The 57671-nt window shown below is 52.7% G+C and carries 55 protein-coding genes and 1 pseudogene (2 of these 56 only partly in view); 9 read left to right on the forward strand and 47 right to left on the reverse strand.

Translation table 11 applies throughout. The annotated features are described in order from the left end of the window. The 4 genes and pseudogenes from HNR64_RS06175 to HNR64_RS06185 form a co-directional block, all read right to left on the reverse strand. A protein-coding gene (locus tag HNR64_RS06175; RefSeq protein ID WP_204995654.1) for an esterase/lipase family protein crosses the window boundary here: on the reverse strand, nucleotides 1-32 show its beginning. The gene continues 1228 nt to the left of window position 1, outside the view; only the first 32 of its 1260 coding nucleotides appear in the window; it begins with the start codon at nucleotides 30-32; the stop codon falls past the left edge of the window. A gap of 120 nt (nucleotides 33-152) precedes the next feature. Beyond that, nucleotides 153-284 (reverse strand): annotated as a pseudogene (locus tag HNR64_RS17535) (hypothetical protein); the annotation flags it as partial. Continuing rightward, nucleotides 266-934 (reverse strand): DUF6920 family protein, encoded by a 669-nt coding sequence (locus HNR64_RS06180; RefSeq protein WP_204995655.1) that lies wholly within the window; start codon nucleotides 932-934, stop codon nucleotides 266-268. The gene HNR64_RS06180 and the pseudogene HNR64_RS17535, both read right to left, overlap by 19 nt. Before the next feature lie 23 nt (nucleotides 935-957). Continuing rightward, entirely contained in the window at nucleotides 958-1854 is an 897-nt protein-coding gene (locus tag HNR64_RS06185) for a prenyltransferase (RefSeq protein WP_204995656.1), read from the reverse strand. Nucleotides 1855-2247: 393 nt separating this feature from the next. Here HNR64_RS06185 and HNR64_RS06190 point away from each other — a divergent pair, with 393 nt between their 5' ends. After that, nucleotides 2248-2880 carry a type 1 glutamine amidotransferase domain-containing protein gene (locus tag HNR64_RS06190; protein ID WP_204995657.1) on the forward strand — a complete coding sequence of 211 codons (633 nt, stop codon included), beginning with the start codon at nucleotides 2248-2250 and terminating at the stop codon, nucleotides 2878-2880. A gap of 3 nt (nucleotides 2881-2883) precedes the next feature. On the opposite strand, the gene HNR64_RS06195 is transcribed toward HNR64_RS06190, so the two are convergent. The 17 genes from HNR64_RS06195 to HNR64_RS06275 form a co-directional block, all read right to left on the reverse strand. After that, complete coding sequence (locus HNR64_RS06195; RefSeq protein ID WP_204995658.1) at nucleotides 2884-3300, reverse strand: DUF3465 domain-containing protein; 417 nt, start codon at nucleotides 3298-3300, stop codon at nucleotides 2884-2886. Between the two features lie 119 nt (nucleotides 3301-3419). Further along, a complete protein-coding gene (locus HNR64_RS06200; protein ID WP_204995747.1) occupies nucleotides 3420-3665 on the reverse strand; it encodes a TIGR03643 family protein in 246 nt (81 codons plus the stop codon). Nucleotides 3666-4041: 376 nt separating this feature from the next. Next, entirely contained in the window at nucleotides 4042-5232 is a 1191-nt protein-coding gene (locus tag HNR64_RS06205; protein WP_204995659.1) for an acyl-CoA dehydrogenase family protein, read from the reverse strand. 61 nt (nucleotides 5233-5293) lie between these two features. Next, a complete protein-coding gene (locus tag HNR64_RS06210; RefSeq protein ID WP_204995660.1) occupies nucleotides 5294-5917 on the reverse strand; it encodes a TetR/AcrR family transcriptional regulator in 624 nt (207 codons plus the stop codon). 235 nt (nucleotides 5918-6152) lie between these two features. Beyond that, nucleotides 6153-6866 carry an SDR family NAD(P)-dependent oxidoreductase gene (locus HNR64_RS06215; RefSeq protein WP_239547639.1) on the reverse strand — a complete coding sequence of 238 codons (714 nt, stop codon included), beginning with the start codon at nucleotides 6864-6866 and terminating at the stop codon, nucleotides 6153-6155. Nucleotides 6867-6905: 39 nt separating this feature from the next. Next, the gene (locus tag HNR64_RS06220) at nucleotides 6906-7316 is read right to left on the reverse strand and encodes a VOC family protein (protein WP_204995661.1); all 411 of its coding nucleotides are present in this window, start codon (nucleotides 7314-7316) and stop codon (nucleotides 6906-6908) included. A gap of 17 nt (nucleotides 7317-7333) precedes the next feature. Then, nucleotides 7334-8476 carry a thiolase C-terminal domain-containing protein gene (locus HNR64_RS06225; protein WP_338061819.1) on the reverse strand — a complete coding sequence of 381 codons (1143 nt, stop codon included), beginning with the start codon at nucleotides 8474-8476 and terminating at the stop codon, nucleotides 7334-7336. Next, the gene (locus HNR64_RS06230; RefSeq protein ID WP_204995663.1) at nucleotides 8469-9395 is read right to left on the reverse strand and encodes an SDR family NAD(P)-dependent oxidoreductase; all 927 of its coding nucleotides are present in this window, start codon (nucleotides 9393-9395) and stop codon (nucleotides 8469-8471) included. The genes HNR64_RS06225 and HNR64_RS06230 overlap by 8 nt, the downstream gene beginning before the upstream one ends. 28 nt (nucleotides 9396-9423) lie before the next feature. Beyond that, on the reverse strand, nucleotides 9424-12984 hold the full coding sequence (locus HNR64_RS06235) for an indolepyruvate ferredoxin oxidoreductase family protein (RefSeq protein ID WP_204995664.1): 3561 nt from the start codon (nucleotides 12982-12984) through the stop codon (nucleotides 9424-9426). Nucleotides 12985-13021: 37 nt separating this feature from the next. Further along, a complete protein-coding gene (locus HNR64_RS06240) occupies nucleotides 13022-13981 on the reverse strand; it encodes a VOC family protein (RefSeq protein WP_204995665.1) in 960 nt (319 codons plus the stop codon). 1 nt (nucleotide 13982) lies between these two features. Continuing rightward, complete coding sequence (locus HNR64_RS06245) at nucleotides 13983-14441, reverse strand: Zn-ribbon domain-containing OB-fold protein (RefSeq protein ID WP_204995666.1); 459 nt, start codon at nucleotides 14439-14441, stop codon at nucleotides 13983-13985. Between the two features lie 36 nt (nucleotides 14442-14477). Next, the gene (locus tag HNR64_RS06250; protein ID WP_204995667.1) at nucleotides 14478-14945 is read right to left on the reverse strand and encodes a MaoC family dehydratase; all 468 of its coding nucleotides are present in this window, start codon (nucleotides 14943-14945) and stop codon (nucleotides 14478-14480) included. Nucleotides 14946-14977: 32 nt separating this feature from the next. Further along, nucleotides 14978-15718 carry an enoyl-CoA hydratase/isomerase family protein gene (locus HNR64_RS06255; RefSeq protein ID WP_204995668.1) on the reverse strand — a complete coding sequence of 247 codons (741 nt, stop codon included), beginning with the start codon at nucleotides 15716-15718 and terminating at the stop codon, nucleotides 14978-14980. A 23-nt stretch (nucleotides 15719-15741) separates the two neighbouring features. Further along, entirely contained in the window at nucleotides 15742-16530 is a 789-nt protein-coding gene (locus HNR64_RS06260) for an enoyl-CoA hydratase/isomerase family protein (protein WP_204995669.1), read from the reverse strand. Then, nucleotides 16527-17717 (reverse strand): acyl-CoA dehydrogenase family protein, encoded by a 1191-nt coding sequence (locus HNR64_RS06265; protein ID WP_204995670.1) that lies wholly within the window; start codon nucleotides 17715-17717, stop codon nucleotides 16527-16529. Before HNR64_RS06265 ends, HNR64_RS06260 begins: the two co-directional genes overlap by 4 nt. Nucleotides 17718-17821: 104 nt before the next feature. Continuing rightward, nucleotides 17822-18319, reverse strand: coding sequence for a MaoC/PaaZ C-terminal domain-containing protein (locus HNR64_RS06270; protein ID WP_204995671.1), 498 nt, complete (start codon nucleotides 18317-18319; stop codon nucleotides 17822-17824). Continuing rightward, nucleotides 18316-18843: a hypothetical protein gene (locus tag HNR64_RS06275; protein ID WP_204995672.1), complete on the reverse strand. Its 528-nt coding sequence runs from the start codon at nucleotides 18841-18843 to the stop codon at nucleotides 18316-18318. The genes HNR64_RS06270 and HNR64_RS06275 overlap by 4 nt, the downstream gene beginning before the upstream one ends. A gap of 247 nt (nucleotides 18844-19090) precedes the next feature. On the opposite strand from HNR64_RS06275, the gene HNR64_RS06280 reads away from it, so the two are divergent. Genes HNR64_RS06280 through HNR64_RS06290 form a run of 3 tightly spaced genes read left to right on the forward strand, consistent with a single transcriptional unit; the run spans nucleotide 19091 to nucleotide 22300 of the window. Continuing rightward, entirely contained in the window at nucleotides 19091-20716 is a 1626-nt protein-coding gene (locus HNR64_RS06280) for a class I adenylate-forming enzyme family protein (RefSeq protein WP_204995673.1), read from the forward strand. A gap of 43 nt (nucleotides 20717-20759) precedes the next feature. After that, the gene (locus HNR64_RS06285; RefSeq protein WP_204995674.1) at nucleotides 20760-21554 is read left to right on the forward strand and encodes an enoyl-CoA hydratase/isomerase family protein; all 795 of its coding nucleotides are present in this window, start codon (nucleotides 20760-20762) and stop codon (nucleotides 21552-21554) included. A gap of 29 nt (nucleotides 21555-21583) precedes the next feature. Beyond that, nucleotides 21584-22300, forward strand: a complete 717-nt coding sequence (locus HNR64_RS06290) for an SDR family NAD(P)-dependent oxidoreductase (protein WP_204995675.1) — start codon at nucleotides 21584-21586, stop codon at nucleotides 22298-22300. Here HNR64_RS06290 and HNR64_RS06295 read toward each other — a convergent pair. The 9 genes from HNR64_RS06295 to HNR64_RS06335 form a co-directional block, all read right to left on the reverse strand. Then, nucleotides 22207-24123, reverse strand: coding sequence for a hypothetical protein (locus HNR64_RS06295; RefSeq protein ID WP_204995676.1), 1917 nt, complete (start codon nucleotides 24121-24123; stop codon nucleotides 22207-22209). The genes HNR64_RS06290 and HNR64_RS06295 overlap by 94 nt on opposite strands. 26 nt (nucleotides 24124-24149) lie before the next feature. Next, the gene (locus tag HNR64_RS06300; RefSeq protein WP_204995677.1) at nucleotides 24150-24551 is read right to left on the reverse strand and encodes an RIP homotypic interaction motif-containing protein; all 402 of its coding nucleotides are present in this window, start codon (nucleotides 24549-24551) and stop codon (nucleotides 24150-24152) included. Between the two features lie 135 nt (nucleotides 24552-24686). Continuing rightward, nucleotides 24687-25415, reverse strand: a complete 729-nt coding sequence (locus HNR64_RS06305; protein WP_204995678.1) for a TIGR03747 family integrating conjugative element membrane protein — start codon at nucleotides 25413-25415, stop codon at nucleotides 24687-24689. A 17-nt stretch (nucleotides 25416-25432) separates the two neighbouring features. Next, nucleotides 25433-27505 carry a type IV conjugative transfer system coupling protein TraD gene (gene traD / locus HNR64_RS06310; RefSeq protein ID WP_204995679.1) on the reverse strand — a complete coding sequence of 691 codons (2073 nt, stop codon included), beginning with the start codon at nucleotides 27503-27505 and terminating at the stop codon, nucleotides 25433-25435. Then, entirely contained in the window at nucleotides 27502-27927 is a 426-nt protein-coding gene (locus HNR64_RS06315; protein ID WP_204995680.1) for a PFL_4695 family integrating conjugative element protein, read from the reverse strand. Before HNR64_RS06315 ends, traD begins: the two co-directional genes overlap by 4 nt. A gap of 68 nt (nucleotides 27928-27995) precedes the next feature. Then, nucleotides 27996-28487, reverse strand: coding sequence for a lytic transglycosylase domain-containing protein (locus HNR64_RS06320; protein WP_239547676.1), 492 nt, complete (start codon nucleotides 28485-28487; stop codon nucleotides 27996-27998). Between the two features lie 56 nt (nucleotides 28488-28543). Then, nucleotides 28544-29374: a TIGR03759 family integrating conjugative element protein gene (locus HNR64_RS06325; RefSeq protein ID WP_204995682.1), complete on the reverse strand. Its 831-nt coding sequence runs from the start codon at nucleotides 29372-29374 to the stop codon at nucleotides 28544-28546. Continuing rightward, nucleotides 29371-30213, reverse strand: coding sequence for a FimV/HubP family polar landmark protein (locus HNR64_RS06330; protein ID WP_204995683.1), 843 nt, complete (start codon nucleotides 30211-30213; stop codon nucleotides 29371-29373). Before HNR64_RS06330 ends, HNR64_RS06325 begins: the two co-directional genes overlap by 4 nt. Before the next feature lie 180 nt (nucleotides 30214-30393). Continuing rightward, nucleotides 30394-30738, reverse strand: coding sequence for a hypothetical protein (locus tag HNR64_RS06335; RefSeq protein WP_204995684.1), 345 nt, complete (start codon nucleotides 30736-30738; stop codon nucleotides 30394-30396). 216 nt (nucleotides 30739-30954) lie between these two features. On the opposite strand from HNR64_RS06335, the gene HNR64_RS17330 reads away from it, so the two are divergent. Next, entirely contained in the window at nucleotides 30955-31077 is a 123-nt protein-coding gene (locus HNR64_RS17330) for a hypothetical protein (protein ID WP_255473987.1), read from the forward strand. A gap of 21 nt (nucleotides 31078-31098) precedes the next feature. On the opposite strand, the gene HNR64_RS06340 is transcribed toward HNR64_RS17330, so the two are convergent. The 7 genes from HNR64_RS06340 to HNR64_RS06370 form a co-directional block, all read right to left on the reverse strand. After that, nucleotides 31099-31965, reverse strand: a complete 867-nt coding sequence (locus HNR64_RS06340) for a phage integrase N-terminal domain-containing protein (protein WP_204995685.1) — start codon at nucleotides 31963-31965, stop codon at nucleotides 31099-31101. Between the two features lie 838 nt (nucleotides 31966-32803). Next, on the reverse strand, nucleotides 32804-33652 hold the full coding sequence (locus HNR64_RS06345) for a cation diffusion facilitator family transporter (protein WP_204995686.1): 849 nt from the start codon (nucleotides 33650-33652) through the stop codon (nucleotides 32804-32806). A gap of 4 nt (nucleotides 33653-33656) precedes the next feature. Next, nucleotides 33657-34079 carry an MgtC/SapB family protein gene (locus HNR64_RS06350; RefSeq protein WP_204995687.1) on the reverse strand — a complete coding sequence of 141 codons (423 nt, stop codon included), beginning with the start codon at nucleotides 34077-34079 and terminating at the stop codon, nucleotides 33657-33659. A 47-nt stretch (nucleotides 34080-34126) separates the two neighbouring features. Then, nucleotides 34127-34606 carry a hypothetical protein gene (locus HNR64_RS06355; protein WP_204995688.1) on the reverse strand — a complete coding sequence of 160 codons (480 nt, stop codon included), beginning with the start codon at nucleotides 34604-34606 and terminating at the stop codon, nucleotides 34127-34129. A gap of 95 nt (nucleotides 34607-34701) precedes the next feature. Beyond that, nucleotides 34702-37812, reverse strand: a complete 3111-nt coding sequence (locus HNR64_RS06360) for an efflux RND transporter permease subunit (protein ID WP_156873296.1) — start codon at nucleotides 37810-37812, stop codon at nucleotides 34702-34704. A gap of 12 nt (nucleotides 37813-37824) precedes the next feature. Continuing rightward, on the reverse strand, nucleotides 37825-38892 hold the full coding sequence (locus tag HNR64_RS06365; protein WP_156873297.1) for an efflux RND transporter periplasmic adaptor subunit: 1068 nt from the start codon (nucleotides 38890-38892) through the stop codon (nucleotides 37825-37827). After that, on the reverse strand, nucleotides 38892-40220 hold the full coding sequence (locus HNR64_RS06370; RefSeq protein ID WP_204995689.1) for a TolC family protein: 1329 nt from the start codon (nucleotides 40218-40220) through the stop codon (nucleotides 38892-38894). The genes HNR64_RS06365 and HNR64_RS06370 overlap by 1 nt, the downstream gene beginning before the upstream one ends. Nucleotides 40221-41091: 871 nt before the next feature. On the opposite strand from HNR64_RS06370, the gene HNR64_RS06375 reads away from it, so the two are divergent. From HNR64_RS06375 to HNR64_RS06385, 3 genes are all read left to right on the forward strand, one after another. Then, on the forward strand, nucleotides 41092-41316 hold the full coding sequence (locus HNR64_RS06375; RefSeq protein WP_156873299.1) for a helix-turn-helix domain-containing protein: 225 nt from the start codon (nucleotides 41092-41094) through the stop codon (nucleotides 41314-41316). 422 nt (nucleotides 41317-41738) lie between these two features. Continuing rightward, entirely contained in the window at nucleotides 41739-42161 is a 423-nt protein-coding gene (locus HNR64_RS06380; RefSeq protein WP_204995690.1) for a DUF1249 domain-containing protein, read from the forward strand. Between the two features lie 98 nt (nucleotides 42162-42259). Continuing rightward, nucleotides 42260-42538, forward strand: a complete 279-nt coding sequence (locus tag HNR64_RS06385) for a helix-turn-helix transcriptional regulator (RefSeq protein ID WP_456151664.1) — start codon at nucleotides 42260-42262, stop codon at nucleotides 42536-42538. On the opposite strand, the gene HNR64_RS06390 is transcribed toward HNR64_RS06385, so the two are convergent. The 3 genes from HNR64_RS06390 to guaB all read right to left on the reverse strand — a co-directional run bounded on the left by HNR64_RS06390 (nucleotide 42501) and on the right by guaB (nucleotide 47155). After that, nucleotides 42501-43718: a tyrosine-type recombinase/integrase gene (locus tag HNR64_RS06390; protein ID WP_156873301.1), complete on the reverse strand. Its 1218-nt coding sequence runs from the start codon at nucleotides 43716-43718 to the stop codon at nucleotides 42501-42503. The genes HNR64_RS06385 and HNR64_RS06390 overlap by 38 nt on opposite strands. Nucleotides 43719-44026: 308 nt before the next feature. Next, entirely contained in the window at nucleotides 44027-45610 is a 1584-nt protein-coding gene (gene guaA, locus HNR64_RS06395; RefSeq protein ID WP_204995691.1) for a glutamine-hydrolyzing GMP synthase, read from the reverse strand. A gap of 78 nt (nucleotides 45611-45688) precedes the next feature. Then, nucleotides 45689-47155 carry an IMP dehydrogenase gene (guaB, locus tag HNR64_RS06400; RefSeq protein ID WP_204995692.1) on the reverse strand — a complete coding sequence of 489 codons (1467 nt, stop codon included), beginning with the start codon at nucleotides 47153-47155 and terminating at the stop codon, nucleotides 45689-45691. Nucleotides 47156-47265: 110 nt separating this feature from the next. Here guaB and xseA point away from each other — a divergent pair, with 110 nt between their 5' ends. Then, entirely contained in the window at nucleotides 47266-48615 is a 1350-nt protein-coding gene (gene xseA, locus HNR64_RS06405; protein ID WP_204995693.1) for an exodeoxyribonuclease VII large subunit, read from the forward strand. A gap of 11 nt (nucleotides 48616-48626) precedes the next feature. Here the strand turns inward: xseA and HNR64_RS06410 are convergent, their stop codons facing one another. From HNR64_RS06410 to HNR64_RS06440, 7 genes are all read right to left on the reverse strand, one after another. After that, a complete protein-coding gene (locus HNR64_RS06410; RefSeq protein WP_204995694.1) occupies nucleotides 48627-50204 on the reverse strand; it encodes an alpha/beta fold hydrolase in 1578 nt (525 codons plus the stop codon). 105 nt (nucleotides 50205-50309) lie between these two features. Next, nucleotides 50310-50963, reverse strand: a complete 654-nt coding sequence (locus HNR64_RS06415; protein WP_027872756.1) for a Crp/Fnr family transcriptional regulator — start codon at nucleotides 50961-50963, stop codon at nucleotides 50310-50312. A gap of 148 nt (nucleotides 50964-51111) precedes the next feature. Then, nucleotides 51112-52626: a lysine--tRNA ligase gene (gene lysS, locus HNR64_RS06420; protein WP_204995695.1), complete on the reverse strand. Its 1515-nt coding sequence runs from the start codon at nucleotides 52624-52626 to the stop codon at nucleotides 51112-51114. Between the two features lie 63 nt (nucleotides 52627-52689). Continuing rightward, a protein-coding gene (gene prfB, locus HNR64_RS06425; protein ID WP_154653813.1) for a peptide chain release factor 2 occupies nucleotides 52690-53788 on the reverse strand; the annotation gives its coding sequence in 2 pieces (ribosomal slippage) (nucleotides 52690-53712 and nucleotides 53714-53788; 1098 coding nt in all). Between the two features lie 72 nt (nucleotides 53789-53860). Then, nucleotides 53861-55600, reverse strand: coding sequence for a single-stranded-DNA-specific exonuclease RecJ (recJ, locus tag HNR64_RS06430; RefSeq protein WP_338061820.1), 1740 nt, complete (start codon nucleotides 55598-55600; stop codon nucleotides 53861-53863). 2 nt (nucleotides 55601-55602) lie between these two features. Further along, nucleotides 55603-57000 (reverse strand): threonine synthase, encoded by a 1398-nt coding sequence (gene thrC, locus HNR64_RS06435; protein WP_204995696.1) that lies wholly within the window; start codon nucleotides 56998-57000, stop codon nucleotides 55603-55605. Between the two features lie 60 nt (nucleotides 57001-57060). After that, nucleotides 57061-57671, reverse strand: partial view of a homoserine dehydrogenase gene (locus HNR64_RS06440; protein ID WP_204995697.1) — the end only. The gene runs 697 nt beyond the window's last position; the window shows 611 of its 1308 coding nt (coding positions 698-1308); its start codon lies off the right edge, out of view; the stop codon is at nucleotides 57061-57063.

Genomic DNA, 57671 nt, shown 5'->3' on the forward strand with positions numbered 1-57671 from the left:
GCCGCGCCGTGGAGGACTTTTCCTGTTTTCATTGCCTGCTCTCTTCAGTGGTCACTTGCATGGTTTGCTACACCACTTTGCTCAATAATTGACCACTGCGACTATACGCCTTGACCGACAAGTGTCAATACATTTGTATATACACTCGTATATTACAAATCAGACTGTAAAATATACTGCACATCCGTCAACTCACCCTGCCAAACCTCTTCCACCCCTTGAGGGACGTGCCAAGCGGCACTGGCAGACGTCGGCACCCACATACCTAACCGGCGTTGGTAATGGCAAAAGCGTCCCTCCCAAGGGCGTTTCTCATAGCCATCGTTAACCCAGCAAAACCGTTCGGGGTGGACACCAGCGTGACCTCCCCTTCAGAATTAAAGTGAAAGCGCATGCTCACAGTGTGGCCGCCATCACTGAGTACTGCGACAGCCGAGCCCTTTTCCCCCTCCTGCCACACCAGACAATCGCTTGGTAAAAGCGCCTGTGGGTACCAAACCGCTTCAGCCAAATACCGTTGAAGCGCTGCTTCGGCGTGCTCATTGCTACCGCCGGCGTGGGCCAAAGGCAGCCCTATAAAATTCAGCTTGGAATAGGCCGCGCCGTCGTAGTAGCTATCGCGAATTTTTAGTGTCAACCCGAAGGCCAATTGCAATGTTGCCTGCCAGTCAAAGCCCGGAAACACCAATGTGGAGTGCTGCTGTGCAGAGAATACCCACCAACGTTGACGATTCACATCACTCCGCAACCGCCCACGCTGTTGTAATCGCACTGCGGCGTAGTCGCGGGATACAGCCCCAAAACAGCGGTCAAAATAGCGCTCGACGACCGCAGGCAAGGCCGCGTTTACTGGTCGCGAGTGCGGCACTTTTTTATGAGACGCAGCGGCATTTAACAGCTGCCGACGGCGGGCATTCGCTGTAAAAGCAAACATACTCTCAAGCCTCCCGGCAGCCTCTAGCCCACAATAATCGAAACGGCAAATACCAGCGGCGTCAGCAGACTCAACGCCACATTCATTGCCAGTATTCGCGTTAAACTGGCTGGCGTTGGCAAACCATGCCGAAGTCCGTGCAGTACCGGTAGCGCAAGCAGTAGAGGAATCACGCTAAGCAGCGACGCAAACGGCAGGCCGAGGTGAGTGACGCCGGCCAGAACCGTTATCAGGCTAGCCGCAATGAATGCCCCATACGCGCCAATACTTGCCTTCACCCCATAGGCCGACGGAAATTGCCTGCGGCCGACAGACTCATCAGCGCTGATATCCGGCAGCTGATTTAGTAAAAGTAGATTGTTGCTTAGAAAAAACGGCAACAGCGAAAGGTAAAAAGCCGTGTAGGAATATTGCCCTGTTAAAACATAGTCCGTTCCCATCACCATAAGCGGACCAAACGCCAAGCCAGGTGCAAGCAAGCATAACCAAGGGTGGCGATTAATCCACTGGGTATAGCTGATAATTGTGGCAACTCCCACAAGGCCAAGTGGCAGCAGCGCCAAGCCAGTTACCGCAACAAAATAACCACCGATCACTACTGTCAGTGCCAGGCAGAAACACGCGGCATACAACACGGCTGCTGCCGCTTCAGGCTGGACGACTAGCGAACCACTGCCGCCACTGAAGGGCGTTCGCTGAGTTTTTGCATCCAAACCACTTTTGAAATCAAAAAACTCGTTGAAGAGATTTACACTGATATGTGCAGCCAGTCCCGCGACTATTACCAGGCTAAAATCGAAGTAGTCGACGCGCGCCAACCGGAGGCTCGCGCTCGCGTAGCCCAGCAGTAGGCACACCGGCGTGAGCACCAGAAATGGCAAGCGCATTGATTGCCCTACCGCCTGAAATCGTTGATGCATCGTCACTCCCTAACCTCGCTAATTCCAAAAGCTGCGCAACGAAAGCTCGTCACATCACCTCAGCAATGTGCGCTGCTGCACAGCCTTTAGCATAACTTGTATTAGGGGTTTGAAGCAGCAAACCATACACGTTAGCCCCCTCGCGCTCGCCACTACGACTACCGTTACACGCTCCACAGGAGATAACATGACACTCTCCCTACGATTATTCGCCGCTGTTTTTGTTTTGCTACTCAGTGGTTGTGCTACGCACACCCCTCTCAACCTAATGGGTTACCACCCACACTACGAAGCGAATGTGGCCCCCTGCCGCAAGCCAAAGCGCTAATTATTACCACTAGCCAAGCAACCCTTGGCTAGGGTGGCAAAGCCACCGGCGTATTTGGCTCAGAAATGACCGCGCCTTACTACCGCTTCACTGAGCATGGCCTCTCTGTGGATATCGCGAGTATTGACGGTGGTGAGGTTCCCATCGACCCGATTTCCTTTAAGTGGTACATCATCTCTGAAGATGACCAACGATATCTTCAAGATGCCGAGTTCCAACAAAAAGCTAAGCACTCCATCGCGATCGCCGACGTCAATATTAGTGACTACGATATTGTCTTTTTAGCTGGGGGCTGGGGCGCTGCATATGACCTGGGTTACTCGGAGGTACTCGGTGAAAAAATCACTCAAGCTTACGCCGCCGCAACACCCATTGGCGCAGTGTGCCACGGCCCCCTTGGCCTGCTAAAGGCACGGCGCCCTGATGGCAAGCTGCTGGTAGAAGGCTTGTCGCTCACCGCCGTTACCGACAAACAAATCGAAGAGCTCGGTATCACCGAAACGCCACAACACCCAGAGTCTGCATTACGAGCTGCGGGCGCGGCCTTTGAATCCAATACAAGATTCTACGACCTGCTGGCCAATCACGTTGTGGTCGACGGTATAGTGGTTACAGGGCAGAACCAAAATGCCGGTTCAGAGGTCGCATTTACCTTAATGGAATTGCTCCACAAACAGCGTCAAATGGACTCGAAATAGCCTTTATTGATAGGTTACCCCGCGGTGTTTCAACCAGCCGTGGGGGTGCCTGCCTCTCGGGTCGTGATGCGTCCAGTGGATGACCCCGCCACGCTGATTCCATTCATACTCGCCATAAAAAGCGACCATATCACCGACCTTAAGGTCGTTTATGCGCGGTGCAAGATCAATATTGTGTGCGACGAGCAGAGTCTGCCCGGAAGCTAGACGTAAAATGAACCGTTGATGACGACTGCCGTCGAGATCATCGCTTAACAACTTTTCTACCACGCCCTGCCCAGACAGTTGCAAATTCGACTGGCGATTCTCATAGGCGTGAAGAAATCGCTCATCGCTACCCTGTGCAACGTCATTGGTGTTGTTAGAAAAGCCAAAGGCCAGTGCAACCGTCGCGAACACCAGCACCCATATCAAACGCATGTGCTCTCCCCCTACGAATCCATCCTCTCGGGCTAGCCCTGGTGGCTAGAAGTCTGTCAAAACACGGCGTACACAGCCTGGCTCGACATCGCAAACGCCACAATTACCACCGTACTCACTTAGCGATGCCGATATTGACTTGGGCAGTACGCACGAGTCACCGCCGGTGATCGCAAACTAGCATGCTTGGTTTTACGACCGGAGACACGCTTGCGCCAGAGACGAAACGAAGACTGCTTCAGGGAGCGCCGCATCAGCTGTATTACCGCCGCCTCTGATAAACCGTAGTCGTTTTCTATCGCCTCGAAGGGAGTCCGATCCTCCCAGGCCATTTCGATAATACGCGATAAATCTTGAGGGCTCATAGTAGCAAAGACGAACAGACAGGTTTTGCTTATAAGCTGTTTAGCAACAAATGGATTCGCAATTCGCGTCACAATTACTCGATAAAAGGTGACACCCGCCTGCCCGGAACAATGGACATATTTCGTGTGAATTACATAGATTTAAGGCCAAATCTCAGAATAAATCAGCAAAATCATCACAACGAACATAATACAAGACCAGTGCCCAGAAGGAATTATATTATTTCGTGGCTAGCACTACAGCCTAATGATTACGGCCCCACAAAGCGTTTTAGCAATGCGATACGAAACTGACCAATTATATCGTATGGGAAATCGCTATAACGCTTACCAATTATGATCATACACACAGCATTGTTGGAAGCCCGCCAGCGCGCTAATATTCGAGGGGTAAATTTAACTTCTTGCGAGCGATGATATTTTTTTGAATCTCTGAAGTGCCAGCGCCAATCGTGTCCAGCGGCGTCGCACGGTAGGACCACTCCCACTTACCACCTGCGGCAGCATCGACATCATCTTTGTGAAGCAGGCCCTGTTCGCCGAGAAAATCAATTGCCGCCTGTGACAAACGCTGGTGAAGCTCGGTGCTGTAAAGTTTGCACTCCGCCGCCTCGATAGAGGGGACGCCCCCTTGAGAAGCCGCATAAATAACCCGCCGCTGCAGCATCTTGGCGGTCTCTACATCGGTTGCCAGACGCGCCATTTGACGACGTACACTGCTATCTGCCGATAGCGGCTCGCCATCACGGTGAGTGTCGTTCACCAGCTCAAGCAGCGCGTTAAACTTCTCCTCCAATGGGCTGAAGGTATAAAAGGTAAAGCGTTCATAATCGAGGGCTTCGCAGATATAGGTCCAACCCTTGTTCAGTTCACCGACCAGATAGTCCTCATGTACCCAGACATCATCGATAAATACCTGATTGGTGACGTGCTCGCCAAGCGTCTCTATCGGTGTGATAGTAATGCCCGGGTGATCCATCGGCACCAAGAACAAACTGATACCTTTATGTTTGGGCGCATTGGGGTCGGTTCTTGCGGCCAGCCAGTACCAGTCGGCAAAATGGGCAGAGGTGGTAAACATCTTCTGGCCGTTGAGCAACCACCCCTCACCGGATCGCTCTGCCTTGAGTTTCAGTGATGCCAGATCGGAACCAGCCCCCGGTTCGGTATAGCCGAGCGCAAACTCGATCTCGGCCTTGAGAATCGCGGGCAAAAACTCGGCTTTGAGTTTTTCTGAACCGTGGCGAATCAGGGTCTGGCCAACACAGCCCACCCCTTTGCCGATCAGCGGCGCACCGACCCTGGACAGCTCTTCATTGAGCAAGTACTCATAAATACCCGGCAGTTCCTTGCCGCCGTAGGCTTTGGGCCATGACATGCCCATGTAGCCACGCTCTGCCATGGCTCGGTTAAAACGTTTGCGCGCCGGCGTATCGGAGAGAATCGAGTCGGACTCCCGGTTGGGGTTCATGACATCATCGGCATCAGCAGACAGCGCCTGCTCGGCGATAAAGGCCTTCACCTCGGCCACGAACTGCTGCTCTTGCTCGCCAAAATCGAAATTCATAGTACTCCACCTTTACCCACGCGCTGTTCGTGCAGCACGTTAAACATTGTTGTTGCAGCCATTACGCGCCCAGATAGCGAAGCACGGCCGTAGAGAGATGATCGATCAGGGTCTCCTCATCGATCTTGGGAGAGTTGTTATCGATGTAAGCATCGACACAACCGATTACCAGATGCTCGGTGACAAAAATTGCCGTTTCCAGATCGTCAATTCCGAGGTGTTCACGGTGCTGCATGTAGTAGGAAAAAATTGTCGTGTGCAGGTATTTTTCCGTCGTCAGTTGACGGGACACACTGCGATAACGCGGCACCTCCCGCGGCAACCGCAGAAACACAAATGCGTTTTCCTTGCGGGTCTCCAGGATGACCTTGACCAGTCGCGGCGTGCTCTCTTCCAGCGGCAGGCCCATACAAGCGAGCAGCTCCTCACGGATTCGCTCAGCCGCTTCCACCACAGTTTTTTCAACCAGCGATGCAACAATCGCCTCTTTGCTGGGAAAGTACTGATAGAGCGAGCCAATACTGACGCCTGCGACTTCGGCAATGTAATTGGTCGACGCCCGCTCATAACCTTCGTTGGAAAGAATCTGTTGGGTAGCCTGGATAATACTGTCGACGGTGTGTACGGCACGCCCCTGCTTGGGTGCCTTTCTGGGTTCAAACTTTTGTGCTTCGGTAGTTCTCATCGATTCAACCTCTGCGTTTTGCTCGCCCTCGCCTTGCGCTGGGGCAGTTCCGGGTAAACGGTTGCGTTTTGTCATTATTCGTCACAACCCCTGCAGTAACAGCAACTTACGGGCCCCAAACCTCGTCTATGAGCAACCAGATTTGGCAACTGGACCCTCGATGCAGCGACCCATCGATTAAATGTGATAAATAACTCACATTCTACTCGCATTCCCTGCCCCTGCCGGCTCGCCACTAGTGTTCGATCAGTCCGAGGTCAACCCGCAGCGCAGTGCCATTAACCGCGGGGTTAGTCGCGCAAAAGTAGACACTCTCGGCCACCTCCTCGGGTCTGACCAGCCGCCCCATCGTCGAGGCGCCGGCCAACTGGCTGAGCATCTCACCGCCATAGCCCTGCAGCATTTCGGTGTCGGTAAAGCCCGGACAAATACAGGCCGTATGGATGCCGCTGCTCCCCAGGTCCTGACAGGTACTGCGCATCAGCCCGAGCAGAGCGTGCTTGCTGGCCACATAGGCGGCGACGTTGGCCGTCGCTTTCAAGCTCATCGTCGAGCCGATATAGATAATGGCTGACCCGGGCTGCATGGCCGGTATCAACAGGCGGTTGAGAATAGCCGGCGCCACTACATTGATCTCCATTACCGCCCGCAGCTGTTGCGGGTCTAGCTCAGCCACGCCACCGTGATACTGCAGGGCGGCGTTGTGAACCACCACGATTTGTTGGGACCCATCCACCGCTGAGTGTAACTGTTCGGCCACCGCGTCGCTCCAGCCAGGATCGAGCAGATCGACGTCAATTTGCATGATCGCTGGATTTGGCGCGGCTGAGCGGGAAAGGTTAAGCACCCGAAAACCGGCTTCTAGAAAACGCTCGGCGGTCGCCAGACCGATACCTCGACTGGCGCCGGTGATCACCGCGCAAGGCATTTCTTTGTTGTTGTTATTCATAGGAGTCCTCTAGTAGCTCTAGTGATAATGGCCAGCGGCTCAGGGATTGTCCACCTGCATCAATTCGAGCGCATTGCCGTCTGGATCTTCCAGCATCGCAGCCCAGGCGCCGGGGCGAATTTCGCTGGGCTCGACCACCACCGCGGCGCCCGCACTGCGACAGTCCGCCACCACCGCGGCAAGGTTCTGAATACCCAGCGAGAGATAGCGGATGCCTGTCGCCGCACTGAAACCGCCACCGGGATTACTGGCAGCGGCGGGCTTCTCCAGCACCAGCAGTTTGAGAATGCTGCCGCCACAGCGCAACTTATTGACCACCCCTAAACCGGCAAAATTAACCTGCCCCACCGGCTCCAGGCCGAGTACACGGATATAGAAGTCGAGCATCGACTCGCCCCGGGCGGTGACAATACCGACATGCAGGGCCGGATCATTCAGTTCGATCGCCATCGTTGTTTCTCCTTTTGCTAGCGGCGCAACACCACCGCCCCATTGGGTGTGCTGTCGCAGGTTGCCACCAGACAGCTGTCGGCAGCGGCGACCTGGTTAGCCGCCTCGCCGCGCAGCTGCCGAACCGCTTCCGTCAACAGATTCATGCCATGAAGATACACTTCTGAGAGGCTGCCGCCGGAGGTATTAACGGGAAGCCTGCCCTGCTGTGACATGCCGCCGTCGGCGATAAAGTCGGCCGCTTCTCCCCGCCCGCAAAAGCCATAGGCCTCCAGGCAGTAGAGGATCATCGGCGAAAAGGCATCATAGATTTGCGCCAGCTTGATATCCGAGGGTTGAATATCCGATTGCCGCCACAGGTTGGCCGCCGTCGTCCAGGAAGAACTCTGCAGCGGGTTGTGACCGTGATAGTCGGTCATCAATTGATGCTGTGGTGACATGCCCTGCGAAAAGGCATGCAGGTACACCGGTTGCTGGTGGCGGTCTACATCCGTGCTTCGTACCAGCACCAGTGCGATGGCGCCATCGCTCTCCAGGCAGTTGTCGTAGAGACACAGCGGATCAGAAATCATTCGCCCTGACAGGTAGTCGTCCAATGACAGGGTTTTGTCGGCCATGATCGCCTTCGGGTTGTTGTTGGCGTAGGCGCGCTGACTCAGTGCAACCGTCGCCAGTTGTTCCCGCGTCACATTGAACTCATGCATATAGCGCCGCATCGTCACCGCCACTTCATCCACCGGGCGCAGCAAGCCGTGGGGACGCGACCACTTCCAGTGATCCGCAATCCGCGGCTGTACCCCGGCCCACTGGCGCTTGCTCGGGTCGCCCCGTTTGCGTGAGCGCCACACCACCCCGACGTTGGCGACACCGCAGGCCACAGCCATCGCCACCTGCCCCAACACACCACAGGCCGCACCGCCACCGTGGGCCACCTGATTAAAAAAGTGTACGTCGCCAAAACCCAGGCTGCGGGCGATGTCGAATTCGGGTGTAGTTTCCTGATTGAAACAGCCCATCGCATCGACCTCGGAGGGATCGATGCCGGCATCGTCCAGCGCGGCCTTGATCGCCTGGCAGGCCAGCGCCCACTCGGTATCCTCCAGCCGTTTGGCAAACCGGGTTTCGCCGATACCGACGATAGCCGTTTGATCTTTAAGCACCGCCAACCTCCTCGGCATGCGCTGCAACCGTCTGCGAGGGTGCCGCTACGCCGTCGTGAAACGGATAGGGCTTAGCCAGCATGCCCAGCGCGCCAAACTCAGCGCGCAACTGTGGCAACAGCAAGCGGTCGATCGCCTCGACATCCCAGCCCTCTGTACGAATCAGTGTTTTGCCATAGTGGGGCTGAACCTGATGTGCGATACGCTCACCGCCGCAGCCAAAGATCTGGCCGCTGACCGCTGCGGCCCGATCGCTGGCGAGCCATGCGACTAGCGGCCCATTGAGTTCCGGGTCGATAAAAGGCAGCGCTACTTCGTTGCCCGCAGCGTCGCGATAGGTATCCGACATACGGGTTGTGCCAGTCGGGCCAATGGCGTTAACGCGAATGCCATAACGCGCCAGCTCCAACGCCCAGGTATAGGTCATTGAGGCGAGCGCTCCCTTTGCGGCTGCATAATTGCTCTGCCCAAAACTGCCAAAATGAGCACCGGAAGTGGTATTGATAATGGCGCCGCCCTGCCCCTGGTGACGCATCGCGGTGGCCGCCGCCTGAGCACACCAGAAGCTGCCCTTGACGTGCACCAACCAAACGGCGTCGAACTCTTCGTCGGTCATTTTCAGGAAGCTGCGGTCGCGAAGATTGCCGGCGTTGTTCACCAGCACATCCAGCCTGCCAAACTGCTTAAAGCTGGCATCAATCAGTTCTTTGGCCCCCTCCCGGCTAGCGATGTTAGCGGTACTGAGCGCCGCCCGACCGCCGGCGGCGACGATGTCCTTCACCACCCGCTTGGCCTGATCGCCGTCGATATCGTTGACGATTACCGCAGCACCGGCCTTCGCCAAGTGCAGGCAGTGGCCGCGACCGATACCACGGCCGGCTCCGGTTACCACGGCAACCTTGTGGTCGAGTATTTTCACAGAGTGCTCCTTTGCTTCAACGGGATCATCAGTCGATGTTCTCCACAATATTGTGCCCCGCAGCGATTCTAGGTTCAGTCGCTGACAGTTCGTGGTATTGCGCCAGCAACCGCCGCTGCTGCGCATTCGCCTGTTCAATACTGGCTTCTTTCACCGTGTCATAACCGCGGATTTTTTCCGGTAAGGCTGCAATGGCAACGGCGACGCTATAGTTGTGCGGTGCCAATGTAGGCAACAGGCTGCGCAGGGTATCGGCATAATCGGCGGCCAGCCGACGTTCCAACCGGCGATGTTTGGCATAACCGAAGGGGTCGAACACGCTGCCACGCAGAAAGCGCAACCCGGCCAAGCAGCGAAAAACCGGCAATATCCAACTGCCGAACACCCGCTTCGGATAGCGGCCGGTATGCGGATCGCGACCAGACAATACCGGCGGCGCCAGATGAAAAGCGAGTTTGAAATCGCCCTCGAATGTTTCTGCCAGCGCCTGCTGTAACTCGCTGGAGCTGTGCAGTCGCGCCACTTCGTATTCGTCTTTATAGGCCAGTAGTTTGAAATAGTTGCTCGCCACAGCCTCAGATAACCTCGACCCCTCGGAGCCCAACTTGCGGTCAGCGGCCTGCACTTCCTCCATCAGTTGCCGATAGCGATCGGCGTAGGCGCGGTTCTGGTAAGCAATCAGTTCCTGGTAGCGGTGTTCAAGTGCTTCATCAAAAGCGGCACGCGGATCAAATACCGCCACCGCTTGCGGCTCGACTGCGTCGGGCGAAGCAGCCTTTTCCACCTCAGATAAATCGACGGCGGCTAGCCGCCCCCAAGCCAGGCTAGCCTTGTTCATCGAGACGGCAACGCCATTGAGCTCAATGGCACGCTCAATCGCGGCAAGCCCAACTGGTAACCAGCCTTTTTGCAGCGCAAAGCCCACAAGAAACATATTAGTGGCAACTTCATTACCCATCAGAGCTGTAGCGAGGGAAGCGGCGGCGACAAACTGCGCTTGACGGTCATCGGTCACGTCAGTAATCGACGCGATCATTCCGTCAGCCGACAGATCTAGATCTGGGTTACTCGCAAAGTCGGAGGTAGGTGCGACACAGCGGTTTATCACGGCGCGAGTCTGTCCTGGCCTCATCTTCTGCAAAACATCTTTACCTGCGGCAACGACGATGTCACAGCCGATCACTAAATCCGCCGTAGTAATACGAGTAGCGTGAATCGAAGACTGATCTTCGGCTACGCGGATATGACTGGTTACCGGACCGTTTCGCTGGGCCAGGCCAGCCACATCCAGTACGGAACAACCACGCCCTTCCAAAAATGCCGCCATGCCGATCAACGCGCCGAGCGTTACAACACCAGACCCGCCGATACCGGTGATAAGAACGCTGTAAGGGACGCGGCTATCCATACGCTCCGGCTGAGGCAGCGCTGACACACGCTGTAAAATATCAACACCAGCAACACCCCGACCGTTGGTAACGCCCCGCTTTCTGAGTTTACCGCCAAACACGGAGATAAAACTCGGGCAATAACCCTTAACGCAGGAGAAATCCTTATTACAAACAGATTGATTGATACGCCGTTTACGACCATAAGGGGTATCTTCTGGTTCGATGGCTATACAATTAGATTGCACGCTGCAATCGCCACAGCCTTCACAGACCCGAGAGTTAATAAAAATACGCTGGTCTGGGTCTTCAGCGCTACCACGCTTGCGCCGGCGTCGCAGTTCGGTGGCACAGTACTGGTCGTAAATAATCGCGGTCACACCCTTGTAATCACGCAGGGATTTTTGAACCCGATCAAGCTCATCGCGGTGATGAAGGGTCACGTTGTCTGCAAAGCCCGAATCATGGGAACGATACTGACTGGGGTCATTCGCGACCAATGCGATACGGCGCACACCCTCGGCCTCCAATTGCCGACTCAGCACGTCCACACGCATTTGCCCCTCAATCTGTTGCCCCCCGGTCATCGCGATTGCGTCATTGACCAGAATTTTGTAGGTGATGTTAACCTTCGCAGCGACCGCCGCACGAATAGCTAGTAAGCCCGAGTGATAATATGTGCCATCGCCAATATTCTGGAATAGATGTTCTCGCTCGGTGAACGGCGCCATGCCTATCCAAGAGGCTCCCTCTCCCCCCATCTGAAATAAGGTGGGAGTATTACGTTCCGGCAAAAACGTCGCCATACCATGACAACCAATACCGCCGAAGGCCATACTTCCCTCTGGAACTTTGGTAGAGGTGTTATGAGGACAGCCGGCACAAAAGCTAGGCAGGCGATTCAGACTCTGTCCGACCATGGCACCCGTTTGATCTGTGACCACCGACAGGTCGAACTGTTTTTCACAACCGGGAATCAATCGTTGCAAACGAGCGGCTATAATCTGTGACAGGCCCTGTGGATTAAGCTCGCCGGTACTGCTAACTAGTGGTTTTCCGGCTTCATCAACCTTGCCGGTCAGCAACGGTCGGTTGTGCTGATTCACCAGCAAACTGGCCAGCTGCTCTTCGATTACCGGGCGCTTTTCTTCTATAACCAATACTTCGTCGTAACATCCGACAAACTCGCTGATATTGACCGGTTCTAGCGGCCACGGCATTGCAACTTTATAGATGCCAATTCCCAACTGGCTGCAAGCACTCAGATCAAGGCCTAAGCCGTCAAGCGCCTGCATGACATCTAGGTACGCCTTACCAGTGGTTACAATACCGAGCTTTCCTTGCTCACAAGCGACCACTGTTTTGTCCAGAGCATTGGCTCGAACGAAGGCCTGTGCAGCGGGCAGTCGATGTTGATACTGGCGCACTTCGGAAGCCTGGGCAGTAAGCCCCTCGCGGGCATTAAGACCACCCTCGGGCATGACGAAGTCACTGGGAATCACAGCCTTGAAGCGATTGGGGCTAACATCAACCGAAGATGAACTTTCTACAGTATCAGTGACACATTTCATCCCGACCCAACAGCCTGAAAAACGCGATAATGCAAAACCCGCCAAGCCAAAGTCGAGATATTCCTGCACGTTAGCCGGGTTGAGGTAAGGCATGCCGAAGTGAACAAAAGCGTGATCACTCTGATGGGCCGTCGTGGAAGATTTGGCGCCGTGGTCATCACCAGCCAGCACTAGCGTTCCACCAAAACGGCTAGCGCCACTGTAGCTGCCGTGCTTGAGCGCATCACCAGAACGATCGACACCCGGCCCTTTGCCATACCAGAGTGAAAACACTCCGTCGTACCGGGCCTCACCGACGATATCGAGTTGCTGCGAACCCCATACCGCGGTAGCGCCGAGATCTTCGTTTATACCCGGTTGAAAGTGTATATGGTTAGCAGCCAGATGATCTGAGGCTTGCTTCAACGCCGTGTCGTAACCTCCCAGCGGCGACCCGGTGTAACCGGAAATGAAGCCTGCGGTATTAAGCCCCTGGGCCTCATCAAGCTGGCGCTGCATCAGCGGCAACCGAACCAGTGCCTGTGAGCCATTCAGGTAGACTCTTCCCTGCGTGCGTTGGTATCGATCTTCCAGAGCGTAAGTAGTCAGATCGCCGTCGCCATCCTGATCGGTAATAGTATGTGAGCTCATTGAGGTACCTGCTTCTGATAGTGGCGGAATCGTTGACTCACTCATTGCGCAGCGAATCACTGGAGGCCATAACTGCCTCAACCAACCCGTGATGCCCCCAGACATCGCCCTCACAGAACTCGTTCACCGTCCAGCTGTCGTCAATTAGCAAGCACCCGCAGCCGATTTCCACATCGAAGCCCGAGGGACTGTTCATATAGAACGACAACATGCCATCATTACGGTGGCGGCCTAAGCTACTGCTAACCTTGACCTCTTGCTGCATGGCCCGATCAAGCGCCTTGCCCACATCATCAATGTCTCGCATTTCGAACATCAGATGTTGCAGACCGCTGACATTTTTCATCCCGATAAGTGCTAGGCTATGATGGCGTTCATTACATCGAAGAAATTTCAACGCTGACTCCGGCCCCATACGGATATAGTCCGACAGTTTGAAACCGAGCACGCGTGTGTAAAAATCGAAATTGCTTTCCAGGTCATCGACAAACAGATTCAGGTGGCCAATGCCGAGGTGGCCGGCAACAAATTGCTGGCCGTGGCAGGGCGAGGTGAAGTTGTAATCTTTGGTCGGCCCGTAAAACAACTCCAGACTGTTACCCGCAGGATCCTGCAGGTAGGCAATCGCCGACACCGCGCGGGAGCGAGCTTCTTCGTCACTGCCTCTGCGCACATTAATGCCCTGGGCATCAAGTTCGGCGACAGCGCCTTCCAACGCCAATTTGTCTTCCAGCTCTAGACCAAGATAAAGCAGGCCGCGCTTATCATCAGCAGGGTGAACGGCCACACGCCATTGCCAATCATCCATTTTCAGAAACACCGATCCGTCCGGTGCAATACCACTCCTGTTATCGATATGGTTTGACTGCGGTTCTCCCCAACCTTCACCGGGTATCGCTCGCGACGGCATCATACCGACCACATCAACGCCGTACCTCAACCAGGACTTAGGCTCAACTGCAGCAATACCGATATATCCAACGGATTTAATCTTCATTCTATTCTCCTTGACGACCTGACGGTTCCAATACCCAACACGGCAGGGCAACATCATCAGCGAGTCGTTTAAATTCAATACTAACGGCCTGACCAATGCTGAGCTGATCAGCACGAACACCTTGGATGTCACCCCCAGGTGCCAGCAGCAATGGACCAACCACTCGCAAGTCTTCATGCTCATCTAGACTGACAACGGCAGTTACATATGGCGTCAAAGCCTCAAAGGCTGGAAGTAACGGCGAAGCCGGTGTGGCGAAGGACCAGACCTTGCCGCGCCCCGACATAACTTGCCACCCGCTGTCAGAGCTTTGACATTTCGGGCACATCGGACGCGGCGGAAATCGCAGCAGACGACAGCCGCTGCAGCGCTGAACCACCAATTGCGACTGCAGGGCCGACGCCCAGAAGCCATGATCCACAGGATCATTTGTCACTGGTAGGGGAAGGTCATTTATCATCTCGTAATACCTGTACAGAAAATTAGGCTGCAATAATCAGGCGCGATACAGCAGTTTCCAATCGAATGCGAGCGCAGGTCGGCCTTTGCCCACTTCATGAATAGCCACTCCCACAGTAAGCATTACACCGCCCTTTGCGTGTTCGACTTCACGTAAGCGGGTGTGGCCATGCAAGCTGGCACCAGCTGGCACTGGGCTGATAAAACGCACATTCTCCAGCCCGTAGTTTAGGGCGTTGCCGTGGCCGACGATCTGATAGTTGGTGGTGTTTTTAATCAGCGTGGACATGCCCAACACCAGAAAACCGTGGGCGATGGTGCTACCAAACGGACTGTCCCGGGTGGCGCGATCGACATCGACATGAATCCACTGGTGATCACCAGTCATCTCGGCGAAGAGATCGATCATGCGCTGGTCAATTGACACCGGCTTACTCCAGGGCCCAAACTCATCGGAGCGCATTGCGCGCAGGGTATCGACATCATCAAATCGAACGTCTTGCATAGTTCTGTCCTTACAATGGCCGTGGCGGGCCGTTAATGACTGCTTGCGGAAAAATACGCAGTAAATTCCCGGCTGGCTTGTTGTTCTCGCTCCATACACTCAACCAGTGAAGAGCCGAAACTGTCGCGCAAAAGCTGCTTGGACTGGCTGACGATACTGCCCGGGGCGGCGCTGATACTGCGCGCCATAGCGATCGCGGTGTCCAATAGTTGTGCGGCAGGCACAATCTGTTGCACCAGCCCCAGTTTTTGCGCGGTATCAGCGCTTAAGCAGCGGCTGTTTAACAACACATCATCTGCGCTGCCGGCACCAATCAAACGGGGCAGAAAATAACTGCTGCCAAAACCGGGCACGACACCGAGGCGCACGAAGGGAAAGTCAAACCGCGCTTGGTCAGAGGCTATTCGCAAATCGAAGGGCAGCGTCATGGTGGCACCGACCCCTGAGGCGACTCCGTTCACCGCCGCGATCATCAGTTTCGGCGACGAGGCGATCTCGGCGGCAAAACCGCTGATAAAATGTTCTTCGCCTAGCCGCTTGCCGCAGTTCGCCACCTTCCCTTGCAGAAAGTCCCGATCGGCTCCCGCACAGAACCCTCGCCCCTCCCCCGTCAGCACCAGCGCCCTGACGTCTGACTGCTCGACACCACGGCGGTAGGCATGAACAACTTCTTCGCCCATATCCGGTGTGTAGGCGTTTAACTTTTCCGGTCGCGACAGCTTGATCACAGCGACGCCACGATCAACCACGTAGGTAATATTCTGATAATCCATAACAACACTCCGATTCCATTCGTTTAATCTGGTCGATACGGCTGCCAGACCGGGGGCCGACCGTCCTGAAAAGCACGCAGGCCTTCTGCAAAATCAGGGCTTTGGTTATGGGCAATGATCTGCTCCCAAGCGAAATCCACCGCCGCATCTAGGGGCTGCTGCTTTGCGGCCCAGATCGCTTTCTTGGTGCGTGCCATGGCGCTGGGGCAGTTCCCGACCATCTGCCGAGCCAGCTGCAGTGCTCGCGCCATTAACTGATCCGCGGCAACCACTTCACCGACCAGACCACACTGCAGGGCCCGTTCAGCACTGACACGCTCGGCAGATCCAAGCAATGCCATTCGCAGCACCGCTTCGATCGGCATGCGCCGTGCCAATCCCACCGGTTCAACACCCGACACCAGACCAACACTGACGTGGCTGTCAAAAAAAATTGCCGTGTTTGCGGCGATAACAATGTCGCTGTCGGCGATAAAGTGCAGACCACCGCCGACCACCACACCGTTGACGGCACAGATCACCGGCTTCCAGACATTGTTCTGCAAAGCAGTCCAGCCGCATGATTGTTTGGCGGCTCCGGCCGATGACAGATCAATATCCGGTAAATCGCTAATATCAGCACCGCTGCAGAATGCCTTGCCCTGACCGGTCAGCACCGCCACTACGGCATCGGGGTCCTGATTAAAATGCTGCCAGACCTCTGGCAACTCACGACTCATCTGCGAATTAATCGCATTTTTCCGCGACGGGCGATTCAATGTGATAACGGCGACACCACGGTCGAGCTTATAGTCGATTGTTTCGGTGTTCATGCGAGGGCCGCCTTTAACCGCGACACTCGGTGCTGCATTGCGAGTGACTGTGCACCGGGAAACAACTGCTCTGCGATGCGCCGCTCTAATTCCGCTGGTTCTCCGTTGAGCAGCTGCAATTGCTTGGCGCGGCGAAAGAACAACTGCGGATCGGCCTCGAGGGTGTAACCGATGCCGCCATGAATCTGAATTGCCAGCGCTGCCGCCCGACGAAAGGTTTCGCAGGCCTGCAGTTTTGCCATCATTGCCAGCTTGCTGAAGGGCCTGCCCCGATCTTTCATCCACGCTGCCTGATGTACCAGCGTGCGAGCCCCATCGATAGCGACGACGATGTCCGCTAGGTAGTGGGCGATCGACTGGAAGCCACCGATAGGTCTGCCAAAGGCTTTGCGATAGTTCGCATATTCATTGCTGATTTCATGAATACGCTCGGCGGCACCAACGGCATAGGCCGCCAGCGGCAACAGCGCTACATCGTTAACGTATTGCCATTGCGACCAACAACAGGCGTCTTGCTCCCCGGCTCCGAGTCGGTGTTGTTCAGCAACAAACAGTTGATCGAAGTCGCAGCGATATAGAGCGTCTTTAGCGTGGTTGTGTTGATAGCTCAGTGTTGCGTTTTCTTGTAACTGTTCACTGCTAACCAAGAATGTCAGTCGCTTGTCCTGATCGCCTCTGGCCAGCACAAGCACCGCATCAGCCTGGCGAGCATAGGGCACCAAGTGTTTACAGCCTGTGATGGTGTATCCACCATCGACGCGCTTGGCCTGCAGGGAAATGCTGTTCTTCTGTGTGCCTCGGCCGGGCTCTGACAGGGCCACCGTTAGCAGACGCTCTCCGCTGGCAATACCGGTCAGCCACTGTTGCTTCTGTGCCGCACTCCCCTGTATAGCCAACAACCCGCCAGCCAGCATTGAGCTGCAATGGTGGGGGGAAACGGCCAGTGCGCGGCCAAACTGCTCGTAGACGACAACCGTTTCCAGCAGACCAAGGCCAAGACCGCCATCGTCGGAGTCGATATTGAGCCCTGTAATACCCAATTCGCCAAGCGACGACCAGAACGCCTCACAATACCCGGGCTCAGTGCCTTCGAGCTCGCGCAGCCTAGTCAGCGGCAGGGTTTGTTCACACACCTTGTTCACCATGTCGCCCAGCATTATCTGTTCTTCTGAAAAACCAAGATCCATAATCGGCCTCTGGCCGCGGCTCACCGCGGAATGTTTATAAAATTGATCAACAAAAAAATACTAATATGAGCCCAAGCTCACCTAAAACTCGCTTTGCCGCACCATCAGCCCATAGCCTGATCGCCCTGGGCCAATAGCAGATCCGCCCACGCGTTATCGGTAAAAGACCAGGGGGAATTTTCTGCGGCAATGACAACCTGTACCGCCGACTCCGTAACGACCTCGGCAGCGACACTGATCGTTATCGCTAGGTCAAACCAGATACAGCCAGCTTGTTCAGTCAGTCCTTTCACCCGACCACGAAACACCATCTTGCCACCAGGGCAAATCGGCTTTTTCATGGCAAAGCGCAAACGCGAAACCCTTGCTTCGCTGCCGGCCCAGTCGCTTACATAGCGACTTAGCCAACCCGCCTGGGTGTAGTTATTCATAATGATGTCGGGAAGACCGGCCTGCGATCGGGCATAGTCGCGGTCGTGATGGATCGGCTGCCAATCTCGGGAGCCGGTAGCCCCCATGATGATGGTTTTCGCGGTGACCTCGACTTGCAGTTCCGGCAAACGGTCGCCAACCCGAACAGCAGACATTGACTTGATTGTCATAGCGACGCCTCCTTGCGATAGCTAACGAATTTCAGCGTCTGGATGCCCGCCAGCTGGTTATCGCGATGATAGTAGTGAACAGCAATGGTCCAGCGCCGGCCCGGTCCCATCCGGGTCTGGTATTGTTCGCCAATCTCGACCAGCACCTGTTCTGCGCGCAGCGAGTCGCCACTGCGAACCGGCCTAAAAAATAACAATTCGACATCGACCACCACGCCAAACGGCAACTCGAGTTCATCTTTCAAAAGGAAATGCAGTTCGAGTGTTCGCTTTCTGTCTCGCCCCGGATCAGGGTGCCAGTCGTGATCAACTACCCAGGACGGCAACATCGCCGGCGGTGCAATCGGCCCCGCTTCGCTGCCGGGTACTGCATCCCAATAGGCCTGATTACGATCTTCAACGGCAACACAGTAGTTCAACCACAGGCCCTGCTCTGCAACCAGAACAGGATCCATACAAATCACAGGCTTACCTACCCAACTGGCGACCTGTTCCGGTAAGGGCGGTGACGAATCGCAATCCACGTTGTACTCCTCCAATAACTGTACGCTGTGCCACGGCCTAATATTCTTTGTGGCGGCCTCGAAAAGTACGCGGTTGGGCTATTCAGTTTTAACTCGCTTTTTACCTGCATTCTTTCAATTACGATCGATGCAGCGAGTGATTCAAAGCGAGTTCAAGGTGAGCAGAAACTCATATTAAGCTGCCGGAAATTAAAAATCGGCAGGCGGCCCATAATCCGTCACACCACACAATTCAGAACACGCCGCTATGGATGAATCACTACAACAATCGATCTGGCTATCTGACCGGAATCTCTCTAATCCAGTGGGTCAGGCATTGGGCCAACTCCTCACAGAGAGAGCCAAACGCTACGAACAGCGCGAGGCTGTGGTCTATGCCTGTCACACAGAAGTTGACAATGTTCGCTGGAGTTTTCGCGAGCTGGACGAGATGAGTACCGCGATCGCCAGCGCCCTTTTGCAACAGGGTTATGCGCCCGGTGATCGCGTCGCTCTCTGGGCAGCGAACTGCCCCGAGTGGATTCTGCTGGAATATGCGCTCGCCAAAGCCGGTCTGGTAATCGTTGCTCTCAACCCCTTGTATAAAAGTGCAGAGCTGGCCTTCGCCCTGGCTACCGCCCGAGTCAAAGGCATCTTTCATGCCGATGAGATCGGCGGTCAGTCACTGGCACAGATTATCGATGAGGTACGCAGCTCGTTGCCGACACTGCAATTCATCCACCCTATCAGCCGCGACATTACCCGGCTGCTTAAGCGGGCCAGTGCGCACCAGCCGCTGCCAACAGTCGACCCCGACAGCTGCCTGATGATCCAGTACACCTCGGGCACCACTGGAGAACCCAAAGCGGCTCAGCTGTCACATGCCGGCATCGCCACTATGGCGAGAAACTCTTACCAGGCCTGGGGCTTCGGTGAAGGCGACCGGGTCTGTCACGGCTTTCCGCTTTACCACGTCGGCGGCTCCGGCAATTCAACGCCCGGCGCGGCGCTGATCGGGGCAACCACCCTGCCGCTGTATATCTTCAAGGCACGCCGTACCCTCGACATCCTCGAACAGGAACGCTGCAGCGGATTTATCGGTGTGCCCTCCATGCTGACAGCGATGCTGGAAGATGACAGTTTTTCGGGGCGGGATTTATCGGCGTTGAAATACATTGTCGCAGGAGGAGCCTGTGTCCCGGCTGGCCTGATTCGCCAGTGTGAGGATGCCTTTGGCGTCGACATCATCAACGGCTATGGTCAAACCGAGACCAGTGGTGTCAGCTGCAGTACCGTCGCCGGCGACAGCCCCGACATAAAATCGACTACCAGCGGCAAGCCCCTGCCCGGCGTCAGTCTCAAAGTGATCGACAAGAGCGGAGCCATTACCGCGATCGATCAGCCCGGAGAACTGTGTTATCGCGGTCCCGGCAATATGCTGGGCTACCTCAATCACCCCAACCCCGAAGCGGTTGTTGACTCAGACGGCTGGGTTCATTCCGGTGACCTTGCTGAAATGAACACGACAGGCTTCATCCGTATCGTCGGCCGTGTAAAGGAAATGATTATCCGCGGCGGCGAAAATCTCTCACCATCTGAGATAGAAGCCTTTTTGTGCCAACACCCCGATGTCGTAGAAGCAGCGGTAATCGGTCTACCTGACTCAAAATATGGTGAGGAAGTCTGCGCTGTACTCGTCGGCAGCCATGACCAGACCGCCTCGCCCGAGCAAATCCGGCGCTGGTGTGCCGATAAGCTGTCACGCTGGAAAGTCCCGCGCTACATAAGCTACATCGACGCACTGCCTAAAACCTCATCGGGAAAAATTCAGAAATTCAAACTCAAGCAGGCGATGATCGCCAAATTTAATCTAGAGGATCATGTGACGGCATAGTGGCCCCCGGCTTTCTATCGCAACAACAACACGGAGAAACACCATGAATTACGACCATTACCAGGCTCTAAAAATTCAGCGAGAGAACCGCATACTGACCATCACGATTGACAGGCCGGAAGCCAAAAACGCGGTGAACGCGGCTCTGCACGGCGAATTTTCGCGCATTTTTTACGACATCGATCGAGATGAAGAAACTGACGTTGTCGTTATCACAGGCACCAGCGAGGCCTTTAGCGCTGGCGGCGATCTCGACTGGCTCATCGAAATTCAGGGCGATCCCGCAGCCACCGCTGAGGCGATTGTCAACGACCGAAAGATTCAAAACTCGCTGCTCGATCTTGAAAAGCCGGTGATCGCCAAAGTCCGTGGCCCAGCCATTGGGTTGGGCTGCACCCTGGCGCTGTTTTGCGACTTTATCTATGCAACAGCGGATGCCAAGTTTGCCGACCCGCATGTATCAGTAGGCCTGGTGGCCGGAGACGGCGGCGCGGTTATCTGGCCACAACTCATCGGTTACGCCCGGGCCAAACGCTACCTGCTCACCGGCGATTTCATCGACGGGAAAACCGCCGAACTGTACGGCCTGATTACTGAGACGGTCGCAGACGATGAACTCGACGCAGCGGTAGATGCGATGGCAAACCGAATGGCCAACGGCGCCCCGTTCGCGATTAAGTGGACCAAAAGTTCCATTAATGCCGGCCTCAAGCAAGTCGCCAATGCCATCATTGACCGCGCCGCAGCGTTCGAAAATATGACGATGATGACCGAGGATCATAAAACTGCGCTGATGGCCTTCAAAGACCGTATAAAACCTCAGTTCCATGGCCGCTAGACCTAACGATTAAAATAAGGGAGAAGACAATGCAAATTCGTGCAAATCAGGTAGCCGTCATTACCGGTGCCGGTAGCGGAATCGGTGCTGCGCTGGCGACAGCCTGTGCGAAGCGCGGCCTGCGGGTGCTAGTGGCGGATATCGAATACGAGGCCGCCGAAGCGACTGCGTCTAGACTGCGCAAAGCGGGGGCCAAGGCAAACGCTTATCAGGTCGATGTCAGCGATTCGGAAGAGGTCTACGCCATGGCTGATCATTGTCAAAAACTGTTCGGCGGTTGTGATTTACTGTGCAACAACGCGGGAGTCTCAATCCAAAAGCCAATCGAAGAGATGAGCCCCGCTGATTGGTCATGGCTTGTATCGGTGAATACATTAGGAGTTGCCCACTCCCTGAGTGCATTCCTGCCTATTATGCGGCAACAGCAGCAGGGCTACATAGTTAACACCGCATCTATGGCTGGCTTGACTCCACTTTGTAACTTCGGTGCGTACACCGCCAGCAAGTATGCTGTCGTCGGCATGTCCGAGGTCCTGAAGGAAGAACTAAAAGACAGCCACCTTGGCGTATCTGTCCTGTGTCCCGGCATTGTGAAAACTCAGATTTATCAAAGCGAACGTAACCGCCCCGATAATGCCAACATCGCCCCTCCTCAGTCCAAAGCCTCCATGGAAACCGACTTCGATTCAATAAAAATCTCAGCATCGTCGTCAACTTTTGACAAAGCAGATTCAACGAGGTGTTGAGCACGTGGGGAACCTATTGATTGAGCTAATTTAGCTACCCTAATTAGAGACTGAGGATTAGCATCGTCTCTACCCTTCCATTCTTCTTCAACAAAGTGATGAAGACTTTCCCAATCTCCAGAAGAGATGGCTATGTTAACAAGAAGTTCTTTATGTCTATCTTTAACTTTTGAGTCTTCAATTAACTCCAGTTCTTTCTTGGCGTCTGAGAATCGGCCAAGCTGATAATAACTGACCGCCATCAATCCTCGAAGTTGATCGGACTGACATACAAAGTCAGAATTTTCATTGAGAAATTTCAATACCTCATCAGGTTGCTTACAGTAATGTATCGAAAATGCCAAACTGATTGCATCTTCTAATGATCGGGTTCTTTCAAATAGATCCAATGCATAACCATGCATTTCTTCCCATTCAGACAGGTTTTCTAGTTTCTTTACCAGAAGAACGAGATCTGGCAACTCGTTTGTTCTATTAAATTGCTCCTTATATTTACCAATTGACTCATCACCACATGACTCGGCGATAATATTCTCAAGCTTTAATCTTTGAGCTTCAGGCAATCCATATTCAATCAACTCGGTCAAGCAAGACGATGCTGCATCAACGTCACCACTTCTGGATAGCGCTTCAATTTGAATTGAGTCGATATAAATTCTGTCTAGGCATTGGTATAGCTGGTCTTTATACTTCCATACATATTGAGCGACATCCTTGGGGGAATTTTGCTCAAACGCTAAAGCTAACCGGCCCAGTGCAATCTCTGTAGAGATTCCTCCGGAACGAACAATACTTTGCTGTATTTCTGATTCAAACTGTTTTAGATCGATCGGAATCCCAAATTGTAGTGCCAATGGAACTCTTCTAATTTTGTGGTCTGAATCACTCAGGCTTGCTTTTAACTCATCTAAAGCATCAGTCCTTAATTCGGTGTCTCTTAGACGCAACCAAAGATTATAGTCACTTGCGATATTTGCAGCTTGACTACAACCTGAATTTTCTGCCGCCTTGCTACACAACAAAAAATTACGAATAGCCAGCCTGCGACTATTTAGAGAAACATCGTCATCAAACAATCTAATTGATGCATCTAAAGGCGGGTGCCTCAATAAAGCACTTCTTAATTCTTCTGGAGCAGCTTTAAGCAAATTTGATAATGCGGCACTAAAGTACAATACAGGCGTTATTTCAAAGTCTTGACTTACAAGCTTCCCTACACAGTCAAATGCTTCATCCCAGTTTCCAGCATCTAATTGATGAGATATGAATAAAAACTTGCCATCAGAGTCTAGATCAAGAAAGTCATGCCCTGCACTTTTCAGCCATTCAATACCCTCTGCGGGGGTATCGTGGTGAATGACCACTAAGAAGCAAGCCGTAACTGACTGTAAAGTGTCAATTTTCGACAAAATTGACAGCGCTAACGATCTATCACCTTCTGAAGAGGCAATGAAAGCCTTAGCGATAGAAACCTCTTCCGACCCTGAGTGTTTCTCGGCTTCTTCAAGAGATTTTTTAGCAGCAGCTATATCCTTATATGCAAGAACCCTTGAACACCAAGCTAAAGCTATACCCCTTACTGGATCAGCACTTGCGGAATACTCCCCATCCAAAAGCTTATGACAAAACTTCTTTGCCCGGTCTGCAGGCTCTACTTCTCCTACAAAAAATCGCGCTGCCCTTAAGTCCAATAATTCCTGTGCTATGGTCTTTGAAACAATGTTTTGCGGGTAGGAGTTTAAAAAATAGTTGTACTGATTGTTTCCATCACCTATTTGAGCCCCTTGAACATTAAGAGGGTTGCTTCCATCATTTTCAGACATAACTAATTCCTGCCCCCTCAACTTGGCTAAAATTTATTAATTTGCGTGTTATTGTCCCCTATCTGAACCCCTTTTCCGCCTTGAACAGTTACATTGTATTTGCCAGTATCGAAACCGTTCTTATCTAACAGCTCATATAGCGCCTGAGCTTTATCAACAAGCTCAGCCGAAGGCTCAGGTATGGATTCAGACAATTTCTTTTCAACTGGCACCTGAAATGTTTCGGGGTCATCCTCCAAATTAGATATTAATATATTGGCTTCTTGCTCCAGCTTACTGTCATTACCACTAACTTGGTTGTTCCAATGATGAATAACCAAAGTTCTTAAACCAGAATATGCGTCTTTAACTGCTTGGCTAGCAGTATCTTTTAACGCGGCAGATGAGCCCGCCACTAGTGCGCCAACTATCATCGAAATAGGTTCCATGGGGAATTTCCTCTAAAATTTATACTAAATCCCTCCGACACGATCATAAGACTTCGAAACTTCACGCAAAGGGGGTCTACGACACTGCTATTTATAAATGGGGGGTAACATCTTGATATTCAACCCAAAACAATGTCAAAAGTACTTCTTTAACCTCTCAAACGCTACACGAACAGCCAAACCATAAAGGCAAGCAAAGGGCAGGATGATAAAGGAGGGATTTAAACTATATGGAAGGCCAATATAGATCACACAGGCCATAACAAATGCAGGCATGATAGATCGTTTGGCCAGGTTAAAGACGTTGCTGCTTTCCCTGCCACCACCCCAGCGCCTGAGGTCTCGTTCTACCAAACCATCAATCGCCCCAACTAATCCGGTGAGTGCGAAAACCGGTAACGAGAATAGAATCAACGTCAACCGGATAACAAAGGTCTGCGAGACATAACCTGCCGCTAGAATATAGCTATCATAGCGGCTATAGAGCCCACTTGCCCAGTCTGCAACCGCTGAAAAAATTCTACCTGAGTCGTTTGGTGGCGTTTGCTTGACGCCCATCAACGCTACTTGCTGATCGATCCAGCGAACAGCCCGCTCTGCCTTTACAGAAGCTAGGCGTTTGTAATTCACAGACTGCTGCTGGAGGTGTTGGTTGAGGTAGGCCTGATCGGCTTGGAATATTTCTTTGGCGTGGCCATCTCTCTGATCTGGCCAGAAATACACCATACCCACCCACTCGATGAAAATAGAGAGTATCAGGCTAATTATTAACCAGGCAATTAGCTGCGTAGTGCCAGAGAGCAACCTGCCTATGAGACCGGGTTCTTTTCTTTTAGGGGGCTGATACTGCTGTGACTTGGCCATGGGTTTATCACCCTGGCCTATCGGCCACTCATACTGCTAGAGTAACTGGACCAGTCCACAACTGACGTATAACTGCGCCGCATATGCTGAAGCATGTCGCCCAAATCGTCGGGCAGTTCCTGATCATCCATTTTGGACGGCATGGGAATACGGATTTTCCACAGTTCACTGCCCCTGAGCAGGACGAATGCCTGCCCTTTGGGAAGCGCCACAATATCGGCGGGGGAGATCATAGGCACACGGCTGATGCTGACCCGATCCTGATTATTGGAGGTAAAACCAATGCCAGCTGAGGTATCGACATTGTCGGTGACGCCGGAAACCGCCATGATTTCGCTGACACTCACCTCCGGCAGCTGCCTGGTGAACATTTCACAGGTGGCCACCTCCTTCACGCCCATGATCAGCATAGTGCCGATGTTGCCAGCCAACTGCCCGGCTTTCGCCTCGCTACCCAACTCGGCAATCGGGTCGCTCCAGGTTTGGGTATACAAATTAAGCTGGTAACCAGCACCGCCGCTTTTATTAATCAGCGTCTTGAACTGCGGCCCGATCAAGTCGGAGAACTCGTCCCCGTGGATCACAATATCCGGCGGTTTCTTGGCGTACTCGTTCGTCTTACTTGGCGCTATGCCATGCTTATAAATATGGCCCGCCAAACTGGTCAGGTCACTGAACATGGAAGCGCCCACCGCACTGGCTACTTCTGGATCGGTGAGTGCGTCCAGTCCCACATAGACCACAGCGTTAGACCTTATCGCTTGCGCCCATTCCAACACCGGACGTTGATCGTCGGTATTCGCCTTATCGGGTGCCAGGATCGATGCGATGTTGCCCGTGGTTAGCTTTTCCAGAAAGGGCTTGATGGACACCGTGATTTTCAGGAAATACTCACGGTCATAGCGGAAAGCAGACATTAGCCCTTCTAACACCTGATCGAAAGTCGCATGGGTATTGAGATAGCGCACCATTGCCAGTGCTTCGGGGTCTTTGCCCTGATCGATCCTTGGCAACGACTTCAGGTTGATACTGTCTTGCAGTTCCCCCAACTCATCCTGCCAATCCTCCGGACCATTTTCAGCCAGCCAATGGCGGCCATACAGAATCAACAGAGCATCAATATCGGTGATATAACGACGAATTTTTAGGTAATCCGGAGTTTCGCCCATCGCCACTAACGCTACTGCAATGACGTTGATAAATTGCCAGGCAAATTCTTTAAACGCACTGGCCTCCCCTTCGCCCGGTAGCTGGCTGGCGATTCGCGTCGCAACTTCTGTAATCCGTGAAAAGGAACCAATGGCATTGTAACGGGCGCTCAGCTCGGGATAGCCCAGATGAAAGATAATGAGTTGACGCCCTGCTTTCTGGGATTCGACATAGATACGCTTTAGATAATCGGCGTCTCCTTTCGGGTCTAACACAATGACACAGTTGTTGCCGCGTCGAATATCCTGGGTGGTCAGCACCTCGGCCAGCCGGGTTTTGCCATGGCGCGTTCGAGCAACAACCACCATATGTCCAACCCGGTCACTAAGCGGCATGGTGGCATTGGTTTCCCCTCTGATCCCGACGCCGTGTATGACGGCATCGCCCCCGATAGCTGGCGGGGGACGGACGGGGTTCAGAGGGGAATCTAGTGCGGTCCATCGCATGATCGTTCGCAATAGGGGTTTATGCTCCCATTCGATCTCTTTGCGACGAACCCATTGCTTGATGGCGCTGGGCTGCAGATAACGTTCAGCGCGTTTATCGCGGGCAGCATAGAGCCGCTCTGTGTGTGTCTGGTTCCAGCGAAAGCCTCGCCCTAAGAACAACACCGACTGACTCACCGGCACTTGGGATGATGACATGACATAGCGCGGGCTGCGCTTGAGATGACGCTGATATTGAATCACACGCCAGGCCTGGCGAGCTCGCCAAACACCCACCCCACCCAGACACCCGGCGCTGAACAAAGCAACCGATGGCGTCATCATCAAGATACGCGGTGCAGCTAACACGATCCCCGCACAACTCAGCGCCACTATCGCCGAAGACAATTCCACAGGGGGACGTAACAACACCTCGACTTCATACCGGTCGGTCACTGCTCCCACCCCTCTTTTGATAGCAGGATTGGGTAGTAGCTCAAACCCAGCTTAGTGGCGAAGCCTTCGGCTGAAGCAGGCACCAAACGAAGTCCTTTCGCGATAGCCAAAACCGCCTCAATCTCCTGACGATCCTTCGCCTCAACCAATAGGCCAACGGCTCCGATACGGATAAGCAGCTCGCGCTTTTCAGCAAGCCAGTCTCGTGATTTCTGATCAGCCCCCACCAAAAACAAGGGTCGCTGCAAATAACGTAATGCTTTTGGGGTGACTGTGACTTTACCCGGCTGCATTGAAGGTGTGGTGATCGGCAGCTTGAACGGCAACTGCCGATTCGCGTCCTGAGTGGTGGTCTTTTCCTGTGGCGCTCGTTTCGGCAGATAGGGTCCAAGCGGTAAGGTATCGCCTGATTCATAAATCACGGTTAGTGGTTCTCTGGCGTGAGCGCCTAAACACAAAAACAGACACAGCAGTCCGAATAGCCCTCGCATTAGAACCGCTCCCGCAAATACTGCCTTACACGCTCTCGGTAACGCTCAGCACTGTCGAGCGATTCCGCGTCCTGGCCGGGGTCGTGATAGCGCCCCACCGCCTCCCACCAGTCATTAGTCTGCTCAAACTGCTCGTATAGAATCGTGGCTCCGGCACTGAGGTTCTTAATGGGCACCAGCGATTCGTCAATCGTGGTAAACCGTTGCCCGTGCCATCGCCAGTTAACCTGCATCAACCCTATATCAACTGACTGCTGATTTCGGATAGCCTGGGAAACCCGGTGAATTGCATCTTGCTGGGATTCGCAAAAGACGCTTTGGCCATCGATATTCAACGCCCAAGGCCAAGGTAACCGCTCACCACGATAATGCGTGCCACTTTCTGTCAACGCTATCGCATAAAGAATATCCGCAGGTACTTGATGGCTCTTGGCAACTATCAAATAGGCCACCGGCACGTCTTCCAATGCGACCGCCGCCACTGATTGCATCAATGTCACCCCGGCGATCCACGGTTTAACTAAACATGACCTCATCAAATAAGGCTTCATAACCCTAAACTCTCCCTGCTCAACTGAAAAAAACGTCCATTACGCTTTAAAAAGATCGGCATGGTATCTACCGGTGAAACTGTGGATTGACTCTTCAATCGCTGGAGTAACCCCTCATCACGGTTTAGTGTGAGATGCCGTCCATTGAGCCAGGTCGTTTTTATCGCGTGGGCATTCGCCCATGCTCTAACAGCCCCATCATCTTGAGCATCGCGGACGTACACATCGACACCGCTTTGTTGAGTGCTCGACAACAAACCCATTAATCGGTTAATCACCGGCAAGCACTCACGGCAATTTGGCGGTACAAAAAGAAGCAGACGGTCTCCATCAACAAAGCGTTTTTGCGCTAATCGTTTCGCGTCCTTCATTGCAAGCTTCTGTTGTTGGTGCGCAAAGTAAGGAGCCAACAAGCGGTGATCTAACATTGCTTCATTGGGGAACAGGCGCTCAAAGGATGCGCGATAGGCTTGTTGAAATTTCAGCGTGCGCCCGGTTAAATCAAATTCCTGTTGCGCATACAGCTCGGCGTAACGCTGTTCTTCGTGCGGAGACTCTGCAAACATCCCAAGCGCTAACAATGGGTCAAGGTCGGGACTCCATTTTCCTAATGGGCCACGCATTAAATCGAGATAACGTTGATACTCTGCTTCATCCAATCCCCAACGCTTTGCTAAAGTCCGTATTTCAATCGTTCGGCTAATCGGCATTTCAGTTCTGGGGGTTTGTGATGTGTGCGTTAAAACCTCATCCGTATCCACAACCGCTGCGCTGGAAATAGACGAAAGTAAAATCAACCCTATCGCTAAAGCGCGTTGGTGATTCATGGTGTCACCTCACGCTGAACCCATAGACGATAGTGCTCGTCAACGAACTGACTGGCTTCAAATGCGGTCGGCAGCGTTTCAGGATTAACAGGCGGGATTTTCAGCACCGTGCCTGCCAATAGATGATTCATGTTGTTATTGGCAAACGCATGGGGATTTGCACGAAAGAGGTAAACTAACACCTGGTCTATTGTCATGCCAGAGAGATCGAGCTGACTGGCAATGTGGCTTAAACTATCGCCCCGCTGCACCGGCCCGTAGGTTTGATGTTCTTGCTGTGCGACCGAAATTGCCCCTGGCTTTTTCGATGGCAGCGTGGTTATTTTCTTCTGATCAAGCCACTCTTGTTTGGCGACCTCCATATCTTCAGCCGTAGCGAACTGGCCAAACCCCTCACGCAACTGATAGCGCACTGAGCGCTTGACTGGATTGATTAGAGGTCGAAAGCTTTTCCCACCCAGGGTGTTCAGTGCATCCATTAACGTCATCGTTCCCAAATTCCGATGCGGTTCGGGAAGTGTCAATACGAACAGAAGGTACTGTTCATTTACTTCTGACGGTTCATTCAGATCATGAGAGTCATCTAATTGAAACCCATAGGGTCTCAACAGGTAGTCCAGCGCCCCTCCTACCGTGGTAGTTTTCTCAGGCACTCGTAGATCAACGATGCTTTGCAGCAAGTCGATTTGTGCATTCTCAGGACCCACCTGGGCAGAAAGATAGCGACTCTCAAAAATACGACTGCCTGCCATGCCCGCAGTGTCTGCCTGCACCGATAACGGATAAACGAATACTACTGCCAGTATCGCCACCCACCTGCCAATCGCTATCTCTCGCATGAATACCACCATTCATCCAATCATTAAAAACGGTCACCAGATTAGAGGTGGCAGCTTGCTAGTGGCAGCAAAAAGCTTTCACGGGCAAAAGAAAGAATAGGATTGATCGATTTTCAAGGAGTGAGGGAGGGAGATGTAAGAATGATAAAGGCCTGACGGGAGTCAGACCTTTATCGTGGGTTACTGGGCAAAAGCCAGTTGATCATTAACTTCTAGTCGCATAGCCGGTGTTGGCTGCCAGTGCTTCAGTACTACGAGGGTTTCCCACCGTACACTTGTGACACCTATCATCGACGTTTCTGTCAACTGACCTTGCAGCTGTGTTAACAACGCACGGGTACTGTAACTTTCTGAGATTGTGCCTTCGGCACTGATACTCAGGATATTTTCCTCAATGCCTATATCGATATAGCCTGCATCGACAAACTCGGTTTCTCGCAACTTGCTGAGAACGGATCGCACAACAGCATTATCGGCATCTGCTTTGAGTTTTACTGCACCTCGCATTTCCAGGTACTCCATCATCTTTCTCCTCATCGTTGAATGAACAAGAGAAATATGTCCCTACGGGAAATCATTTCTCCCGTAGGGGTGGTATAACTGGCTAACGTATCAGCAGTTGCTTGTAACGTTTTCGGGCCATACCGATTGATTGGCAGCGTAACTGCCGGGTACTATTGAGACTGCAATAGCCACAGTGTGATTCGTCATGAGGTTTCAGCGTCAAGGAGGAACGCAGGCATGAGCCGAGTAGTCCTTGATGCGATTGATCATTCTCACCCTCTCAAAGGGGTTGCAGTGCTGCTGCAACCCCTGCTACCGGCGAGGGCGGGAAGGCCCAGCGGCCAGGGCAGCGCCCGTTGAGCGTAACTCCTGAATGATTGCTTACCGCCCGAGATACACCGCCGTGATTTGCTCACGCTCATGACCGAGCTCCTGAGAAATCGCCCAGCGAGCCACCTGATCATTCGCGCGTTCTTCTTCAGTGAGTTCACTGCTAGATGGGCCACCACAGGCGGGTGCCTGCTTTCCGGTGAGTTCGTAATATCGCTCTTGCGCATAGCGGTGACGCAAACCATGCAACTTGGATAGCCCTGCCTTTTGCGTCTCACGTTCATAGAGGCGCATTTGCTGAACATACATCAGGTGGGATGGAATCAATGAACCTTTCCCGGCTACCAATCGTGCCCGCCGGAGAACATCCCGCTGCTCGTCGGTTCGAATAGGAATTTCTCGTGCCCGCCCTCCTTTACACCAGGTAGATTTCAAACGAATGTAGGTATTTCGGTCTGCGTAGTCCGGACTGAACTTAATTGCTTCTTCCCGCCTCAGGCCAAAGGCTTTTTGCAGTTCCAGGCTGATTCTTAAATGTGGATCGCTGATTTTTTCGAGCAGCTCCTGATCCAGGTCACGCGCTTTCGACACGTTAGTGACAAAGACCCGAGAGTCAATGCCGTAATAGGCATTGTCCTTAGCAACTACATTTTGCTTACCGATTTTTTCAGCCCACCAACGCAACGCTGCAAGACGATTTTTGATCGTACCGGGAGTCAGCCCTTCTTCGAGGTATTTGGTGACCAAAGCATCGACATGCTTAGGCTTGAGAGATTTCGCCTCCATTCGCCGATAGCCCAATTCATTAAGATGATTCGCCATCGTTTGTAACAACTGAAAGCGTTCAGCTTGTGTGGCGCGACTGCCATCTTGATTGCGCTGACATAAATCCTTTAATTGATAATTGAGATCTTTCACAGACAACTCCTCGTCGAGAATTAAAGCGTGTTCACATTCTCGAAAAAGAAGATATGCTGAGTCGTTAGTTAACCTTTCAAGGCCGAAGGAAATAATCTTCAAGTATTTATTGATGCATCAATCTAATGCCAATCAGCCGACAGCTAAGTATTACCGGCATTGAAGCAAAAAAATTGATCGTGCGTTATAGATAGCTTCGTTTGTGTCTAATCGTTCCGGTCAGGCTTGTTGTCCGTTCTTCGCCTAAGACGACTGTTCTGAACGGACAAATTGCCCTATGGAACAGACGTGCGACCGTTCAGAACAGTCGTCTTCAAGCTGGAACAGTGCGGTGTTAAAGTTTCGGTCAGTGTTTATGACTGTCCAGCCACCACAGTGGATGGAGAAGCAATTTCAATAACTGATTGCTAACGTCACGGGACACCACTCCCACAAAACCTGAATAGCGGCATAACCAACAATGCCAATTCCCGGATGGGTACGACAGGGTTTCGTTTTCACGCTTTAGACAGTACTACTACTTTCATTTTTTCTTTTGCCAGGCATTTCTCCTTATTTATCTATACAACTAAGTGATAAGCCACTCATCGCGGTTGCGTGAATCAACTTGAAAAGCCCTTTCGAGCCGGTTTGCTATTGAGAGTGCAATAGCCACACATTGAGGTTTTAGTATCCATAAAGTGAAGAGAAAATACCCTGATAATGCTTTCGGCATGTCAGGAATATTTATAGAGATCAGTATTCATGGGGGTTAGCGATTTATCGTACCCCACGTCACTGCATTTGGTTGCAGTGACGTGGGCCTTAAACCTCAGGAATAAACTCTCATATTCCTCACCTATATTTCTTCTATAGTGCAATGAGTAATTCCGAAATTCTGTTTTAATGCTGACCTAACCGCCGATTTAATGGTAGCTCGATCAGTCCCCCTTAAAGATAAATGTCCTTCAAAAAACAACCTATTTTCATCCAGCTGCCAAACATGCACATGCTCTACCTGATCAACCCCTTCAATATCATTCAAAGTACATTTGATGTCATTAATACTGATCCCCTCCGGGACTGCCTGCATGAGAATCAAAATGCATTTTTTTAGCAATACTATACCGTGATAAATAACGTAGACAGATATGGCTATCGTCGCAATAACATCCACGACATACAGTTGATAAAGAATAATCATGACACCGGCGACAATCACCGCAACAGAAGCCAGCGCATCGGATACGTTGTGAATAAACGCCGCTCGAATATTCATACTTTCCCTAGCCCCAGCAGAATAGGTTAGAAATGCCGTCCCAATATCAATAACTAAAGCAAATCCAGCCACCCAAAACACTATCCAACCATCAATAGGTGTCGGATTAAAGAATTTGTTAAAAGCCTCATAGATCAGATAGAGGCCAATGACAATTAACGTTGTGCTATTAATGAGAACACCCAGAATCTCAGCGCGCTTATAGCCATAGGTCATGCTCTCATTCGCATTCTTATTGCCTATTTTTCTAGCGATTACAGCAATGACTATTGCTCCTGCATCACTCAAATTATGCAGGGCATCTGCAACTAGTGACAAACTACCGGATAACACTCCCCCGACTACTTGAGCCACCGTTAGTAAAATATTGATTAAAACAGCGATGGATAATTTCCGGTCTACCCCGTGCTCATGACTATGCATTCCCATTTTTCTATTCCTTTTGACTTAATATAGGCAGGTGATGGAGCGCCAATAATCCGAACAGCAGTACTGCAGACAGCACCGGTAGTAGTAGCATTTTGAAAGCAACAGCAAGGCCCACCGCAGCTGTTGCCCAAATCGTTGCGGCAGTAGTCAAGCCGCTTATCTTATCTTCGGACTTAAAAATAATGCCCGCTCCGATAAAACCTATTCCTGATACCACCTGAGCCGCGATTCGGGTAGGATCAGGCGCATCAACATGCATGGACACTAATCCGAAAGTGCAAGCTCCCATAGAAATAGCTGCATAGGTTCGAATACCGGCAGAATTTTTATGTAACTCACGTTCCAGTCCAATCAATGCTCCTAAAAAACCTGCAAATAGTAATCTGCCGGTCATACTAAATTCTAAAGCCCAATCCAGTTCAAACATTGAAGCTCCTTTAAAAGATAACCACCACTCCGCAGCTTGTTAAACGATTAATCCTGCTCGAGTTTTTCAGCTTGTAAACTAATTTTTTGATACACACCCAAGCCAATCATTAGAAATACCGATGTAATAATTAAAATTGCTGGGTAAATCAACAAAGTAATGTCTGCTGTCCCAGCCTTCAAAATATAGATCAGGCCCTCAATCCCAACGACGATCGAAATTATGACCATGATTTTGGTGAGCGCTTCCCTGGCCTCTTTAGGGGAATGCAATTGTTTGCTACGAACAACTTCTTCTTCAATCATGTATTTGGCAACGTCCAGAATGGCCACCGAAATGACTATCGCGCCTACAGAACTGAGCATCTTAGAGACAAAACCATCGCTCAGACCATCCACAGTTAATACATGAGCCAAAACTTCATAAACAGACCACCCCATAATAAGAAGAGCCATTAAAGTCAATGAAATGGCAGCGACAAAGTAAATAAATACAGAAATACGTTCAAATTTTTTATCTATACCCATTTCATTCCCCTTGGCCCAATACCGGGTTCAACTAAAAACCGCCACCCCAAACCTTCGGGTGCGGCGGTATAGCCTCTATATAACGTAATTATCCGTTATACTTTTTCACGCCCATGCGCCAACCGATACAGGATAGGTAGCACAAACAAGGTCAGTATGGTTGACGATACAATACCGCCAATCACAACCGTTGCCAGCGGTCGTTGCACTTCTGCACCGGTACCTGTGTTGAGCGCCATAGGCACAAAGCCCAGACTGGCAACCAAAGCTGTCATCAGAACAGGGCGTAGTCGAATTAAAGCACCATCGATAACAGCTGAGGCCAGGTCGCCCCGCTCATGCCAAAGATCGCGGATAAATGCTAACATCACCAACCCGTTTAGAACGGCGACGCCAGACAGGGCGATAAATCCTACCCCGGCAGAAATCGACAAAGGCATATCCCGGAGCCAAAGTGAAATAACACCACCGGTCAGGGCCAGCGGAACGCCGGTAAAGATAATGGCTGCATCTTTAAACGAATTAAACGCCATCACCAATAAACCTAGAATAACAACCAAGGTAATTGGCACCACTATCGACAGACGCTGAGTGGCCGACTCCAGTTGCTCAAAGGTCCCGCCGTAATCCAGCCAATAGCCGGCTGGTAGATCGACCTCTTGTGCAATACGGGTTTTAACCTCTGCAACAAAGGAACCGAGATCTCGTCCTCTCACATTGGTTGTGACCACAACGCGGCGCTTGCCGTTTTCACGGCTGATCTGGTTAGGTGCTGGTGCGATATCCAATGTCGCCACCTCAGAAAGCGGCACATAACCGCCATTGCGCAAGGGCACAGGCAGCTCGCTGAGTCCATCCAAGTCCCTGCGTATAGACTCAGGCAGACGAACGATCAATTCAAAGCGCCGGTCACCTTCAAAGATCAGTCCTGCTGGCTCACCACCGATCGCCGCTGCCACTAGGTCTTGCACCATCATCACATTCAGTCCATATCGGGCAATCGCCAAGCGTTTGGGCACCACCGACAGCATGGGTAGACCGGATACCTGTTCTACTCTCGCATCGGCTGCCCCCGGCATGGATTCGATCACGGTTAAAATCTCTTCAGCTGATACCTCCAGCTGCTCAAGATCGTCGCCAAACACTTTAATCCCCAAATCGGCACGCACACCAGAAATCAGTTCATTGAATCGCATCTGGATCGGCTGTGTGAACTCATAGTTGTTACCCGGTAATTGTTTAACCGCCGCCTCAATCTCCCTGACCAACTCCGTCTGAGTCATCGTTGGATCGGGCCATTGATCGCGCGGCTTCAGCATCACAAAGTTGTCCGCTACATTAGGCGGCATGGGATCGGTAGCCACTTCAGGAGTGCCAATTTTGGCAAACACCTTATCCACCTGAGGGAACTCCATAATCCGCTCCTCCAGCTGAAATTGCATACTGACAGCCTGCTCCAGGCCAGTACCGGGTATACGCATAGCGTGCAGAGCAATATCACCTTCTTTAAGTTGTGGGATAAACTCAGAGCCCAGTGTTGTTGACAACCAACCGCTGAAAACTACCAGTGATAACGCCGCTGACAACACCCACCAACGCAGTTTCATCGCCCCTTTTAATGCCGGCTCATATAAGGATTTAGCCGCGCTAACAACACGGTTTTCCTTTTCACTGATATTACCCGTCATAAACACGGCAATGGCTGCAGGTACAAGCGTCAGCGATAGCACCAAAGCCGCCAGCAGTGCCATGACTACTGTTGCCGCCATAGGGTGGAACATTTTCCCTTCTACACCTGTGAGGGAAAATAGTGGTATATACACTACCGTGATAATCATTACACCGAACAGGCTAGGCCGGATGACCTCATTAGTCGCTTCAAACACCAACTGCAAGCGCTCTTTCAACGGCTGCTTGCCACCGTTTCTGCGCTGCGCTTCAGCCAGACGGCGAATCGCGTTCTCAACGATGATCACCGCCCCATCCACGATCAGGCCAAAGTCCAGCGCACCCAGGCTCATCAGGTTCGCCGACACGCCAGCTTTAACCATGCCTGTGATAGTCGCCAGCATCGCTAGCGGAATCACTGCGGCTGTAATCAAAGCCGCACGGATATTACCCAGCAACAAGAACAACACCGCGATAACCAGTAACGCCCCCTCCACTAGGTTTTTCTGCACGGTACCAATGGCTTTATCCACTAGCACTGTGCGGTCATACACAGTGTCCAACTTGATACCGTCAGGAAGAGTTTTCTGTATCTGCTCCAACCGCTCAGCAACTGCAAGGGCAACAGTCCGGGAGTTTTCACCCACTAACATCATAGCGGTACCCAATACGGTTTCTTTGCCATCGCGGGTAGCAGCCCCGGTGCGTAATTCCTTGCCGATCGCTACACCGGCAACATCAGCAATTTTTACAGGCACACCGTCAATGTCTTTGATGACGACTTGCTCGATATCGACAATCGCCTGTAGCTGCCCTGGCGAACGCACCAACAACTGCTGGCCGTTACGTTCAACATAACCGGCTCCACGGTTGTTGTTATTGCTGCGAAGAGCATCACCAATGTCGTCCAACGATACACCAAAAGCCAACATCGCCTGTGGTTTGGGCGTAACATGGTATTGCTTATCATAACCACCGATGGTGTTGATCTCGGTAATGCCTGGCACAAGTGCCAGCTGCGGCTTGATAATCCAGTCCTGAATTTCCCGCAATGCCGTGGCATCGTAGGGGCTGCCGTTGGCCTGTACCGCACCAGGTTCAGCTTCCACCGTGTAGGAAAATATCTCGCCCAAGCCGGTCGCGATAGGCCCCATCGATGGCTCAAGGCCTGGCGGCAATGAACTCTTGATAACGCCCAGTCTCTCATTAATCAGATTGCGGGCAAAATACAGGTCGGTTCCTTCTTCAAACACCACCGTGACTTGCGACAAGCCATAACGGGATAGCGAGCGAGTATAAGAAAGATTGGGGATACCCGCCAAAGCAGTCTCAACCGGATAGGTAATACGTTGCTCAGATTCCAGCGGGGAATACCCAGGTGCTTCAGTGTTAATCTGCACCTGGACATTGGTGATATCGGGTACTGCATCGATGGGTAGCTGTTGGTAGCTCCAAATACCAGAACCTAACAGCACCAGTATCAGGGATAGCATTAACCAACGCCTCTCGATCGAGAGGCGCAAAATTGATTCAATCATGATTACGTCCTCTTAGTGATCGTGGGAAGCGCCGGATTTTTCCAAGTCGGCTTTGATCAGATAGCTGTTTATGACAACATATTCGTCACCAGGCTTCAGTCCATCCAATACCTCAGTAAAGCGGCTGTCACTGCGACCCAGTGTGACCGGTCGTGCTTCGTAGCGCTCACCTTCTTTGACAAAGACAACCGTGCGGTTTTCAAACGTTTGTAAAGAGCGATTGTCCACTCGCAGGGAGGCTTGTACTTGCTCCACGCTCACCAGACCTTGTAATAACAATCCAGGAGTCCAACGTCCTTGCTTATTATCAATAGCTGCCCGAGCCAGAACAAACGGTTGACCACTGTCGCTGGGAATCAAGTGTTTGATCGTGGACGTTGTTTGTTCAGATTCCACTGACATGGTGACCGGCTGGCCTAAGGCGATACGGCTCATCTGGCCAGGGAATATCTGGAACTCCGCCCAAACCTGATCAAAGTTAGCAACCGTGAACAGTGCCTGCTCCTCCGTCGCTTCACCCTGTGAGGCATGACGAGCCGTAATAATCCCTGAAAAAGGCGCCTTTAAAACATAGCGCTTGAGACTTTCATTCGATTCCACCTCTGCCAACTTTTGCCCTTTTTCGACACGCTCGCCGATACTGACGTTTACCTGTGTAATCGTACCGGGAAAGCGTGCACGAATATGACTGATACGCCCCGGGTCGGCAATCACCCGACCATAGACGGTCAGCGTCTTGTTGATTTCACCAGGACCTGCAACGGCGGTGCTAATACCAGCTTTGCTAGCCATCGCGTCAGCAATTTCAACAACGCCTTCTTGATCTTCTAGATCACCCCCCTCATGACCATGCTCCTCATTCTCTTCTTCATGACCCTCTTCATGGTCATCCCCCTGATGCTCTTCATGGTCATCTCCCTGATGCTCTTCATAATCCTGCTTTGCATGGTCATGTGACTCATGCCCGTGTTGCGCATGGTCATCACTTTCACTGTTGGCGACCAGGCTCACTGTGAGCAACGCTACAAAACCGATGACCAACCCCAACGAACCCTTTTTTTTCAAAATACAAATATTCATTATTTAGCTTCCTGGAAATTGGTGAAAGAATATTGCTCTACCGTCAGCGGTTCTGCGGTAAGTTGTTCAATGTCCGCGCCATAACGCAAAGCGGCGGCGGCGGCATCAATCAAGGTTCGACGCGCACTTAACAACTCTTGCCTGGCAGACACATAATCGACATAGCTATAACGTCCACGTTCATAAGCCTGCTGCGTTCCCTCCAAGGCCTGCTCCAGTGCAGGAACAATGTTCTTACGTAAATCGTCTACGGTGTGAATAGCCTGCTGCCGATTGCTATAAGCGCGATACAGTTGCGCACGCATCGCCAGCAAAGCAGCCTCTCGCTGTACAGAGATCACATCACGAGCGGCTGTGGCTGAACGAATCGCTCCGCTATTTCGACGTCCGGAAAACAAAGGGACGGAAAATCCTGCAACAACAGCTGTGTCATCCGTTTCCTGAAACCGCCGCAATCCAACCGACCAGTTCACATCGCTACGACTCTGGGTCTTGGCCAACCGTAATTCGGTTTCCTTTAGTCGTTCCTCTGCAGCAAAAACCTGAATCGCCGGGTTCAGCTCAACACGTTCATACAGCGTTTCGAATGCCACATCCTTACTAAAACGGTACAAATCACCTTCAGCCCGATTAAAATCCGGCCTTGTCTCTCCCCAAAGTGTACCCAAAGCTACGTTGAGGTAACTCAACTGTTTCTTTTCTGCTGAAACCGTAAGGTGAGCCTGAGCTGCGGCTGCTTCGGCACGCTTAACTTCAGCATCCGGTGACGCGCCAGCCTTAGCCCTTGTTTTGACTGCCACCAATGCGTCCTTCGCCAGCTGATCCGCTTTCTCCGCCAAAGCCACTCGTTGCTGTGCAGCTAACACATCAATGAAACGGCGCGTAACCTCACCCGATAAATCCAAAGCGTCTGCTTGCCTTTGAGCTTCAAACCGACTGAAACCACGATTGACAACCTCGACTCTCGCATCCCGCTTTCCACCCAACTCTAATGCTGATGACAATGAGATCGTCAGCTCCGCCTGGTCAAACCCATTAAAATCGCCCGAACCCGCAAAGTTCTCGGCCCCAAAGTCCAGTTCATAGGCTGGTCGGAGCTCGGCCGTAGCCAACTCGCCTTTCAGCGCTTGCTGACGAAAATCAAAAACCTTCAAAGACGGATTCTTGACCAGGGTACGTTGTATCGCAGTTTGCAATGTGATTGTGTTCTCTGCTGCCTGCAATGAAATAACGGGCAGCATCAGCAAACCGATTAGGGCAAAGCCGACTCCTAACCTTTTTCGGTTGCTTCGGGGCGCAACTACGGCCCCATGTTCAATACTTAGCATGGTATTAATCCTACATAAGCGTGACAAATCAGGGCATCATCGCTCTAACGGCGATAAACCCAATAAAAGACTGTGCGTAGGATTAGACTTGGGGAGGACGGTCTAGCGAAGAAGGAATGTAATTAGGCTTAACACTGCTTAGACTTAATAGGCGAACTTTGCCTTTCGCAGAGACATGACTGAATGTGGGTGTGACAATAGAATTGAAATGGGGACAATGATTGTGGTGGCAATCTATCGAATCTGCTGAAGACAGACCTGCATCTAATTGGTCTGCAATACTATTACCATCTTCGGTATCGGTAAAACTGTGATATATCCCTTGTGGGTCTGTATCTGAATGATGTTCCTCATGAGAGTCAGCCACAGCCAACACTGACTGCAGAGCAATCAGTACGACTAACATGTAAGGCACCCATTTTCTCATGACACATCTAATAACTGTTAAAGGACTTTAAAGAAATAGCTCGACCACTTACGACAAACTAAACTTTTTTTAGTTCATCATATATTACCTAATTTGTCAATTTTAGCCCTATCATGCACCTACTCTTAGCCTTTATTTTCATACTAGAGGTTACTTACAATCAAAAGTCGGCTCTCATCTAGGACCGCGGCTGACTAACTTCCAACGATACCCGCACACTAGAAAAATTTCTGCAGATTAGACCCAGTGTAACCATTGGGCGACTCATCACACCTTGTGACTGTATGTCAATACAGTCACAAGGTGTGATAGATCCTATAAAAGCTCGATTTCAATAGATAGCACTCATGCTTGAAATATATTTCTTTAAGGGCTGAAAACAAAAGTATGACTATCGACTAACTATATCGCTAATGTGCTCGTGACTCTTTCGGGAACCAAAATATGAACAACACCACAGCGGCTATTACTGACCGTGAACTCACCACCAAAGAGGCAGCTTCCCTACTCGGCCTGTCGCCCAGCACACTGAGAAAATGGCGCTGTACTGGAGAGCGCCCGGAATTACCCTGGTGTAAGCGGTTTCGCAAGGTTTTCTATCTGGAATCCGAGGTCATTCTTTTCAGGGAAAAAAATACTACATCCAATTGCGATGAAACCTACGTCTAGCTGTTATTTCAACCATTCTGGAAGTATCTTGATTTAAGTATGTTGGCGTTTACCGAGCTTGGCCGGGTTCGCTAATCGCTCATTCCCCGTTGGGGAACTGCCGCCCTATCAATCCCTAACGCTTCAGCCCTCCAGGCTGCAAAATCATCGAAACAGTTTTCCTCACCTTCATCCACCTCTCAGCCAAATATCAACCCAGATGCTCAAGCTACTTTGCTAAGGGGCCTTGCCCCTCGCGCATTGCAAGTGCAAGGCTCCGCGCTTCCTCACCCGTTCAGATTCCTTCGCGTTGCTCAGTCACTTAGCTGCGGCTTCCGGTGAGCCACTGGCCATTTGCTACCCCCACGCTTCGCCAGCGGTGCAGGAGCGCAGACGGGTGCTGCGCTCGTTAAGCACAATTCACGAACTCAAGGGTAACCATTATGAGAAAGACCATTTATGAAACTAACTATGACCGGCTGATTAAACTGGGTGTTATTACTAATGAGAGGGCTGTACCCAATCAATGTCGCCGCAGTCAGGTGGCGGGGTTAATGGATTGGGTGGTGGAGCGTTTACCCCATCTGGACGGTGTTTCAGGCAATGATGAGGGTATTGCGGTGTCACTGGCGCATTACTTTGAGCAGAACGGCGATCTATGCAAAGATCCGGAGATGGTTGTACTTATCTACCCATCTCAACGAATGGCAGAAGCCTTTACCTTTGAAATGTCGATACCGCCTATCTATCAGCAAGTCTTTCCAGAGCCTGGCAAGTTCCACCCTCAACAGCGTAAAGAGCTTAATTCGTTTCTTCGGCAATGGCTGAATAACCTGATTGCACAGCAGCATTCCCTATCAGAATAATTTTTTATCGCATTGAAAGATTTGCAACGGAAAGTCGATACATGAATTGTTAGTGTTCTCGCTCGACATCCGTAAATTGAGTAGATGGAATAATAGCCGTGGGTAACACCAGAGAAACCAAGCATCGGGATAATGGAAGCACCTTGAATTCAGGAAAGACGCTGATCAACCGCAGAACATTATTAACGATGATTCCGCTCTCAGATCGCACCATCTACAATCTGGAAAAACGCGGCGAATTCCCTCGCCGCATCGTATTAACAAGCCGCAATGTCGCATGGGATTTAGCGGAAGTAGAAAATTGGATTGAAGAGCGTAAACAATCAGACGCTAAAGCCATCAGGCCTGGTATGCCTCTACTTCTCGGTTCTCGCTAGTCCATTCATCAATCATATTCGCCCAGTCCTGTAACATTTCTGTTCGCTGTTCTCGGTATTCCGCTTTATTGTAAATTGCCCTAACTCCCTTCTGTTCATGGGCAAGACTTTTCTCTATCCAATCCGTGTTGTAACCAGCCTCATGCAGCAGCGTACTGGCTGTCCTGCGCAAATCATGAGGACCGAATTTAGCAAGCGACTTTCCATCTTTCTGAGCAGCTTTGTAAGTATATGTGAGCACCCTATTTAGCGTGGCATTGCTCATAGGTGTATCCGAATCATACCGCGAGGGAAGCACATACTTTGAACCAGCAGCAAATGTTTTCAATGCAATAAAGATATCCATTGCTTGTTGAGATAAAAAAACTAAATGAGGCTTACGTCTTTTCATGCGTTCTTTCGGAATAGTCCAAAGCGCTTCGCTAAAATTAATTTCATCCCAGGTTGCATTGGATAACTCTGACTTTCTCACTAGAGTGAGCAACAATAGTTTAATCGCCGCGCGGTATTGAGGTGATGTCCCTATTCGATTCATGTACTTGTACATCAGATCAATTTCAAACGGTGTTAATGCTCTTTCACGCGGTACAAATTTAGCTATAGTGGTTGGACGTACCATTTCAGCCGGATTCTCTACATTCTGTCCTCGCTCAATCGCCCAACGATAGACGTTTAAAACGACTTCGCGCGCATGAACAGCGGTTGCTGGAGCACCCCGCTCAACTATTGCGTCAGTCAAAGAGCGTAGATCTTCATGGGTAATCTCAACCAACTTCTGATTTCCAAAAACCTTCTTCAATTCTCGGTGATAGACAGACTTGCGCATATCGCGGGTTGAATCCGCCATCTGATACCCACGCAGCCATTTATCTGCCCAAGCACCAAATGTTTCGGCACCTTTCACCCGCGCCCTATCGCGTGCCTTTTCTCTCGCAGGAGACTTACCAGAAGCAATCATTTTCTTTGATTCGTTAAGACGCTCTCTAGCCTCTGCCAAGCTAATACCACCCACGCCATAGCGCCCAAAAGTCAGCGTTTCTTGGCGACCATTTAATGAGTAGTTGTATCTGAATGAGACTGTACCAGTCTTGGATACAGCGACGTAAAGCCCATCGCGGTCAACAACTTTGTACATTTTGTCTCTGGGTTTCAGGTTTCGAAGCTTGGTATCAGTCAACATAAAGGTACCCTCTCAAAACGCCCCAAATACCATGATAAAAACTAGCGATTTTTAGGGTGTTTTTCTTTTAGATAACAAAGAGTTAACGAAATCCAATACCATGAAGACCTTAAAAATCACTGCATGGTATTGTCTTTGGTCATCAACATTGAAAAAGACGATACCATGGAAAATCCCATGAAAAAAGTTTGCTTGGCGGTGCTAGAAGGTGCTTGAAATCACCATGCCTAGAAAGAAAAAACCCATTGCAAACAATGGGTTATAGTAGGTTTACTGCTTGTAGGTGCCTGGTGTTGCCAGACGTCGAATCATTCCCACTCAATGGTTGCAGGAGGCTTGCTCGACACATCGTAGGCCACGCGAGAGACATGGGCGATTTCGTTAATGATGCGATTGGAAACCGTCTCCAGTAGCTCGTAAGGCAGGTGCGCCCAGCGGGCGGTCATAAAGTCGATGGTTTCCACCGCTCGCAGCGCAATCACCCATTCGTAACGACGCGCGTCACCGACGACACCCACCGATTTCTGGGGGATAAATACCGCGAAGGCTTGGCTGGTTTTGTGGTACCAGTCGGCTTTGTGAAGCTCTTCCAAGAAGATGGCATCAGCTTCGCGCAGCACATCGGCATAGTCTTTTTTAACTTCACCGAGAATACGTACGCCGAGGCCAGGGCCGGGAAATGGATGGCGATAAACCATGTCATAGGGCAGGCCCAGCTCCAAACCGATACGTCGCACCTCATCTTTAAACAGCTCACGCAGCGGCTCGACTAACTCCATTGCCATATCATCGGGCAGGCCCCCGACATTGTGATGAGATTTAATGACGTGGGCTTTACCGGTTTTTGATGCCGCCGACTCAATAACGTCGGGATAGATGGTTCCCTGAGCTAAAAACGGTACGTCTTTAAGCTTGGCCGCTTCTTCATCAAAAATTTCGATGAAGGTATTACCGATAATTTTACGTTTTTTCTCGGGGTCGGCCTCGCCCTGCAATTTGCTTAAAAAGGTTTCTTCGGCGTCAACACGGATGACCTTAACACCCATATTGTTGGCGAACATTTCCATGACTTGGTCGCCTTCATTTTTACGCAGCAGACCGTTGTCAACAAAGACACAGGTCAGCTGTTCACCGATCGCTTTGTGGAGCAGCGCCGCGACCACCGAGCTGTCGACACCGCCAGAGAGGCCAAGCAGGACCTTTTGGTCGCCCACTTGCTCACGTACGCGCTCAATGCCGTCCTGAATAATATTTGCCGGCGTCCACAAGGCCTCGCATCCACACAACTGGAGTACAAAGTGCTCAAAAATACGCTGGCCCTGCAGGGTATGCGTTACTTCCGGGTGGAATTGCACACCGTAAAACCGCTTCTCTTCGCACTGCATGGCGGCAATGGGGCACGATGGTGTCGACGCCAATACTTCAAACCCGTCGGGAAGCGCCACCACTTTGTCACCGTGGCTCATCCATACATCCAACAGCGCCTTACCCGACTCGCTGTCCATGTGGTCGGCAATATCAGCCGTTAACTGGCCGCGCGTTTCCACTCGAATTTGTGCGTAGCCAAATTCATGAACCGGCGATGCTTCGACCTTGCCGCCCAACTGCTCGGCCATGGTTTGCATGCCGTAGCAGATCCCCAGTACTGGGATTCCCAGGTCAAATATTTTCTGCGGCGCACGCGGCGAGCCTGCCGCGGTCACCGACTCGGGGCCACCGGCCAGGATCACACCCGATGGACGAAATTCATCGATCTCTGCGTCTTCAATATCGAAGGCGCGAATCTCACAGTACACGCCGATTTCGCGGATACGGCGCGCAATTAACTGCGTGTACTGAGAACCGAAATCAAGGATCAGAATTCGGTGGGCATGAATATCGGGGCTGGACACGGCGTTCTCTCTATTCAGACTGAGGGGTAGTGTAAAAGGTGGGACGGGGACGCCGCAGGCGGCGCCCCATTACGACACTCAGGTCGGGTAGTTTGGTGCTTCTTTGGTGATACTAACATCGTGAACGTGGCTCTCATTCATGCCTGCAGCCGTCACACGTACAAACTGTGGTTTGCTGCGCATGGTCTCGATGTCCACGCTGCCGGTATAACCCATGGCGCTGCGCAAACCGCCCATCAGCTGATGCACGATAGCCGCCAGCGGCCCTTTATAGGGAACGCGACCTTCAATACCTTCGGGAACCAGCTTTTCCGCGCCGTCTTCAGCGCTCTGGAAGTAACGGTCACTGGAGCCTTGGGTTTTGGTCATGGCGCCCAGCGAGCCCATACCACGATAAGACTTATACGTGCGGCCCTGGAAGAGCTCCACTTCGCCCGGCGCTTCTTCTGTGCCGGCAAACATTGAGCCCATCATTACCGCATTAGCGCCTGCCGCGACGGCTTTTGACAGGTCGCCACTAAAGCGGATACCACCATCGGCAATCAGCGGCAGTCCGCTGTCTTTAAGTGCCGCCGCCACATTGGCAATAGCGCTGATTTGCGGAACACCAATGCCGGTGACAATTCGCGTGGTACAAATTGAGCCAGGGCCAATGCCGACTTTCACGGCATCGGCACCGGCTTCCAGCAGGGCTAAAGCCGCTTCGCCAGTGGCGATATTGCCGCCAATCACATCCACTTGAGGGTAGTGTTGTTTAATCCACTTAACTCGGTTAAGTACGTTCTTCGAGTGCCCGTGAGCGGTATCTACCACGAGAACATCCACGCCCGCAGCAACCAACGCCGCCACGCGGTCGTCAGTATCGGCACTGGTTCCTACAGAGGCACCCACCCGCAACTGGCCCGAGCTGTCTTTACAGGCCAAGGGGTAGGTTTGCGCATTGTTCATATCTTTAACGGTGATCATCCCGGTCAGCTTGCCGGCATCGTTCACAACCAAAACTTTTTCAATGCGATGCTTGTGGAGTAACTCTCGGGCCACCGACATATCGTCGTTTTCATTAACCGTTACCAACTTGGCCTTGGGGGTCATGATGGTTGAGACCGGCACATCCATTTGCTCTTGGAACAACACGTCACGGCTGGTGACGATACCTACCAAGTCGCCCTTATCGAGCACCGGCACACCGGAAATTTTGTGACGGCGACGCAGCTCAAACAGTTCACTGATGGGAGCCGCCGCATCGATAGTAATCGGGTCTTTAACCACCCCACTTTCATGTTTTTTCACCGCTCGAACTTCGTAAGCCTGCTGTTCGATGGTCATGCTCTTGTGGATGATGCCGATACCACCTTCTTGCGCCAGCGCAATGGCCAAGCCACTTTCGGTGACCGTATCCATTGCAGCAGAAAGCAGAGGAATATTGAGGGTAATATTGCGAGTGAGTCGAGTGCGTAGACTGACGTCTTTGGCGGTTACTTCTGAGTAGCCGGGAAGAAGCAAAACATCGTCGAAGGTCAGTGCTTCTTGTGCGATACGTAACATAGAATGATTCCAATGCCGGTGGCTAGAATCTTGGCAATTTTAAGTGATGACAGCCCCCGAGTAAACCAATTTGACCCCGCAATAGCGCTATATCTTGATATGATTGCGCAATGACTACACAAGAACCCCCACAACAGCTCAGCGTCAGCCAACTCAACCGCCTCGCCAAGCAACTTTTAGAAGATTGCTTCGCCCAGGTGAGTGTTACTGGCGAGCTCTCCACCCTGTCGCGTCCCAGCTCTGGCCACTGGTATTTCACGCTAAAGGACGAGCGCGCACAGATCCGCTGCGCCTTCTTTCGCAACCGCAATATGCGGGTGAATTTTCAACCGCAACCGGGCCAGCAGGTGGTCGTTCGCGGTAAAGTCAGCCTCTATGAAGGGCGCGGCGACTACCAGCTTATTGTCGAGCACATGCAGCCCGCCGGTGCCGGTGCGCTGGCAGCGGCCTTCGAAGCACTCAAGACAGAACTGCAGGCAGCCGGCTGGTTCGACCCGGCGCTGAAAAAGCCCCTGCCACCGGCTATCAAGCACATTGCCATTATCACCTCACCCACAGGCGCCGCCCTGCAGGATATTGTCGCAGTGCTCAAGCGGCGCTGGCCGGCAATGAAGGTCACCCTGCTGCCTGTGCTGGTGCAGGGCGAACAGGCGGCCGGTCAGATAAAACGCGCCATCGCGCAGGCGAATCAGCTCGCCCGTTCAGCGTCGCATAATTTCGATTTGATCCTACTGACACGCGGCGGTGGTTCACTGGAAGACCTCTGGCCCTTTAACGAACGGGTGGTGGCCGAGGCCATCTACCAATCGGAACTGCCCGTGGTGAGCGCCGTGGGGCACGAAGTGGACTTCAGCATTGCCGACTTTGTCGCGGATTTGCGCGCTGCAACACCCTCGGCTGCGGCGGAATTGCTCAGCCCTGATCAAAGCGAGATCAACTCGAAGGTCCAGCTGCTGCGCGGCCGCCTGGTTCGGGCGCAGCGGCGACGCCTTCAGCATCAGCGTGAACAATTACAACAATTGAACCGACGCATTCGCGACCCACGGAGCCGACTCAGAGAGCAAGCGCAGCGGCTGGATGAACTTGAAATGCGACTGCGACGCCAGTGGCAAAGTAGCCAGCGCCAGCGCCTGGCGCGTCTCGCGGGCCTGCAACAACAAATGCTGCTGCTCAGCCCCGATCGGCAACATGCGACACGGCTCAGTGCCCTGACACAACTTCAAGCAAGGCTGCAGCGCAGCGCAGAAGAGCAAATGCGCCGCCGCGCACAACAATTACAGGCACTGCAGTCCCAGTTGCGACAACTGGGCCCCGAGCAGACGCTTAGCCGTGGCTATGCGATTGTTCTCGACCGACAAGGCCGGGCAGTACGACGCGCCGCCGATCTTCAGCAAGGGCAGCGGTTGCGCGGGCGCTTCGCCGAGGGGCAAGTCGCCCTCACCGTGGATGAGAGCGAGTGAGTCGACGGGGGTTACTCGCCGCTCCCACATAACAAACGGATATCTTCACAGGACTCCCTTTCACCGCTGCGCAAAGGGAAGTCGCGGGCGGAAGCAAAGTGAAAACTCATTCGTTCAGCCCAGCGCGCGTCATCTAACAGGCGCGCCTCCGCCTGGGCATAGCCCGGCTCTCCCCGCTTTTTCAGCCACCGATCAAACCACGCAACAGTGTATTCGGTAATCATCGGGCGCGCCCAACCGCCCTCACAGCGATTATTATCCGTATTTGGGCACCAAGAACTTGCGGGCAAGGTCGGCCCCAATGAGTAATCCAAGTGCGTCGTACCGGCAATAGTGACACTCACCACAGGAACAGACGCCGCCTGCCATTGTTTAAAGGCATTTTTATGCCCATCCCGATCCGGATCGGTGACCAATGGTATCGGCGTAAAGCCGTATTCCGACTTAAAGCTTAGCGCAGGCTTGTGGGCAACCACTGCCGGGAAGTCACTACCACCAAAGGCGTCAGTAATGGCATTGGTACTGCCGGGCGGCAGCTGCACACTGGTGATGGTGGCGTTATTGCCAGTGTCGGTATAGCCCAGGGCATCCCAGGCCACCACCACATCGACCGGGTTTTCCGAACTCAGCAGGCCCGGCCAGTTTTCAGCACCCGGCGCGCCGTAGGCCTGCACCCAGGTCACACCAGCGGCGCCGTAGGAGTGTCCGGCTATCCCAATGCGCTCACGGTCAACAAAGGCGTGAAAGGGGTTAAACGCGCGAGTCTCGGTTGGGTAACTACCCGCGCAACGCGCTTCATGGGGGTAGTGCAGCGCTGGGCGCGATAAAATAAAGTCGATATCGTTGACCAAGCCCTGGTAAAACACATGGCCATTAATGTTGCCGCCCTGCTCCGCCGAATTTGGCGTTGCCATGTCCGACGCGCCCTGCCCGCGAGGATCGCTGGTCAGTACAACATACCCCGCTCGCACCAGGGCCTGCGCCGCCCACCAGTAAAGCTGCTCGCCTGCCTGCACGGAGCCATTTTTAATCACAACAACGGGCGCCCGCTCTCCAGCCTGCAGGGCGCGTGGCCGCCACACCCGCCCGCTGATGCGTGCGCACCCTTCATCGTAATAGACGACGGGCTCGACAACGGCTTCTTGCTCGTAGAAGGTCCGGCCATCCGGGCCATCGACACCGGGGTAGCGGAACGGGTCACCAACGCAGGGCCCCATTCCCGCCGAGCACAGTGGCGTAAGCGGCGTGGTGCCCTGGGTGGGTGGCAAGCTCCAACTCGGGTCCTCGGCAATGCGGGCTAACATCGCCAAGCGGTTAGCGTTTTCCTGCGTTTGAGAACGAATAACAAAACCTGGGGCGAGCTGCTCGACATTGGCCTCCAGCGTTCGGGCATGATTTTCCAGCTCGCACTGCAACCAGTCAGCCGACGGATAGGCCGCAAGATCGCAGCGTGTATCAACACTGTGGCGCTGAATAAGATTCGCCGCCCCCTGCTCAGCCTGGCTGGGCGACGACCCACTATTGCCACCGCCGCAGGCACTGACAATCACCACGATTACGGCGAGCGGTATTGCTCCTAAGCCCCGCATATTACCCCCTGATTATTATTTGTTTTACTGCAACAGAAACGAAAACGGCGCCACTATGGGCGCCGCTGGCATCGAGCTCATCATCTTGGTGAATATGAGCAGACCCTAGTAGCTCTCCGGCAGCTTCTTCTTGAGAATGATATGTCGACCTTCCACTTCGATATAGTCCCCGATGGTCAGGTCTTTGAGAATACGCGCCACCATTTCACGTGACGAGCCCACTCTGTCGGCGATCTCTTGTTGGGTGAGTTTCTCATTAATCTTCATTTGCCCTTCTTCACCGTGGGGCTCGGCCAATCCGGTGAGCACCTTCACTACGCGGCCATAGACGTCCTGCAAAGCCAGACTTTTCACATCATTGGTCAACTTGCGAATACGGCGCGTCAGATTCTTGTTCAAAATACGAGTGATGTTCGGATGCATATCCATAATGGCTTTGAAATCTTCTTTGTAGATAATGCGCACCTGCGTTGCATCCATGGCACGTACCGACGCCGAGCGGCGATCATCGTCCAGCAGGGCCAGCTCACCAAAATAGTCGCCCGACTCAAGTATATTCAGCACAAAGTCTTTACCGCTTTTATCGCTGCAGTAGACTTTTACCCGGCCGGTTTCGACGACATACAGAGAGTCCGCCACGTCACCTTCGTGAATCAGTACGGTGTTTTTTGCAAACTCACGAAGAATACTGGTATCGCGCAAAAGCTTGAGTTCATCTGGCGACAAACCGTCAAACAGATCTACGTTTTCGATACTCATTGCCACACTCCAGGCCCAAAATTTTTATTGGCAACACTATAGCATAGCTGCGCAAGTTGCTGTCTAGCTTGAAGTTATCGCTGAGAATCAGGTCGCAAAGTGCAAGCAATGGGAAGGAGTGGGTGCCGGCAAGCCGGCACCCTAAGGCTTAGCCTTGTGATTCCGGACGCATGTGGGGGAACAATAAAACGTCGCGAATTGACGGCGAATCGGTAAACAGCATAACCAGTCGGTCGATGCCTATTCCCTCACCAGCGGTCGGTGGCAGGCCGTATTCCAAGGCGGCGATATAGTCAGCATCGTAGTGCATTGCTTCATCGTCGCCGGCGTCTTTTTCGGCCACTTGCGCCATGAACCGCTCAGCTTGATCTTCGGCGTCATTCAGCTCGGAGAAGCCATTGGCGAGCTCGCGACCACCCACGAAAAACTCGAACCGGTCAGTCACAAAGGGGTTGTCGTCGCTGCGACGGGCCAGCGGCGATACCTCAGTGGGGTATTCGGTGATAAACGTGGGTTGATCCAGCTTGTGTTCAACCGTTTCTTCAAAGATCTCAATTTGGATCTTGCCCAGCCCCCAGGAGTCCTTAACCTCGATGCCAAGGCCTTTGGCAATGGCTTTGGCTTGCTCCATATCGGCTAACTGCTCGGCGCTGATGGACGGGTTGTATTGCAGCACGGCGTCAAAGACCGACAGTCGGGTAAACGGCTGACCAAAGTCATAGTCACTACCCTGATAGTGCAAACACGTGGTGCCCAATACTTCCTGAGCTACGTGGCGCAACATTGCCTCAGTCAGGTCCATCAAGTCTTTGTAGTCAGCATAGGCCTGATAAAACTCGATCATGGTGAATTCGGGGTTGTGGCGCGTCGACAAGCCCTCGTTGCGGAAGTTACGGTTGATTTCAAACACCCGCTCGAATCCGCCAACCACCAAGCGCTTGAGATAAAGCTCGGGCGCAATGCGCAGGTACATATCGAGGTCGAGCGCATTGTGATGCGTCACAAACGGCCGCGCAGTGGCACCACCAGGAATCACCTGCATCATCGGGGTTTCAACTTCGACAAAGTCTTTCTGCTGCAAAAAATTACGGATGGAGCTGATCATCTTAGAGCGAATCGCGAAGGTGCGACGCGACTGCTCGTTCATAATCAGGTCGACATAGCGCTGCCGATAGCGCATTTCCTGGTCTTGAAGGCCGTGGAATTTATCGGGCAGTGGACGCAACGACTTGGTTAGCAAACCGCCCTCTTCCATGTACACATACAAATCACCCTTACCAGATTTGTGCACCGGTCCCTTGGCAAAAATAATGTCGCCGATATCCCAGCTTTTAATCTCTTCAGTCAGCGCTTCAGGCAGTTTTTTCTTATCGATATAAGTCTGGATTCGGCCAGACATATCTTGCAGCACCATAAACGGACCACGCTTGGCCATAATACGACCGGCAATCGCGGCATGTCTGTCCAGCGCTTCAAGCGCCGCCTTGTCGTGCTCACCCAGCTCTTCTAGCAGTTGCTGGGCGTAGGCATCGCGTCGGAAGTCGTTAGGAAAGGCATTGCGCTTTTCGCGAATCGCCGCCAACTTGGCGCGGCGCTCAGCAATCAGGCGATTTTCTTCCTGCCCGGCTTCCTGGGCTTGCGTGTCGTTCTGCTGTTCAGACATCTGTGTTTCCTTTGGTCGGGCCCGCAATCGGGCCGCGTCATCTCATTGGCTAGGGTGCCGGCCTTATAAGCCAGATTTCAGGCTCGCTTCGATAAACAGGTCAAGGTCGCCATCGAGCACATTGTTGCAATTGCTGGTTTGTACATTGGTGCGCAGGTCTTTAATACGCTGGTCGTCGAGCACGTAGGAGCGTATCTGGCTGCCCCAGCCAATATCTGACTTGCTGTCTTCCAATGCCTGGGCCTCGCTATTGCGTTTTTGCAGCTCCATTTCATAGAGCTTGGCCTTCAACATTTTCCAAGCGTTGTCGCGGTTTTGATGCTGGGAGCGCTCGCTCTGACACTGCACAACGGTATTAGTAGGCTCGTGCGTTAGGCGAACCGCAGAGTCGGTCTTGTTAACGTGCTGACCACCTGCACCACTGGCGCGGTAGGTATCCGTGCGCACATCCGAAGGATCGATATCAATTTCGATATTGTCGTCGATCTCCGGCGACACAAACACCGAACAAAACGATGTGTGGCGGCGGTTGCCCGAATCAAAGGGCGACTTGCGAACCAGGCGGTGAACGCCGGTCTCGGTGCGCAGCCAACCGAAGGCATATTCGCCCTGAATATGGATGGTTGCACTTTTGATCCCCGCCACTTCGCCGTCAGAGACTTCAACCAGTTCTGCCTTGAAGCCTTTGTCTTCGCACCAGCGCAAATACATGCGCAGCACCATATTGGCCCAGTCTTGGGCTTCGGTGCCGCCGGAACCCGACTGAATATCCAAATAACAGTTATTGGGGTCCATTTCACCGGAGAACATACGGCGGAATTCCAATTTGGCTAGCACCCCTTCGAGGCGTTCTATATCGCCCTGCACGGCCTCAATGGTGTCTTCATCGTTCTCTTCCGCTGCCATATCGAGCAGTTCAGAAGCGTCGCCAATACCGGCATCTAACTCATCGATGGCGCCCACCACACCCTCCAGGTTGGCGCGCTCGCGGCCAAGCTCCTGGGCGCGGGCAGGGTCGTCCCACACCGCGGAATCACCGAGCTCCAGCTCGACCTCAGTTAGGCGCTCTTTCTTGTTAGCGTAGTCAAAGATACCCCCTAAGCGTATCGGTACGCTCAGTCATATCCTTAAGGGCATTGCGCAGGGGATTAATTTCTAGCATGGATAGTATCCGGACCACGTGAAAAGGCGGGCATTTTACCCGATGCGTCGCGCGGCGGAAAGCTGGCTGGCATTATGCGCCAGCGTAGGGACGCAGATGCTCAACCAGTAATTGCAGTGACAGGCGATCACGCCAGAGATTGCTATCTAGCTTGTACACCACTTCCACCTCCGTTACCGCTGGGTCTGGCCACTGGTTGAGGTCGACATTAAACGCAATGGCGTCAATGATCGCCTGCTTGTCATGGCGAGGTGCGAGCGTCATTTTTAAATGCCGCTCGCCGACAAGGCGCTGCTGAACCAGGGTAAATACACCGTGAAACAATGGCTCGGGAAAGCCCTGACCCCACGGCCCGGCACTGCGCAGCAGCTCTGCATTTTCGAGTTTAAGTTCTGTCGGGCCCAGCTCGCCGTCACTGTGAACCACCGCCTCGAGCTGGTCGTCACTAAGCTGCTCACGAACGGCGTCAACAAAGGCATCGCGAAAGGCGTCAAAGTCTTTTTCGGCCAAGCTCAACCCCGCTGCCATGGCGTGGCCACCAAACTTACTTAACATCTGCGGGTGACGTTTTGCGACTCTGTCCAAAGTATCGCGCATATGCAGGCCGGGAATAGAACGGGCAGAGCCTTTGATTTCACCGTTATCGGCCTCAGCAAAGGCGATTACCGGACGGTGAAACTGCTCTTTGATCCGCGAGGCCAATATCCCCACAACGCCCTGGTGCCACGTTGGATCATACAAACACAATCCCGCCGGAACCTTACTGGCGTCTAGCTGCAAATGCGCCAATGCGCGCATGGCGTCGTCTTTCATGCTCTGTTCTATGCTGCGACGCTCTCGATTGAGGTCATCCAGCTCGGCCGCCAGGTTCAGGGCTTGCGTCGCATCATCTGCAAGCAGGCAGCGAATGCCCACCGTCATATCATCCAGCCGGCCCGCCGCATTCAAACGCGGCCCAACGGTAAAACCGAGGTCACTGGCGACCAAGCGCGCGGGCTCCCGCCCCGCAACTCGGAGCAAGGCACTAATTCCCGGGCGGCAGCGCCCAGCGCGAATTCGCCGCAAGCCCTGCTCCACTAACACCCGGTTTGCCTGACTCAACGGCACCACATCAGCGACCGTGCCCAGCGCCACGAGGTCGAGCAGCTCAGCAAGATTGGGCCCCTTGCCATCGCGAAAGATACCGCGCTCTCGCAGCGCCGCCCGCAATGCCAGCAGCACGTAAAACATCACACCGACGCCAGCCAATGATTTATCTGGGAAGTCACAGCCGGGTTGATTGGGGTTCACAATCGCCAGTGCGTCTGGCAACTGGTCACCGGGAAGGTGGTGGTCGGTCACGATAACGGGAATACCGGCCTGCGCCGCCGCGGCAACACCGTCGATGCTGGAGATGCCATTGTCGACGGTAATAATGATATACGGGCGGCGCTCGGCCGCGACAGCAACAATCTCCGGGCTCAGGCCATAGCCATATTCAAAGCGATTGGGGACCAAAAAATCGACGTCGGCGGCGCCCAACATTCGCAAGCCGAGCAACGCCAAGGTTGTACTGGTGGCGCCGTCGCAGTCGAAGTCGCCAACCACTAACAAGCGCTTACCCTCTCTGATTGCCTCAACCAGTGCTGAGACAGCCGCGTCCATGCCCTTCATAGTGGGTGCAGGCAAGGCATCCAAACCGAGCTTTGCCTGCTCGTCCGACACGACGCCGCGCACGACATACAGCCGAGACAAAAGGGGCGGTAATGATGGCAGCGCCGCCGTCGCATCTGCGACGACGGTTCTTTCAACGATACGCGGGAAGCGACTCACGTTTAGGCGCGGATATTCTTTGCCATAAAGCTGTGAACGCTCGACATGTCGTTGTCGATCACTTCGTAACGCTCATCAAGGTCGAAAAGGTCCGCCATATGATGCGGCAGCGCTGGCGCACTGGGATAACCGGCTTTCATTACCGCTTCAGGGAATTTCGCTGGGTGCGCAGTAGCGAGCGTCACCATTGGTACGCTGCGGTCGCGCCAGCAATCGCGCGCGGCTTTAACACCAATTGCCGAATGCGGGTCGAGCAGGTACTCGCTGTCGTCGTAGACGCTGGCGATGGTGGCCACGGTTTCTTCATCGCTGGCACTGGCACTGGCGAACAGTTCGCGCACGCGCTCAAACGCGGCGGCGGGAAGAGATACCGTCTCGGTATTCATTCGTTGCATCAGGTCGGCGATGGCCGCACCGTCGCGGTCAAAGCAGTCGAACAGCATCCGTTCGAAGTTGCTGGATACGACAATATCCATACTGGGTGACAATGTGTGCTGCAAATCGTGCTTTTCAAACTGATTGCCGCTGATCACCCGGTGCAGAATGTCGTTTTGATTCGTTGCCACCACCAATTGGTCGATGGGCAGTCCCATCTGCTTGGCGAGGTAGCCGGCATAGATGTCGCCAAAATTACCCGTCGGCACAGAGAAACTGATTTTGCGATCTGGCGCGCCCAATGCAAAGGCGGCGTAGAAGTAGTAGACGATCTGCGCCATGATGCGCGCCCAGTTAATGGAGTTCACCGCTACCAGCTGGCGTCCCTCAGGCAAAAAGCTCTGATCCGCAAAACTCGCTTTCACCATGGCCTGGCAGTGATCAAAGTGCCCTTTCAGAGCGATGTTGTGAATATTGTCGCCCTGCACCGTTGTCATCTGGCGGCGCTGCACCTCCGACACGCGTTGGTAGGGATGCAGAATGAAAATGTCGACGTTTTCACAGCGTTTTACACCCTGAATCGCCGCCGAACCGGTATCACCTGACGTGGCGCCCATTACAACGACTTTTTGCTGGCGCTTCTCCAGCACATAATCCAGCAGGCGTCCCAACATCTGCAATGCAAAGTCTTTAAAAGCCAGGGTCGGCCCCTGGAACAGTTCCAACACCCATTCGTTTTGACCCAGCTGTACCAGTGGCGCTACGGCCGGGTGCCTGAAGTCCGAATAGCTATCGTCGATAATCGCTTTGAGATCGGCATCGGGAATGCTGCCCGCAACAAAGGGCTGAACAATTTCAAAGGCCAGCTCGGTGTAGCTTAACGACGACCACGCCGCAATTTGCTCGCGGCTATAGGTCGGCAGGGACTCCGGCACGTAAAGACCGCCATCCGGCGCCAAGCCGGTAAGCAGTACGTCTTCAAAATTGAGGGCGGGCGCCTGGCCACGGGTGCTGATGTATTTCACGTTACTAACTCTTCATGGAATGTGGGGACTGCACCCGAAGGCGCAGTGTAGCGGCGATACTTAGCCTGCCAACGACTCAACGCGAATACGCGTTACTTCACCAACAATACCTTCCAGTCCTTCAATACGGCTGACTGCGGCAAACAACTTGCTCTCGACGGTGCGGTTGGTAAGGATAATCACCGGAACTAAATTCGCGTCCTCGGCTGGCTGCTTTTGAATCAGCGCTTCAATGCTAATGCCGTCGTCGCTGAGAATCTGCGCCACTTTGGACAGTACGCCGGGCTTATCGAGGGCCGACATGCGCAAGTAATAGGCGGTTTCCACATCGTCTATCGGCAGCACAGGATGATCGCTCAATGACGTACGCTGGAATGACAGGAAAGGTACCCGGTGGTGTGGTTCGGCGCTGAGTGTGCGCGCAACATCCACAACATCGGCGACAACCGCTGATGCCGTGGGTTCGCTACCGGCACCCGCACCGTAATACAAGGTTGGACCAACGGCATCCGATTGCACCAGTACGGCGTTCATTACACCGTTTACGTTCGCGATCAGGCGCTTTTCTGGAATCAGTGTGGGATGAACGCGCAGTTCAATGCCTTTTTCGGTATCGCGGGCAATACCCAAATGCTTGATGCGATAACCCAGCTCTTCGGCGTAGACCACAT

This window comes from Spongiibacter marinus (genome assembly GCF_016906995.1).
Classification (GTDB): Bacteria; Pseudomonadota; Gammaproteobacteria; order Pseudomonadales; family Spongiibacteraceae; genus Spongiibacter; species Spongiibacter marinus.

Coding starts and splice junctions, on each gene's coding strand:
- HNR64_RS06415 (WP_027872756.1), bottom strand. CDS start 50,963: ATGAGTATCGAAAACGTAGATCTGTTTGACGGTTTGTCGCCAGATGAA.
- HNR64_RS06375 (WP_156873299.1), top strand. CDS start 41,092: ATGAACAACACCACAGCGGCTATTACTGACCGTGAACTCACCACCAAA.
- HNR64_RS17330 (WP_255473987.1), top strand. CDS start 30,955: ATGAGCCGAGTAGTCCTTGATGCGATTGATCATTCTCACCCTCTCAAA.
- HNR64_RS06380 (WP_204995690.1), top strand. CDS start 41,739: ATGAGAAAGACCATTTATGAAACTAACTATGACCGGCTGATTAAACTG.
- HNR64_RS06190 (WP_204995657.1), top strand. CDS start 2,248: ATGACCGCGCCTTACTACCGCTTCACTGAGCATGGCCTCTCTGTGGAT.
- HNR64_RS06295 (WP_204995676.1), bottom strand. CDS start 24,123: ATGTCTGAAAATGATGGAAGCAACCCTCTTAATGTTCAAGGGGCTCAA.
- HNR64_RS06220 (WP_204995661.1), bottom strand. CDS start 7,316: ATGGCGATCGAACTGAATGATCCGGCCCTGCATGTCGGTATTGTCACC.
- HNR64_RS06320 (WP_239547676.1), bottom strand. CDS start 28,487: ATGCAATCAGTGGCGGCGGTCGCATTGGAAGACGTGCCGGTGGCCTAT.
- HNR64_RS06300 (WP_204995677.1), bottom strand. CDS start 24,551: ATGGAACCTATTTCGATGATAGTTGGCGCACTAGTGGCGGGCTCATCT.
- HNR64_RS06290 (WP_204995675.1), top strand. CDS start 21,584: ATGCAAATTCGTGCAAATCAGGTAGCCGTCATTACCGGTGCCGGTAGC.
- lysS (WP_204995695.1), bottom strand. CDS start 52,626: ATGTCTGAACAGCAGAACGACACGCAAGCCCAGGAAGCCGGGCAGGAA.
- HNR64_RS06330 (WP_204995683.1), bottom strand. CDS start 30,213: ATGCGAGAGATAGCGATTGGCAGGTGGGTGGCGATACTGGCAGTAGTA.
- HNR64_RS06285 (WP_204995674.1), top strand. CDS start 20,760: ATGAATTACGACCATTACCAGGCTCTAAAAATTCAGCGAGAGAACCGC.
- guaB (WP_204995692.1), bottom strand. CDS start 47,155: ATGTTACGTATCGCACAAGAAGCACTGACCTTCGACGATGTTTTGCTT.
- HNR64_RS06265 (WP_204995670.1), bottom strand. CDS start 17,717: ATGGATCTTGGTTTTTCAGAAGAACAGATAATGCTGGGCGACATGGTG.
- HNR64_RS06205 (WP_204995659.1), bottom strand. CDS start 5,232: ATGAATTTCGATTTTGGCGAGCAAGAGCAGCAGTTCGTGGCCGAGGTG.
- HNR64_RS06370 (WP_204995689.1), bottom strand. CDS start 40,220: ATGCTAAGTATTGAACATGGGGCCGTAGTTGCGCCCCGAAGCAACCGA.
- HNR64_RS06185 (WP_204995656.1), bottom strand. CDS start 1,854: ATGCATCAACGATTTCAGGCGGTAGGGCAATCAATGCGCTTGCCATTT.
- HNR64_RS06325 (WP_204995682.1), bottom strand. CDS start 29,374: ATGAATCACCAACGCGCTTTAGCGATAGGGTTGATTTTACTTTCGTCT.
- xseA (WP_204995693.1), top strand. CDS start 47,266: ATGACTACACAAGAACCCCCACAACAGCTCAGCGTCAGCCAACTCAAC.
- HNR64_RS06410 (WP_204995694.1), bottom strand. CDS start 50,204: ATGCGGGGCTTAGGAGCAATACCGCTCGCCGTAATCGTGGTGATTGTC.
- HNR64_RS06200 (WP_204995747.1), bottom strand. CDS start 3,665: ATGAGCCCTCAAGATTTATCGCGTATTATCGAAATGGCCTGGGAGGAT.
- HNR64_RS06215 (WP_239547639.1), bottom strand. CDS start 6,866: ATGAATAACAACAACAAAGAAATGCCTTGCGCGGTGATCACCGGCGCC.
- HNR64_RS06335 (WP_204995684.1), bottom strand. CDS start 30,738: ATGATGGAGTACCTGGAAATGCGAGGTGCAGTAAAACTCAAAGCAGAT.
- HNR64_RS06365 (WP_156873297.1), bottom strand. CDS start 38,892: ATGAATATTTGTATTTTGAAAAAAAAGGGTTCGTTGGGGTTGGTCATC.
- HNR64_RS06195 (WP_204995658.1), bottom strand. CDS start 3,300: ATGCGTTTGATATGGGTGCTGGTGTTCGCGACGGTTGCACTGGCCTTT.
- HNR64_RS06255 (WP_204995668.1), bottom strand. CDS start 15,718: ATGGATTATCAGAATATTACCTACGTGGTTGATCGTGGCGTCGCTGTG.
- HNR64_RS06390 (WP_156873301.1), bottom strand. CDS start 43,718: ATGTTGACTGATACCAAGCTTCGAAACCTGAAACCCAGAGACAAAATG.
- HNR64_RS06245 (WP_204995666.1), bottom strand. CDS start 14,441: ATGATAAATGACCTTCCCCTACCAGTGACAAATGATCCTGTGGATCAT.
- HNR64_RS06345 (WP_204995686.1), bottom strand. CDS start 33,652: ATGGGAATGCATAGTCATGAGCACGGGGTAGACCGGAAATTATCCATC.
- HNR64_RS06270 (WP_204995671.1), bottom strand. CDS start 18,319: ATGACAATCAAGTCAATGTCTGCTGTTCGGGTTGGCGACCGTTTGCCG.
- HNR64_RS06250 (WP_204995667.1), bottom strand. CDS start 14,945: ATGCAAGACGTTCGATTTGATGATGTCGATACCCTGCGCGCAATGCGC.
- HNR64_RS06305 (WP_204995678.1), bottom strand. CDS start 25,415: ATGGCCAAGTCACAGCAGTATCAGCCCCCTAAAAGAAAAGAACCCGGT.
- HNR64_RS06350 (WP_204995687.1), bottom strand. CDS start 34,079: ATGTTTGAACTGGATTGGGCTTTAGAATTTAGTATGACCGGCAGATTA.
- HNR64_RS06355 (WP_204995688.1), bottom strand. CDS start 34,606: ATGGGTATAGATAAAAAATTTGAACGTATTTCTGTATTTATTTACTTT.
- HNR64_RS06240 (WP_204995665.1), bottom strand. CDS start 13,981: ATGAAGATTAAATCCGTTGGATATATCGGTATTGCTGCAGTTGAGCCT.
- HNR64_RS06360 (WP_156873296.1), bottom strand. CDS start 37,812: ATGATTGAATCAATTTTGCGCCTCTCGATCGAGAGGCGTTGGTTAATG.
- HNR64_RS06235 (WP_204995664.1), bottom strand. CDS start 12,984: ATGAGCTCACATACTATTACCGATCAGGATGGCGACGGCGATCTGACT.
- HNR64_RS06210 (WP_204995660.1), bottom strand. CDS start 5,917: ATGAGAACTACCGAAGCACAAAAGTTTGAACCCAGAAAGGCACCCAAG.
- HNR64_RS06260 (WP_204995669.1), bottom strand. CDS start 16,530: ATGAACACCGAAACAATCGACTATAAGCTCGACCGTGGTGTCGCCGTT.
- HNR64_RS06280 (WP_204995673.1), top strand. CDS start 19,091: ATGGATGAATCACTACAACAATCGATCTGGCTATCTGACCGGAATCTC.
- HNR64_RS06180 (WP_204995655.1), bottom strand. CDS start 934: ATGTTTGCTTTTACAGCGAATGCCCGCCGTCGGCAGCTGTTAAATGCC.